Below are 56,252 nucleotides of genomic sequence, written 5' to 3'. Positions count from 1 at the left end.
TGAACCGCGCGGCCGCGCCCGAGCCAGGGGCCGGCCGCCGGATCCGCCCCGGACCACCGGACGCGCGGTCCGTTCCCGTCACGTGTCCGGGCGGGACGGCTCACGCCGGACCAGGGCCGGTGAGCCGAGCCGTGGGGCACGGGGTCAGCCCCGCCGCCTGCCGCCGTTCCCGCCGCCGCTGTCCTGGCCGCGGGTGACGTTGCCGCCGATGAAGTCCGGCGGGAGCGAGATGTCGGGGAACGGGTCCCGGCCGCCGTTCCTGCCCGGCTTGTCGTCGTGGCGGCCGTCGTCGTCAGGGCGCCCCTCGTCCTCCCCGTCCTCGTCCTTCGACGTGTCGGGCACGTGAACGGTGTTGAAGCCCGGGGCCTCCTTGCCCTTGAGCGCCCCCGCCATCGCGTCCTTCCAGATCGGGCCGGGGACCTGACCGCCGAAGACCTTGCCGTGGTAGCGGCCGCCGATGCGGATGTTCACCATCTTCACCTTCTGGGTGGCGCTGCCGACCCAGACCGCTCCGGACAGGTTCGGGGTGTAGCCCACGAACCAGGCGTTCCTGCGCTCGTCCGTGGTACCCGTCTTGCCCGCGTTGTCACGGTCCGTCAGGCCGGCCTCCTGGCCGGTGCCGGAGTCGACCACGCCGCGCAGCAGCGTGTTGACGGTGTCCGCCGTGCGCTCCGACATCACCTTGCCGCACTCGGTCCGGGGCACCCTGAGGCTCTTGCCGTCGGCGGTCGTGATCGACTCGATCGCCGTCGGTGTGCAGTGCGTGCCGCGGTTGGCGAACGTCGCGTAGGCGTTGGCCATCGTGAGGGGCGAGATACCGGTCGAGCCGAGGGTCAGCGGCGCGGGACTGGCCGGGAGCTTCTCCCCGTTGCCCTGTACCACGCCCAGGCGGTCGGTCATCTCCACCACGGGGCAGAGGCCGATGTCTCCTATCATCTGCACGAAGTACGTGTTGACGGAGAGCTCCATCGCCTCGCGGAGGGCGTAGGGACCGACCTCCTTCTCGTTCTCGTTCTCCACCGTGTCGCCGCCGCGGTTCCGCCAGGGCCGGTCGGAGCAACTCGCGATCGAGTCCGGGTACGGCATCTTGAACGGCGCCGGGTACGACTGCGTCGGCGGCCGGCCCTGCTCCAGCGCGGCCGCGGCCACGAACGGCTTGAAGGTCGAGCCCACCGGGAAGCCGAAGTTGGAGCCGCCCATCTTGGCGTCGACCGAGTAGTTGATCTGCGTCTCGTTCTCGCCGAAGCCGTACGGCTTGGACTGGCCCATCGCGATGATCCGGCCCGTCCCGGGCTCGACCATGGTGACCGCCGCCGCGACCTTGTCGGACTGGTAGACGTGGTCCTTCAGCGACTCCTGGGCGGACTTCTGAGCCTGCGGGTCCAGGGTCGTGCGGATCCTCAGGCCGCCCTGGTTCCAGACCTTGGCCCGCTCCTCGCGGGTCTTGCCGAAGACCGGGTCCGTGAGGAAGACCTCGCGTACGTAGTCGCAGAAGAAGCCCGCGCCGTCGACGGCCGTGATGCAGCCGTTCTTGGGCTTGCTGACCTTCAGTGTGATCGGCGTCTCCTTGGCCGTGTCGGCCTCGGACTGGGAGATGTCGCCGACGTCGGCCATCCGCTGGAGCACGGTGTTGCGCCGCTTGGTCGCCTCCTCCCCGTCGTTGACGGGGTCGTATCGGCTGGGCGACTGGACGATGCCGGCGAGCAGCGCGGCCTCCTCCAGCTTCAGGTCCTTCGCCGACTTGGAGAAGTAGCGCTTGGACGCCGCCTCGACGCCGTAGGCCTGCTGGCCGAAGAAGGTGATGTTGAGGTAGTTCTCGAGGATCTTCTTCTTCCCGAGCTCCTCCTCGACCTGGATCGCGTACTTGAGTTCGCGGACCTTGCGGCCGATGGTCTGCTGGGTGGCCTGGGCGACCTTGTCCGGGTCGTCGCCGGCCTCCTCGACGAAGACGTTCTTGACGTACTGCTGGGTGAGGGTCGAAGCGCCCTGGGTGACGCCGCCCTCCTGCGCGTTGCGGTTGACGGCGCGCAGCACGCCCTTGAGGTCGATCGCCCCGTGCTCGTAGAAGCGCGCGTCCTCGATGGCGACGATGGCCTTCTGCATGTACGGCGAGATGGCCTTCAGCGGGACGACCGTGCGGTCACGCGAGTAGACGGTGGCGATCTGGCCCCCGTCGGCGTCCAGGATCGTCGTGCGCTGGCTCAGCGGCGGGGTCTTGAGATTGGCGGGGATCTCGTCGAATCCCTCGACCGTGCCCTTGGCGGCCAGTCCCAGCGCGCCGGCGGCCGGCAGGGCCAGGCCCGCCAGCACGGCTCCCGCGAGCACACTGACACCGAGGAACTTGGCGGCCTGCTGGGTCCCGGTCAGACCACCGCCCGATCGCTTCTTCGACATAGGGGCAGCCTACGTTCTCGTTCTCCGGACACGCGTACATGCCTTGGCCTAAGCTGCTCCCAACTGTCACAGCAGTGCGGTTGTGTATCAAGACCCCGCGCCATCCCCGAGATGTTCCGCAGCGATGTCCGCCCTGCGGCCGCTCCGTCTGCCCGGCTGATTTGCCGGATTCATTACGTATGCCCCCAGCTCACTCCCCCGGGTGATCTGCCGCTTACGCATAGTCCGTTCGGACCATTCAAGATTGGGCCCGAAGGGGGTGTTGCGCTGTGCCCACCTTCCGTAACGTCCTCAACTGGCAGCGGTGAATATGCCGCTGCCGCCGTGGGGGAGCCTCGATTCGGGAGAGGACGGCGCCGGCATGGGCTGGGTAACCGACTGGAGTGCGCAGGCAGCTTGCCGCACTACCGATCCGGATGAACTGTTCGTACAAGGAGCGGCGCAGAACAGGGCCAAGGCGGTGTGCACCGGATGCCCGGTGCGGACGGAGTGCCTGGCCGACGCGCTCGACAATCGTGTCGAGTTCGGTGTGTGGGGTGGCATGACCGAGCGGGAGCGGCGCGCGTTGCTGCGCCGGCGCCCCACCGTCACCTCCTGGCGTCGCCTGCTGGAGACCGCGCGTACGGAGTACGAGCGGAGCGCCGGCATCCTGCCCGTGGGGCTCGAGGACGACGAGACCTACGAGACGTTCGCCGCCGTGGGCTGAACCGGCCGAGGCGGCCGAGGGTCCGGCTCGGTCGCACCGCATCGTGACCCTCTGCGCGGCTCGCGGTCCCAGGGAGCTCCGGCCGCTCTGCGGGCCGCCTGGGTCCGTGCGGGTCGGTGTCGCACGCCGTGGTGTGTGTTCCGCCTGGCCGTGTCCGGTCGTTCCCACCGACTGACGGTGCGGCCCTACGGTGGTGCGCCCTCGTCCGTGCCGCCCTGGGTGGGCGGGGCGAGCGAGTCGGCCGTACCTCGTGTCCGGTCCACCCGTGCCGTGCGTGGCCTCGGCGTTGAAGCTCTCCACCAGGATGTGAGCCGTCACACAGCGGACGGGTTCGCGCACCGGGCCCCGCGGAGGTGTGCCCGCGTTCGTCTGTGCGCGGCCGCACACAGTACGGGCCGACGACGGCATCAAACACCCTGTGCCCCGTGCGGGCCCGGGAGGCCACGCGGATCGGCCGTACGTCCCACGGCCGGGCGGTGGGACGCGTCGCTCCGCCGTGCGCCCGGGTGGCGACCCGGGCGCCAGGAGGCCGTCGCGGTCCTTACACGGATCCGGCCGCAGGGGTGTCGCCCGCGAGCCTGTGACCGATGGCCCGTAGGCCGGTGAGGTCGTGCACATCGCCCGGCAGCGCGGCCACTTCGGCCACGGCTACCTCGGGGTGGAGTGCGGTGAAGCGGTCACGCATGCGCTGCTCGCGCGACAGCACCTGCATCCGTTCGGCATGCAGGCGCAGCAGACCGGCGGTCAGTTGTGAGGTCGGGGGTGCCGAGGGCTGGTCGGACTCGGAATCCGGCTCCACGGCGGAAGGGGTGGGAGAGGACCCCGTGGTGCCACGCTCAGCAGCCTTCCCGGCCTCCTGATCCACAATGCGGCCCTCGTCAAGATTTTCTGCGGCGGCCAGCGCGCGCTCGGCCGACAACCGGGCGGCGCCGCTGCCGTGGACGCGGTTGAGCACCAGCCCGGCCAGTGGCATCTCCTCCGCCGCCAGGCGCTCCACGAAGTACGCCGCCTCGCGCAGTGCGTCCCGCTCCGGGGCGGCGACCACCAGGAACGCCGTTCCGGGCGCCTGCAGCAGCCGGTACGTGGCATCGGCACGGGTGCGGAACCCGCCGAACATCGTGTCCATCGCGGCCACGAAGGTCTGTACGTCACGCAGCAGCTGACCGCCCAGCAGCTTTCCCAGTGTGCCGGTCATCATCGACATGCCGACGTTCAGGAACTTCATCCCGGCGCGGCCGCCCATCTTCGCTGGGGCCATGAGCAGCCTGATGAACTTGCCGTCCAGAAAGGACCCCAGCCGCTTCGGCGCGTCCAGGAAGTCCAGCGCCGACCGCGAGGGGGGAGTGTCCACGATGATCAGGTCCCACTCGTCGCGCGCCCGCAGTTGCCCCAGCTTCTCCATGGCCATGTACTCCTGCGTGCCCGCGAAGCCGGCCGACAGGGACTGGTAGAAGGGGTTCTCCAGGATGGCGCGGGACCGGGACGGGTCCGCGTGCGCCTCGACGATCTCGTCGAAGGTGCGCTTCATGTCGAGCATCATGGCGTGCAGCTCGCCGCCGCCCTCGATGCCTTCCACCCGGCGAGGGGTGTTGTCCAGCAGGTCGATCCCCATCGACTGGGCCAGCCGGCGTGCGGGGTCGATGGTGAGCACGACCGCCCGGCGGCCGCGCTCGGCCGCCCGTACCCCGAGGGCGGCGGCGGTCGTCGTCTTGCCCACCCCGCCGGCGCCGCAGCACACGATGATGCGGATCCCCGGGTCGTCGAGCAGTGGATCGATCTCGAGCAGCGGTGTGTCCCGCAGGGTGCTGCCATGCGTCATCGACGGCGTCATCCGTTCAGTCCGGTCATCGGGCATCCGTCCCGGCATCGGCCTCGGCGTCCACTCCGAGCTTTCGCAGTTCGGTCGCCAGCTGGTAGAGCCCAGCCAGGTCGACCCCCTCGCTCAGCAGCGGGAGTTCGTACACCGGCAGCTTCAGCGCCTCCAGCGCGGCACGCTGCTCGCGCTCCAGCTCGACCCGCTGGGCATGCTCGGCGGCCTGTTCCAGCAGCGGCCCCACCAGCTTGGCCGCGCCGCTGACGCCGGCCCCGGTCAGCGACTTGGCGATGTCCTTGCGGCGTCCGGCGGTCGCCGCGGCCCGGACCGCCTCCTCGTCGAGGACGTGCGGCCGCACCATGTTCACGATCACCTTGCCGGTGGGGAGGTCCGCGGCGCGCAGCTCGGCGATGCCGTCCGCGGTCTCCTGCACGGGCATCTCCTCCAGCAGCGTCACCAGGTGCACCGCGGTCTCCGCGGACTTGAGGACGCGCATCACGGCCTGGGCCTGATTGTGTATCGGGCCGATCTTGGCCAGCCCCGCCACCTCGTCGTTGACGTTCAGGAAGCGGGTGATGCGGCCGGTCGGGGGGGCGTCCATGACGACGTGGTCGTAGGCGTACCGGCCCTGCTTGTCCCGTCGGCGCACGGCCTCGCACGCCTTGCCCGTCAGGAGCACGTCCCGCACGCCCGGCGCGATGGTCGTGGCGAAGTCGATCGCGCCGAGCTTCTTCAGGGCCCGGCCGGCCGACCCGAGTTTGTAGAACATCTGGAGGTAGTCGAGGAGGGCCCGCTCGGCGTCGATGGCCAGCGCGTGCACCTCGCCGCCGCCGGGAGCGACGGCGATCTTGCGTTCCTCGTAGGGCAGCGCCTCCGTCTCGAAGAGCTGCGCGATGCCTTGCCTGCCCTCCACCTCGACGAGGAGAGTGCGCTTTCCCTCGGTCGCGAGGGCGAGCGCGAGGGCCGCGGCGACCGTCGTCTTACCGGTACCGCCCTTGCCGCTGACGACCTGGAGCCTGCTCACGTCCTGGAGCCTAACCAGTCGGCCCGCGGGCTAAGCGACCCCGGGTCGCGTTGGGCGGGTCAGGCGCACCGGGTGTCTCGCGTGCCGCGCGAACCTGTGTCGCGGGGCCGCCCACCGGTGCGGCTACAGTCGGCTCCATGACCAAGTGGGAATACGCGACCGTGCCCCTTCTCGTGCACGCGACCAAGCAGATCCTGGACACCTGGGGCGAGGACGGCTGGGAGCTCGTCCAGGTCGTCCCCGGGCCGAACAACCCCGAGCAGCTCGTGGCCTACCTCAAGCGGGAGAAGTCATGAGCGGGGCGGTCGAGGCCAAGCTCACCGAGCTCGGGCTGACCCTGCCTGCCGTCGTCCCGCCGCTGGCGGCGTATCAGCCGGCCGTGCAGTCGGGCCCGTACGTCTACACCTCGGGGCAGCTCCCGATGGTGGAGGGCAAGCTTCCGGTCACCGGCAAGGTCGGTGCGGAGGTCACCCCCGAGGAAGCCAGGGAACTGGCCGCCACCTGCGCGCTGAACGCGCTGGCCGCCGTGAAGTCCATCGCCGGTGACCTGGACCGGATCGCCCGGGTCGTGAAGGTGGTCGGTTTCGTCGCCTCCGCCTCCGACTTCACCGGACAGCCCGGCGTCGTCAACGGCGCGAGCGAGCTGCTCGGAGCGGTCCTCGGCGACAAGGGCGTGCACGCGCGCAGCGCCGTGGGTGTCGCCGTACTGCCGCTGGACGCGCCCGTCGAGGTCGAGATCCAGGTGGAGCTGGTCCAGGACTGACGTGACGGGACCCCGGGCTTCCGCCGGGCGGGAGTCCGGGGCCCCGCCGGGCGAGTCCCGAGCCCCCTCGCGGGGGAGCGGCCCGGGGCCGCTGCGAGGCGGAGAGGTCCGGCGGGGACGCGTCCGCCGGCGGTCGCCGGCGGAACCGTGGCGTGCGCGGGACCGCCGGGCCGTCCCACCCGCCGCCGCGGACCGGCCACCCCTCGAACATCCGCGCGTGAGCGCATAGCATCCGGCCATGTCCAATGGTCAGTGGTACCCACCGGAATGGCCCGACCGGATCCGGGCGCTCGCCGCGGGCGAGATCACCGCCGTCGCCCCCCGGCGGGCGGCGACCGTGATGCTGCTCAAGGACACCTCCGAGGGTGCACACGTCCATATGCTGCGCCGACGCGCATCCATGGCCTTCGCCGGGGGCGCATACGTCTACCCCGGCGGCGGAGTGGACGAGCGCGATGCCCGGCCGGTGCGTTGGGCGGGTCCCTCGCCGGCCGAGTGGGCGCGGCGGCTCGGCGTCGAGGACGAGGCGTCCGCGCAGGCGATCGTCTGCGCTGCGGTCCGGGAGACCTACGAGGAGGCCGGAGTCCTGCTCGCGGGGGAGACCGCGGACCGCGTCGTCGAGGACACCACGGGCGACGACTGGGAGGCCGACCGGGCCGCGCTCGTCGACCGGAAGCTGTCCTTCGCCGAGTTCCTGGACCGCAGGGGCCTGGTGCTGCGGTCGGACCTGCTGGGGGCCTGGGCTCGCTGGATCACCCCGGAGTTCGAGCCGCGCCGTTTCGACACGTGGTTCTTCGTCGCCTCGCTGCCGCGTGGACAGCGGACCAGGAACGCCTCGACCGAGGCTGACCGCACGGTGTGGATCCGGCCCGCGGACGCCGCCGCCGGGTACGACAGGGGCGAACTGCTGATGATGCCGCCGACGATCGCCACACTGCGGGTCCTGGGGCGGTTCGCCACCGCCACGGAGGCCCTCGCGGCCGCCGCCGGGCAGGACCTCGCGCCGATCCTGGCCCAGGCACGCCTGGAGGACGGCGAACTGGTGCTCAGCTGGCCCGGCCACGAGGAGTTCACCAAGCACGTCCCCACGGGTCCGGCCGATCCGGCCGGACCGACGGGAGGCACGCGATGACGAACGCATCGGCGCTGCCGGGGCAGCCGCGCGGCGCGGTGGTGTCGGGGCGGGCGACCTCCCGCACGATCAACGTCCTGGCGCCCAATCCCTCCGCGATGACCCTGGACGGCACCAACACCTGGATCGTCGCCGAGCCCGACTCCGACCTCGCCGTGGTCGTCGATCCGGGCCCGCTCGACGACGGGCACCTGCGGAACGTCGTCGCGGCGGCCGAGGAGGCGGGCAAGCGGATCGCCCTGACCCTGCTCACCCACGGGCATCCGGACCACGCCGAGGGAGCCGCCCGGTTCGCCGAGCTGACCGGCACGAGGGTGCGCGCCCTCGACCCCGCGCTCCGGCTCGGCGACGAGGGGCTGGCCGCGGGGGACGTGATCCGTACCGGGGGCCTCGAACTGAGGGTCGTGCCGACCCCCGGGCACACCGCGGACTCGCTCTGCTTCCATCTGCCCGCCGACCGGGCCGTGCTGACGGGCGACACCATCCTCGGCCGGGGCACGACGGTCGTCGCGCATCCTGACGGCCGCCTCGGCGACTACCTCGACTCGCTGCGCCGGCTACGGTCCCTGACCGTGGACGACGGTGTGCACACGGTGCTCCCGGGACACGGACCGGTGCTGGAGGACGCCCAGGGCGCGGTGGAGTTCTATCTCGCCCATCGTGCGAACCGGCTCGCGCAGGTCGAGACGGCCGTGGAGAACGGCCACCGCTCGGCGGCCGACGTGGTCGCACACGTGTACGCGGACGTGGACCGGTCGCTTTGGCCCGCGGCGGAGCTCTCGGTGCGGGCGCAGCTCGAGTACCTGCGGGAACACGGTCTCATCTAGGGCTTGGCCTTCGGCGCGGCCGGGCCCGGCCGGAGGCTTCGTGCCGGCTGGGCCCCTCGCTCACGACCGCCTTCCCAGCCCGCCAGGAACAGGTCCTCCAGCGCTTCCCGGCCCCTCCCGGGCGGGAGGGGGAGATCGTCCCGGCGAGGCGGGAGGTGCCCGGGCCGGAGCCGCCCGTGTGCTCTACGCTCCGCTTGCTTTCAGCGTTCCGCGCGGCGGCGGGGCGGCGAACCCGCTGATCGTGGACGGCGGCGAGCGATGACCGACCGTGCACGAGTGTCCCGAAGCGCCCGGGACGTGCGAAGGGGCCGCCCGGGCGGATGGTCGCCGGGCGGCCCCCTCGTTCGTCCGTGTGGTGCGTTGCGGATCGCCTATGTGCTCCCCGCCGCGCCCGTCGGACGCCGGGCCCGGCGTCTCGGGGTCCGGCGCGGGTCGTACCCGCCCGTCGGGACCGGGCAGGTTAACGGGAGCGCTTGGCGAGGCGTTCCACGTCGAGCAGGATGACGGCGCGGGCCTCGAGACGGAGCCAGCCACGCTGTGCGAAATCGGCCAGTGCCTTGTTCACCGTCTCGCGGGAGGCACCGACGAGCTGGGCCAGCTCTTCCTGGGTCAGGTCGTGGACGACGTGGATGCCCTCCTCGGACTGCACGCCGAAGCGGCGCGAGAGATCGAGGAGTGCCCGGGCGACACGGCCCGGAACGTCGGAGAAGACCAGGTCGGACATCTGGTCATTGGTCTTGCGCAGTCGGCGGGCGACGGCGCGCAGCAGGGCGGTGGCCACCTCGGGGCGCGCGTTCAGCCAGGGCTGCAGGTCGCCGTGGCCCAGGCCGAGGAGCTTGACCTCGGTGAGGGCGGTGGCGGTCGCGGTACGCGGACCGGGGTCGAAGAGGGACAGCTCGCCGATCAGCTCACCGGGGCCGAGCACGGCCAGCATGTTCTCCCGGCCGTCGGGCGAGGTGCGGTGGAGCTTGACCTTGCCCTCGGTGACCACGTAGAGGCGGTCGCCGGGGTCGCCCTCGTGGAAGAGAGCGTCGCCGCGGGCGAGCGTCACTTCACTCATCGAGGCGCGGAGCTCCGCGGCCTGCTCGTCATCGAGCGCCGCGAAGAGCGGGGCGCGCCGCAGAACGTCGTCCACGAGTTCTCTCCTTGTCGACCTGCTCAGGGGACGGTGGTCCCCATGATGCCGCACACCAAAACAGTGCGATCGATCACAAGGGCCCGACACAAGTTTGACGCACCCGCCCCTCCTGTCGTCAGGCAGGGGCCGATTCGAGTGGTGATCCGCCATGGCCGGGGCAGATGTCCGTGGCGGCCCTTAGGCTGGCCGGGTGTCCAATTCGCCGGTGAGAGCGCAGGCCGAGGGGGCCATCAGGGTGGCAGGGCAGCAGGATTCCGCTGTGGGCGAACACGATTCGCCTCTACCGACAAAAGTAGCAAAAGCGAAGAACAGGACTACCTCCATGGCTTCCCCGGAGACGCCGCGGGCGACCGCGCGGAAGACGCCGGAGGCGAGGAGCGCCGCCGCGAAGAAGACCGCGGTCAGGAAGAGCGTCGCCCGGAGCGCCCCGGCCGGGGCCGTGGACGGGACATCCGCCGTGGAGCCGGCGGCCTCCGAAGCCACGGCCACGTCCAAGAAAGCCGCCGCGAAGAAGGCCGTCCCCGCGACGAAGACCGCCGCGAAGAGGGCCACCGCGAAGAAGGCCACCGCGAAGAAGGCCGGAACCTCCCGGACGGCGGCCAAGGCGCCGGCCGCTCCGGCCGGGAAGCCCGAGTCCAGGCCCGCGATGGTGCGTCGTGCCCGGCGGATCAACCGTGAGCTGGCCGACGTGTACCCGTACGCACATCCCGAGCTCGACTTCCTGAACCCCTTCCAGTTGCTCGTCGCCACGGTCCTGTCCGCCCAGACCACGGACCTGCGGGTGAACCAGACGACGCCCGCGCTCTTCGCGAAGTACCCGACGCCCGAGGACATGGCCGCGGCCGTGCCGGAGGAACTGGAAGAGCTCATCAGGCCGACCGGCTTCTTCCGGGCGAAGGCGAAGTCCCTCCTCGGCCTCTCCAGGGCCTTGCGGGACGACTTCGGCGGAGAGGTTCCGGGGCGGCTGGAGGACCTGGTCACGCTGCCGGGCGTGGGGCGCAAGACCGCCTTCGTCGTGCTGGGGAACGCGTTCGGGGTGCCCGGCATCACCGTCGACACCCACTTCATGCGGCTGGCCCGCCGATGGAAGTGGACCGAGCAGGAGGATCCGGTCAAGATCGAGGCGGAGATCGCCGAGATCTTCCCGAAGAACGAGTGGACGATGCTCTCCCACCGGGTGATCTTCCACGGCCGCCGGATCTGCCACGCCCGCAAGCCCGCCTGTGGTGCCTGCCCCATCACCCGCCTGTGCCCCTCGTACGGGGAGGGCGAGACCGACCCGGAGAAGGCGAAGAAGCTCCTCAAGTACGAGAAGGGCGGCTTCCCCGGACAGCGTCTGAACCCTCCGCCCGACTACCCGGGCAAGCCCGCGCCCCCGCTGGGGTCCGGGTGATCCCTTCGAGCGCCTGCCGCAGGACCGGTGTGCCGGCGGCCGGGGCCCGTCCGTCCAGCTCCGCTGCGCCCGGGTCGGCGGCCTCGCCGTTCCTGCCGGGCCCGCCGTCCCGTCCTTCTGCCGGGTCCTCCGAGCCGCGCCGGAACCCGGGTCTGCCCGAGCCGGCCGGAACGATCCCGGCCGCCGCACGCGTTGCACACCACGGGGGTGCCCATGACACGCACACATGAGACATACGACGGCGATGTGGTCGTGAGCAGCGACGGCCTGCCCGAGTGGCTGCAGCCCGTCGAGCGGTCCGCCGGGACGATCGCTCCCGAGCAGCTCAGCCGGTTCCTCCCGCCCGAGAGCGGCGGGGGCCGGCAGTCCGCCGTGCTGATCCTCTTCGGGGACGGTGCCAGGGGCCCCGAGCTGCTGCTCATGGAACGGGCGAGCAGCCTGCGCTCCCACGCGGGTCAGCCGTCGTTCCCGGGCGGCGCCCTCGACCCCGAGGACGGGGACCCGGCCACCATCGGGCCGCTCCGCGCCGCCCTACGGGAGGCGGAGGAGGAGACGGGACTGGATCCGTCCGGCGTCCAGGTCTTCGGGGTGCTGCCCCGGCTGTACATCCCGGTGAGCGGCTTCGTCGTGACCCCGGTCCTCGGCTGGTGGCGGGACCGCTCCCCGGTCGCCGCCGTCGACCCCGCCGAAACCGCCCGGGTCTTCACGGTGCCCGTGGCGGATCTCACGGACCCCGCGAACCGGGCCACGAGCGTCCACCCCAGCGGCCACCTCGGTCCGGCATTCCTGGTCGAATCGGCTCTGGTCTGGGGATTCACCGCCGGAGTGATCGACCGCATCCTTCATTTCGCCGGCTGGGAACGCCCATGGGACCGGGCCAAGCAGGTCCCGCTCGACTGGCGCGCATGAGACCGTTGCCCACGTGCTGTTTTTCTCGGGTGGCCGGTCCTGCGCCACCGGGAGCTGATCCGGAACCTGCCTGCCGGACGGAGTGCCGGACGACGAAACTGCGAGGCTAATGACGGTGAACGTGCTGGACATCCTGCTGCTGCTCGCCGCCGTGTGGTTCGCCGTCGTCGGATACCGTCAGGGCTTCGTCGTCGGCATCCTGTCGGTGATCGGGTTCCTCGGCGGTGGACTCGTCGCCGTCTATCTGCTCCCGTTCCTCTGGGACCGGATGACGAACGATACGGAGGTGTCCACGGCAGCGGCGATCGTCGCCGTCGTGATCGTGATCGTCTGCGCGTCCGTCGGGCAGGCCCTCACCACCCACCTCGGCAACAAGCTCAGGCGGTACATCACCTGGACCCCGGCGCGCGCGCTCGACGCGACCGGCGGCGCTCTCGTGAACGTCCTCGCGATGCTGCTGGTGGCCTGGATCATCGGCTCCCTGTTCGCCTTCACCACGCTGCCGCCGTTCGGCAAGGAGGTCCGGAACTCCAAGATCCTCCTCGGCGTCGACCGGGTGATGCCGGCGCAGGCGGACACGTGGTTCGACGACTTCTCGTCGATCCTCGCGCAGAACGGCTTCCCGCAGGTCTTCAGCCCCTTCGCCAACGAACCCATCACCGAGGTCAGGCCGCCGGACCCGGCGCTGGTCGACAGCCCGGTCGCGGCCCGCGCCCAGCGGTCCATCGTCAAGGTCGTCGGCACCGCGCAGAGCTGCAACAAGGTGCTCGAGGGCACCGGCTTCGTCTTCGCCGAGCGCCGGGTCATGACGAACGCGCACGTCGTGGGTGGAGTGGACGAGCCGACCGTGCAGATAGGCGGCGAGGGCCGGCGCTACGACGCCAAGGTCGTCCTCTACGACTGGCAGCGTGACATCGCCGTGCTGGACGTCCCCGACCTGAAGGCGCCGCCCCTCCGCTTCACGGACGGGGACGCCCGCACCGGTGACAGCGCCATCGTCGCGGGCTTCCCGGAGAACGGGTCGTACGACGTCCGCTCGGCGCGCGTCCGCGGTCGTATAGACGCCAAGGGGCCCGACATCTACCGCCGCGGCGAGGTGCGCCGCGATGTCTACTCGCTGTTCGCGACGGTCCGCCAGGGCAACTCCGGCGGCCCACTGCTCACCGCCGACGGCCAGGTGTACGGAGTGATCTTCGCCCGGTCCCTCGACGACGCCGACACCGGCTACGCGCTGACGGCGGACGAGATCCGCGACGACATCAGGCTCGGCCGCATGGCCAACCAGGAGGTCGACAGCCAGGGCTGCGCGCTCTGACACTCCCCGCCGTACGCATGCGCGACGGCCGGCACCGCACCCGGCCCGGACGTCAGCCGGTTCGGATCCGTGTCATGGCCCGGCCGCAGGGCATGCCCGGGGGGCTCCTCGCCCGTGTGCCGAGTGCTGCGCCGTGTGCGCCTTCCGGCCGGGACGCCACGGCTCCTGCCGGGACCGTCCGCGCACGACACCCGCCATGCCGTCGCTGACACCGACGTCAGCGACGCTCCGTGTGGGCGGGGCAGCCGTGCGCCGGGGCTCGACCCGTGCCGAGGAACAGCCGGCCCGGACGTGTGGCACACACCCCGGAGAGCAGCACCCGGAATCACGGCTGCCCCCGGGAAGACATGTCCCGCGAGGGTCTCCGCGTCCACAGGGGTGTCCGCCCCAGTGGGGACGTGCGTGAGCAGGTGACGCCGACGCCGTCGTGACGGCGTCAGCCGCGAGGATGGCGCAGTCGTGCCGAGACCCAGCGGGCCCGGCGGCGGAGGATGCGCGGAATCCCGAGACGGGGATCATGGCCCCGCCCCCGGGGGCCGCCCCTTTCGTCCGCCAGCGGCGCGGAGGCCGAGCGGGAGTCGCGTGCTGTGTCACTGTAGTCGTGCGTCCAGCCCATACCCCGACGTGTGCCCGTGCCCCAAGGTCGGTAACCGCGTCCGGGCCCGCCAATTGGCCTATGCGCCAGGCAATCCCCGTTCGTCGCACACCCGTTCGCGGGAGGACGGCTCCCCGAACGGCGTCCAGGCTGTCCGCCGTCGGGTTCGGCTCCGGCGGGCGGGGCGCGCCGTGTCCGCCGCTGCCGGGCGTCAGCGGTCGGGCTCGGGGTCCTTCAGCCAGTTGATGAGCTCGTTGGAGAACGCCACGGGGTCCTCCTCGTGGGGGAAGTGGCCGAGTCCGTCGAACAGCCGCCAGCGGTACGGGGCTTCGACGTACTGGCCCGACCCCGCCGCGCTGCGCGTACGCATCGCCGGATCCAGGGAGCCGTGGAGGTGCAGCGTCGGCACCCGGACGGGGCGCTTCATCCTGCGGTTGAACTGGATGCCGTCCGGACGCGCGATCGACCGCACCATCCACCGGTACGGCTCGATCGAGCAATGCGCCGTCGACGGGATGGACATGGCACGGCGGTAGACGTCGAGCGCGTCCTCCTCGGGCGGACGCGGACCGGACCACTCCCGGATCAGCCGGCCCACCAAGGCCGCGTCGTCCGCGAGGAGCTGACGTTCCGGCAGCCACGGCCGCTGGAAGCCCCACACATACGATCCGGCGCGGCTCTGTGCGAAGTCGCCGAGCATCGAGGAGCGCCAACGGCGCGGGTGCGGCATCGAGGAGACCGCGAGCCGGCGGACGAGCTTGGGCCGCATCACGGCCGCCGTCCAGGCGAGGTAGCCGCCGAGGTCGTGTCCGACGAGGGCCGCGTCGGGCTCGCCGAGGGACCGTACGACGCCGGTGATGTCGAGTGCGAGGTTCGCCGGGTCGTAGCCCCGGGGCGTACGGTCGCTGCCCCCCACGCCGCGGAGGTCCATCGCGACCGCGCGGAAGCCCGCGTCGGCCAGCGCGGTCAGCTGGTGCCGCCAGGTCCACCAGAACTGGGGGAAGCCGTGCAGGAGCAGCACCAGCGGCCCGTCGCCCAGTTCCGCGATGTGGAAGCGCGCACCATTGGCCGCCACGTCGCGATGGGTCCAGGGACCGTCGATCCGCACGGGGCCGCCGTTTCCGGTGCCGCTTCCGTTGCCGACAGAGGGCGTATCGGGTGCCGTCATGCCGACGAGCGTGCCACAGATGTGGACGGGTCCTTGGCCCCTCGGGGGTGCGGCTTGGCGTTCTGAAGCACGGCGGCCGTCTGCTTGGCCGAGGCGATGGAGCGCTCCGGCGGCTTGACCTTCTTGAACTTGGTCACGGCCAGCAGCGCCGCCAGGCTCGCGAGCAGCAGGAACGCCGCTCCCACGATCAGGAACGACCAGGCGAGTCCCAGCCCGAGATTGTGGATGCCGTAGGCGGCGGCGAAGCTCAGCACCGGCAGGGAGAACAGGGCGAGCACTCCGGCGACCGTCCCGGCGACCCCGCCCGTCACCCCCCGCTTGACGTCCTGCCTGAGTTCGGCCTTGGCCAGCGCGATCTCGTCGTGCACCAGGGCGGACAACTCGGCGGTCGCCGTCGCCACCAGTTGTCCCATGGTCTTGTCGGCGCCGGCCAGCCGAACCGGTCCGACCACGTCGCCCGCGGCTTCGACGGTGGTGGTTGTGCTGCCGGGGTCGCTCATCGGTGACTCCCTCATCTCTGCTTGGGATCTGCTGTCAGATCATGCCGGACTGTCGCCGTTGTCGCGCGACGCACCCGCGACTTCCGCCATGCGCCGGTGCTCCGCTGCCCTCTTCTCGTAGATCTCGGCCATCCGCAGGTGGTACTCCGGGTTGTCCTGTTCGTACACGTCCGGGATGCCGTCCTGGTCCTCGTCGCGCTCCTCCGCCTCGCAGAGGGCCTGGTACTTGCGTACCCGAAGTTTCAGGAGCACACAGGCGATCACGGCGGCGATCAGGGAGCCGAGCAGTACGGCCGCCTTGACCTCGTCGGTCAGGGCGGCGTCGCCGGCGAAGGCCAGCTCGCCGATGAGCAGGGAGACGGTGAAGCCGATGCCGGCCAGCGACGCGACGGCGAAGACGTCCGGCCAGGCAAGGTCCTCGTTGAGTTCGGCCCTGGTGAAGCGGGCGGCGAGCCAGGTGCCGCCGAAGATGCCGATGGTCTTGCCGATCACCAGACCGAGGACGACCCCGAGGGGCTCGGGGCGGGTGAAGACGGCGTGCAGCGCGCCGCCGGAGACGCTGACCCCGGCCGAGAACAACGCGAACAGCGGTACCGCGAGGCCGGCCGAGATCGGCCGCACGAGGTGCTCGATGTGCTCGCCGGGGGATTGCTCCTCGCCCTCGCGCCGGGTGCAGCGCAGCATCAGGCCCATGGCGACACCGGCGATGGTGGCGTGGACGCCGCTGTTGTACATGAGCCCCCAGATGACCAGGGCCAGCGGGACGTAGACGTACCAGCCGCGCACGCCCTTGCGCAGCAGCAGCCAGAAGACCGCGAGGCCGGCCAGGGCCCCGCCGAGCGCGGCGAAGTTCAGATCGCTGGTGAAGAAGATCGCGATGATCAGGATCGCGAAGAGGTCGTCGACGACGGCGAGGGTGAGGAGGAAGGCGCGGATCGCGGACGGGAGCGATGTGCCGATCACCGCCAGCACTGCGAGGGCGAAGGCGATGTCAGTGGCCGTGGGCACCGCCCAGCCCGCCAGGGAGCCACCGCCGGCGGTGCTGACCAGGGTGTAGACGAGTGCGGGGGCCGCCATACCGCACACCGCGGCGATGACCGGCAGCGCCGCGGCCTTGGGGTCTCGCAGTTCGCCCGCCACGAGCTCCCGCTTGAGCTCGATACCTGCGACGAAGAAGAAGATCGCCAGCAGCCCGTCGGCCGCCCAGTGCTGGATGGACAGGTCGAGCCCGAGGGCCGCCGGGCCCAGATGGAAGTCGGCCACGGCCTCGTAGCTGCGGCCGAGGGGGGTGTTCGCCCAGAGGAGTGCGGCGACGGCGGCGGCCAGCAGCAGGATCCCGCCGACGGTCTCGGTGCGCAGGGCGTCCGCCACGAAGTTCCGCTCGGGGAGGGAGAGGCGCCCGAGGAACTTGCGGGGGGTGGGGGTCGGCGCTGCCACGGGTGGGGACCTCCGGTCGGATAGGCACGGCAAAGCACATGCCGACCAGACTTCCCGGCGCACCTTGGTTGTCCTGTCGCGTCGTTGACGCGATTCCTTACCCTACCTAATGACCTCGGCGGGGGGTACGTCGGTACGATCATCGATCTTCACCTTAGGCGCAAAAGGGGCACCCGGCGCGTCAGCGCCGGGTGCCCCTGGAGGGGACCCGCGGACTCAGTCCTCCGAGGCCGCCGTCGGCAGCTTGGACTGGATGAGATCCATCACCGAGGAGTCGGTGAGGGTCGTGACGTCACCGAGCCGGCGGTTCTCCGCCACGTCCCGCAGCAGCCGGCGCATGATCTTGCCGGACCGGGTCTTGGGCAGCTCGGCCACCGGCAGGACGCGCTTGGGCTTGGCGATCGGCCCGAGCGTCGCCCCGACGTGGTTGCGGAGCTCGGCGACGAGGGCCTCGTCCTCGCTCGCGGTCCCGCGCAGGATCACGAACGCCACGATGGCCTGGCCGGTCGTCTCGTCGGCCGCGCCGACGACGGCGGCTTCGGCAACCTTGGGGTGCGCGACCAGGGCCGACTCGACCTCGGTCGTCGAGATGTTGTGGCCCGAGACCAGCATCACGTCGTCGACGCGGCCCAGCAGCCAGATGTCGCCGTCGTCGTCCTTCTTCGCGCCGTCGCCCGCGAAGTACCGGCTCTCGAAGCGCGACCAGTAGGTGTCGATGAAGCGCTGGTCATCGCCCCAGATGGTGCGGAGCATCGACGGCCACGGCTCGGTGAGGACCAGATAGCCCCCACCGCCGTTGGGCACCTCGTGGCCCTCGTCGTCGACGACGGTCGCGGCGATGCCGGGCAGCGGGCGCTGGGCCGATCCGGGCTTGGTCTCGGTGACGCCGGGCAGCGGCGAGATCATCATGGCCCCGGTCTCGGTCTGCCACCAGGTGTCCACGATGGGGGTGGTTCCGCCGCCGATGTGCTCCCGGTACCAGATCCATGCCTCGGGGTTGATCGGCTCGCCGACCGAGCCGAGGACGCGCAGGCTCGACAGGTCGAACTTGGCGGGGATGTCGTCGCCCCACTTCATGAACGTGCGGATCGCCGTCGGGGCCGTGTAGAGGATCGTGACGCCGTACTTCTGGACGATCTCCCAGAAGCGGCCCTGGTGCGGGGTGTCGGGCGTGCCCTCGTACATCACCTGCGTCGCGCCGTTGGCGAGGGGCCCGTACACGATGTACGAATGGCCGGTCACCCAGCCGATGTCGGCCGTGCACCAGTAGACGTCGGTGTCCGGCTTGAGGTCGAAGACGGCGTGGTGGGTGTAGGCCCCCTGGGTGAGGTAGCCGCCGGAGGTGTGCAGGATCCCCTTCGGCTTACCCGTCGTGCCGGATGTGTACAGGATGAACAGCGGGTGCTCCGCCTCGAACGCCTCGGGGGTGTGCTCGGCCGGCTGGCGGTCGACGACGTCGTGCCACCACACGTCCCGGCCCTCGGTGATCGCGGTTTCCTGGCCGGTGCGACGGACCACCAGCACGTGCTCGACCTGCGGGCACTTGGCGACCGCCTCGTCGATGGCGGGCTTGAGGGCGCTGGGCTTGCCGCGGCGGTGGCCACCGTCGGCGGTGATCACCAGCTTGGCGTCGGCGTCCTGGATGCGGGACGCGACCGCGTCCGCCGAGAATCCGCCGAAGACGACCGAGTGTGCGGCGCCGATCCGGGCGCAGGCCAGCATCGCCACGGCGGCCTCGGGGATCATGGGCAGATAGACCGCGACCCGGTCGCCCTTGCGGACCCCCAGCTCCGTCAGGGCGTTGGCGGCCCGGGAGACCTCGTCCTTGAGCTCGGCGTAGGTGAGGGACCGGCTGTCGCCCGGCTCGCCCTCGAAGTGGATGGCGACGCGGTCCCCGTGACCGGCCTCGACGTGGCGGTCGACGCAGTTGTACGCGACGTTGAGCCTGCCGTCGGCGAACCACTTGGCGAAGGGCGGGTTCGACCAGTCCAGGGTCTCGGTCGGCTCCTCGGCCCAGCTGAGCCGTCGCGCCTGCTCGGCCCAGAAGCCAAGCCTGTCCGCCGCGGCCTGCTCGTACGCCTCCGCCGTCACGTTGGCGTGCGCGGCCAGCTCGGCCGGCGGTGCGAACCGCCGCTCTTCCTTCAAGAGGTTGGCCAGGCTCTCGTTGCTCACGACTTCTCCCTTTCCCAGGGCGTCCTATGTGCCTATGTGTCCCAGGCCATAGCTCATCAGGCGGATGGCCGGGTGACAAGGGCCTTCAAGAAATTGGTTTAGACCTATTGGGGTCGGAGTGGCCGGAGTGGCCGGCGGGAAGCCCGGTCCGCCGTCCCGGGCGAGCGGCCCCTTCTCCCCGGGCGGTGGGGGAAGGGGCCACTGGTACTCACGTATGCCACACCGGGTCGGTTCACCCCCGGGCGGGCGGCCCCGGCGGGGTGTCCCCGGGAGGCTCGCCATCCCTCGCGGACGGGCGGGCGACCGGGTGGTGGTGGGCCCCGGAGGCGGTCTTCCGTTCGGCCGGCAGGCTCGGCGAGCGGCGGCGTGCGATTCGCCCGATCCGGTGATTAATCATCCTGGTTCGGCCTGTCTCCCCGGCCCCGTGATCCTTGGTGCGACCTTGTTCTGGTCCGCAGTCGTACGGGCGTTTCGATCGCACTTCACCGCACACGACGAAAGAGGGTGGACGGATGCTGCCCGCCGCACGGAGGGCCGGTCTCGGTGCCGTGACCATCGCGCTCGTCATGGGCCTCGCCGCGTGTTCCGGTGGCGACGGAGGCTCGGGGCTCTCCGGCGCCCTGGGGAACCAGCTCGGTCAGATCGGCGACGGCTCGACCTCGTACACCGGGGCCCAACCGGGGCAGGCGCGCCCGGAGCGGCTGAAGCCGGGGCAGAAACCGCCGCAGTTCGTGGTGTTCTCCTGGGACGGGGCCGGCGAGGACGACCTGAAGCTCTTCTCCCACTTCCGGGAAGTGGGCAGGAAGCACGGCATCACGATGACCTACTTCCTCAGTGGCGTGTACCTGCTCCCGGAGTCGAAGTCCGAGTTGTACGACCCGCCCCGGCACGAACGGGGCCGCTCCGACATCGGCTTCAACGACACCAAGGGCATCAAGGCCACCGTTCGCGAACTGAGAGGCGCCTGGCTCGACGGGAACGAGATCGGCACCCACTTCAACGGCCACTTCTGCGGCCCCCTGGGCGGTGGTGCCACCTGGACGCCCGAGGAGTGGGGGAGCGAACTCGCCCAGGCCAAGTCGTTCGTGAAGAAGTGGCGGACCAACGCGGGCCTGCCGCACGAGCAGTCGCTGCCGTTCGACTACGACCGGGAGCTCATCGGCGCCCGTACGCCCTGCCTGGAGGGGCGTGACAACTTCCTGCGGATCGCGGCGAAGCAGGGCTTCCGCTACGACAGCAGCGGGATCAGCGAGCAGATCTGGCCGGACAGGAAGCACGGACTGTGGGACCTCTCCCTGCAGATGGTCCCGGTGCCGGGCCGCGCCTTCGAGACGCTGTCCACGGACTACAACTTCATGATCAATCAGTCGGGTACCGCGAAGGGCGCCCCCAGCATGCACACCTTCTGGGGAAACCAGATGCGCGACGGGCTGATCAAGGGCTTCAACCGGGCCTACATGGGCAACCGCGCCCCGCTCGTCATCGGCAACCACTTCGAGTCGTGGAACGGCGGCGCCTATGTGCGCGCCGTCGAGCAGACCATCGGTTACGTCTGTGTGCAGCGTGACGTGCGATGCGTGTCGTTCCGTCAGCTCGTCGACTGGCTCGACGCGCAGGACCCCGAGGTGCTGAGGCGACTGCGTACTCTGCCCGTCGGCCAGGCGCCGAGGAGCGGCTGGAAGGACTTCCTGACCGCCGCCTCCTCGGGGTCCGACAAACCGGGCGGGAGCACGCCTGACCGGTCCGGCGCGAGGGCCGGGTCGGCTCCGGCCCGATCCGGCGCTTCCGCATCCGGTACGGCCGGATCCGGCACCGGCGGGGGAGGAACCGCACCGGAGGCGAAGTCCGCCCTGGGCACGAGGACCGGCACCGGTGTCTCCGCCGCGGACGGCGCTCCCGCCGCGGGCCGGACGATTCCGGCCCGGCCGGACGGGAGCGGCCGCGGGGCCGTCCCGGACCGGTCGGCGCACGACGGGCCCGCGGTGATCAGGCCGGTTGCGGCGCGCTGAACTGCGCGGCCTGCTCGCCGAGCACGAAGTCGGGGTCGACCTGGGCTGCCAGGTCGGCCCCCGTCTTCGCATTGCCCCAGCTCTCCGCGTTCTTCAGGTGGAAGTGCACCATCTGCCGCGTGTACCGCACCCAGTCGCGCCGGGCGCAGGACGCGTCCGCCGACTGTCGCAGCGTGCGCAGCGCGGCCCGGTTGGGCTCCTCCAGCAGGGCGAACCGCGGTGGACGGCCCTTCTCCATCGACCGCACCCAGTCCGAGTGCCCGACGGTCACGAGGAGGTCGTCGCCCACCTCGTCACGCAGGAACTCGAGATCGTCCGGTCCCTGCACCTTGTTGCCGACGACCCGGAGCGCGACGCCGAAATCCCGGGCGTACTCCTTGTACTGCCGGTACACCGAGACGCCCTTGCGGGTGGGCTCGGCCACAAGGAACGTCATGTCGAACCGGGTGAACATGCCGGAGGCGAAGGAGTCGGAGCCCGCCGTCATGTCGACCACCACGTACTCGTCCGGGCCGTCGACGAGATGGTTGAGGCACAGCTCCACCGCCCCGACCTTGGAGTGGTAGCAGGCGACCCCGAGGTCCGACTCGGTGAACGGGCCGGTCGCCATCAGCCTGATCTGCCCGTCGTCGAGCCGTACCGTCCTGGCGCAGGCGTCGTAGACCGGATTGTTCTCACGGACGCGCAGCAGCCGGGAACCGCCTCCCGGCGGTGTCGTCTTGATCATCGTGTCCGCGGAGGTGATCCGCGGGTTGGTGCCGCGCAGGTACTCCTTGATGAGCGGCAAGTGCGCTCCCATCGCGGGCAGCGCCGCGGCCTCCTGCTCGTCGAGCCCGAGCGCCGCGCCCAGGTGCTGGTTGATGTCGGCGTCCACCGCGACGACATGGGCCTGCTGCGCGGCGAGGTGACGGATGAAGAGCGAGGACAGCGTCGTCTTGCCGCTACCGCCCTTTCCCACGAAAGCGATCTTCATGTTCACCTAAGGTAGCGGCATCATCGCCCACGGTGTCCGGTGTGCGTGAAGAAGACCACTCCAACGTGGGGCGCGAGCCCGGTGCGCGTAGCCTCCCTACTTATGAGTACGAATGCCTCTGACCCCTTGGCCGCGCTGGGTGATCTTCCCGGTGTCGCGGATGCCGTGGACTCGGTGCGCAAGGCTGTCGACCGGGTCTACGGGCACCGCGTCATGCGACGTCGCAGCAACGAGGTCACCTCGGAGGCCGCGCTCCGCGGGGCCCGGGCCTCCGCAGCGCTCTCGGGCGCGGACTGGGCGCTGGAGGAGGTGCGCCGACGCACCGACTTCGGGAGCGAAGCGGAGGCCCGTACCGTGGGGGCCGCCCTCCGGCTGACCGCCGAGGCGGGGCAGCTGCTGTCCATCTGGCGGCAGTCCCCGCTGCGCGTCCTGGCCCGGCTCCATCTGGTCGCCGAGGGCGGGGTCGCCCCCGACGAGTCGGTCGGCCGGCCGCGGCTGGCGGGGGAGGAGGTCGACGAGCCACTGATCGAGGCGCCGCTGCCGGACGCGGGCGAGGTCGCCGGGCGGCTCGACGGGCTGGCGGGACTGGTCATCACGGGAAGTTCGGCCCCCGCGCTGGTCCTGGCCGCCGTGGTGCACGGTGAGCTGCTCGCCCTGCGTCCCTTCTCCTCGGCCAACGGGCTGGTCGCCCGGGCGGCGGAGCGCATCGTCCTCGTCGGCAGCGGACTGGACCCCAAGTCGATCTGCCCCGCCGAGGTGGGTCACGCCGAACTCGGCCGTACGGAGTACGTCGAGGCGTTCGGCGGCTATCTGTCCGGGACTCCCGAGGGCATGGGCGCCTGGATCGCCCACTGCGGCCGCGCTGTCGAACTCGGGGTGCGGGAGTCCACGGCCGTGTGCGAGGCACTCCAGCGAGGAGCGGCGTGACCGTGGTCGGGACATCGTCCGGCTCGGCCAAGGGCGCTGTTCGCACAGCGGGTTGGGCGCGGAGAAGAACCTGGTGAAAGGGTTGCGGCGGTACCGGTTGGTACCGCCGCTGGCATGTCGACCGAGTTACCAAGCGTCCTCGAGATGTTGCCCATCAGGTCGGGAACTTTGCCCGTCACCTGGTGCGGCTGGCCCGTAATCGACGGGTCGACGTCGCGTGGGTGCTCGGCGTCCATGCTCGGTCCGTGGGGCCTTTGTTGCGTAGAAGGTGATCCTCTCGGATGTCCCAGGTCTCGCGGGCCGTTAATTCCTTTGTACTCCAGCGGTACGACAAGCGGAACCCCTGACCGCACTTTTTACTTTCAATCTCAAATGCGGGCAAAGGCAGCGGCGCTGCGGCGCCGGCTGGTGTACCAGACAAGGCCGGCCGTGACCGCCGCCGCTCCCACCGCCGCCGCCGCGAGGAGTGCGGGGCGCGCCGGCATCGTGAACCCCGGAATGCGCTGCTTCAGTCGCACCGGGCGGTCGAAGACAAGAGTCGGCCAGCCGCGTGAGGAGGCCTCACGGCGCAGTGCCCGGTCGGGGTTGACCGCGTACGGATGACCCACTGCCTCCAGCATCGGGACATCGGTGATGGAGTCGCTGTAGGCATAGCAGCGTTCGAGGTCGTACCCCTCGGCCGCGGCGAGCTCCTTCACCGCCTCCGCCTTGGTGGGTCCGTACGCGTAGTACTCCACCTCTCCGGTGAAGCAGCCGTCCTCGCCGACCACCATCCGCGTCGCCACCACGCGGTCGGCGCCCAGCAGCTCGCCGATCGGCTCGACGACCTCGGCGCCCGAACTCGAGACGATGACGACGTCGCGGCCGGCGGTGTGGTGCTCCTCGATCAGGGAGGCCGCCTCGTCGTAGATGATCGGATCGATCAGATCGTGCAGGGTCTCGGCGACGATCTCCTTCACCTGCTGCACGTTCCAGCCCTTGCAGAGCGCGGACAGGTACTTCCGCATCCGCTCCATCTGGTCGTGGTCGGCGCCGCCTGCGAGGAAGACGAACTGGGTGTACGCCGTTCTGAGCACGGCGCGGCGGTTGATCAGCCCACCGTGGTAGAAGGACTTGCTGAAGGTCAGCGCCGACGACTTCGCAATGACCGTCTTGTCCAGGTCAAAGAAGGCTGCTGTGCGCGGCAAGGAGTGGTTTTCCACGACGCAGAGCATATGCGCCCTCCATTCGGCGTAAGGTGGGGCGCGTGGGTTTGCCTGAGAAGGCTCTCGGGTACACCATGGAAGTCACGGATCGTTCGCGACCGTGCTAACCCGGTCCGACTCCTCCCCCCCCGAGTCGGCCGTGGGGACGACCCCCGCTCTCCCCCCCGGCGGGGGTCGTCGCATGTCCGGACGCATTTTCGCCTTCCGGTACCGATCGTCCTCGCCTTCGTGCGCCTGGAACGGGCCGCTCCGCCGCTCCCCGCCCCGTGTCACTCTGCGTGATTGATGCGCTGCGCTGCGGAAGTCATGCCGGAAGTCACCGGTATGGGTTAACGGGATATTCACAAGCAGTGAGTTGTCCACAGTTTTGGAGCAAGATCCACACGATTTTCCGCTGCCCTGCACGGTGATTACGTCCGCGAAGTTCACGGGCCGAAGGAATCACTGATCCCGCATCGATCCCGCCTCCGGTGGGAGCGGTGCGGCCACACACGCGGGCCGGTCGACCGGCTTCCGCGGGAGGCGCCGCGGCAGCGCGGCGAGAGGGGGAGACATCGTGGTGCGACACGGAATGCCCGGCGCGATCGGCAGGAACGCCCCACCGGGCCCGGCCGGGACCACCGGAGGGGACGGGGCGCCCGTCGAGCGCCGGACGGGACCCTTGATCATTACGGAGGATCCGCCGCTCCTGGACGACCTGCTGAGACTGTGCGCCGCCGCCGGCGCCGAGCCGCAGGTCCACCACACGGTGCCGGAGGGCACGGGCGGATGGGAAGCGGCCCCGCTGGTCCTGGTCGGCGACGACGCGGCTGCCCGGTGCCTGGGGGCTCCTCGCAGGCGCGGTGTGCTCCTCGTCGGGCGCGACCAGGACGATCCACAGGTGTGGCGCCGGGCGGTGGAGATCGGCGCCGACTGTGTGCTGAGGCTTCCCGACGCCGAGGGCTGGCTCGTCGACAGGATCGCCGATGTCGCGGAGGGCGTCGGCCGGCCCGCACTGACCGTCGGTGTCATCGGCGGGCGGGGCGGGGCCGGTGCGTCCACGCTGGCCTGCGCGCTCGCCGTGACCGCGGCCCGTGAGGGCAGGCGCACGATGCTCGTCGACGGAGACCCGCTCGGCGGCGGCCTCGACGTCCTTCTCGGCGGGGAGCAGCAGGAGGGCCGGCGCTGGCCCGACTTCGCGGCGTCCAGAGGCCGGGTCGCGGGCGGCGCGCTGGAGGAGTCGCTGCCATCGGTGCACGGACTGCGGGTTCTCAGCTGGGACCGGGGAGACTCGGTGACGATTCCGCCGGAGGCCATGCGGTCGGTGTTGGCAGCGGCACGCAGACGCGGTGGAGTCGTCGTCGTGGATCTGCCCCGCCGGGTCGACGAAGGGACGGCCGAGGCGCTGGCGCAGTTGGACGTCGGGCTCCTCGTGGTGCCCGGCGACCTGCGTGCGGTTGCCGCCGCGCGGCGGGTCGCGTCGACCGTTCGCATGGTGCTCGGCGATCTGCGGCTTGTCGTCCGAGGGCCGTGGGGACCGGGGCTGGACGAGCGGTGGGTGGCGGAGGCGCTGGAACTGCAACTGGCCGGTGAACTCCCGCAGGAGGCCGGACTGTCCGCCGATCTCGACGCGGGAGCTCCGCCGGGCGCGGGAGAGCGGGACCCGCTGGCCAGGTTCTGTTCCGCCTTCTGGGCACGGGCGCTCACGGGTGGAGGTGCGGCGTGACGTCGGTGCTTCTGGAAGCGGTACGGCAACGGCTCGCCGAGAGCGGGGCCGAGCCCACCCCGGCCAGGGTGGCCGCGGCGCTGCGGGCGCAGGGACGGCTGCTCGGCGACGCGGAGGTCCTCGGCGCCGCCGAGGAACTGCGATGCGAACTGGTCGGCACCGGGCCCCTGGAGCCACTCCTCGCCGACCCCGCCGTGACCGATGTGCTGGTCTCGGCGCCCGACCGGGTTTGGGTCGACCGGGGTTGCGGACTCCGGCTCACCGAGGTGTGCTTCCCCGACGCGGCGGCGGTGCGCCGGCTGGCACAGCGGCTCGCGGCGGTGACGGGAAGGCGGCTGGACGACGCCCGCCCCTGGGTGGACGCCAGGCTGCCCGACGGCACGCGGATGCACGCGGTGCTGCCTCCCGTGGCGGTCGGATCCACCTGTCTGTCGCTGCGGGTGGTCCGCCCGAGGGCCTTCTCGCTGCACGAGTTGATGGCGGCCGGCACGGTACCGCCGGGTGGCGAGCGGCTGTTCACCGCAATGATCGACGCCAGGGTCTCGTATCTGATCAGCGGTGGCACCGGCTCCGGCAAGACGACGCTGCTGTCCACCCTGCTGGGACTGGTGGGTGAGCACGAGCGCATCGTGCTCGCCGAGGACTCCGCGGAACTGCGTCCCGACCATCCGCACGTCGTGCGCCTGGAATCCCGTCCGGCCAACCAGGAGGGCGCGGGTCTGGTCACCCTTCGCGACCTCGTGCGCCAGGCGCTTCGGATGCGTCCCGACCGGCTGGTCGTCGGGGAGGTGCGCGGTTCCGAGGTGACCGATCTGCTGGCGGCGTTGAACACCGGGCACGACGGCGGTTGCGGGACCGTCCACGCCAACACCGCCGCGGACGTCCCGGCGCGGCTCGAGGCCCTGGGGACGGCGGCCGGGCTGGACCGGGCCGCCCTGCACAGCCAGTTGGCCGCCGCACTGTCGGTCGTGGTGCATCTCGTACGGAGGCGGGACGGCGGGCGCAGAGTGGCAGAGATCCATGTGCTGGAGCGGGACGCGGCCGGGCTCGTGGTCACCGTGCCCGCGCTTCGATGGGGTGCGGCGCACTTCGTCCGGGAGCGAGGCTGGGAGCGACTGCGGTCCCTGATCGGGGGCCCTCGATGACGAACGTTTCGATGTATGCGGCGGTGTGCGCGGGGGCTGCCGCCTGCCTGGCGGCCGGCCGGGACCAAGGGCTGCGAAGGGCAAGGCTGGTGCTGGCGTCCGGCGGCGCCGTGCGACCGGACACCCGATGGCCCTGGGAGCGCTGGCGACGATCCGTGGACCGGTTGCGGCGCGAATGGCTGTGCCTGCCGGCGGGCGCCTTCCTGGCTGTGATCGGCGAGTCGGTGCTGCCTCTCCTCGCCGGTGTGCTGGCGGTTCCCCTGGTGAGGCGGCGGCTCAGGGCGTCCGAGCGCGGAAGGGCGAGGGACGGCAGAGCCGGCGCGGTGATCGCTCTGTGCGGCGTGGTCGCAGGGGAGTTGAGGGCCGGGAGCCAGCCAGGACAGGCACTGCAGACCGCGGGCCGGGCAACCGGAGCACTGGGTGCCGCGGAGGCGGCGGTGCTGGCGGCGGCCCGGTTCGGCGGGGACGTGCCGGCGGAGCTGAGGCGTGCGTCCGGGGAACCGGGGGCGGAGGGGCTGGCCGGGCTGGCCGCCTGCTGGCTCGTCGCCGTGGACAGCGGGGCGGGTCTGGCGACGGGCATCGACCGGCTCGAGGCCGCCCTCAGGGCAGAACGGGAGCAACGGGAATCGCTGAGGGCGCAGTTGGCCGGAGCGCGGTCGACGGTCGTGGTGCTGGCACTGCTCCCGGCGATCGGGCTGGCACTGGGCTGGGCGCTCGGCGCCGATCCCCTGCACGTCCTGCTGCACAGTCCAGCAGGGCTGGGCTGTCTGCTGGTCGGCGGGCTGCTGGAAGCCGCCGGACTGTACTGGGCGGCGCGCATCGTACGGGCGGGGAGCGGTCGTGAGCGATGAGTTCCTCAGGAGCCTGGGCTTTGCTGTTCCGCCGGCCGCGGCGGTGGCCTGGGCGGTGCGAGGGCGGTTCCGTCGCCGGCAGGCGCGCAGGCGGCTCCACGCACTCCTGGGGCCGGGCTCCGTGCGACACGCGAGGTTGCGTCGTCGGCGGCGTGTACGCGCGCCGGCAAGGGTGGGGCCCTGGGCGGCCCCGGTCGTGGCAGTGATCACCGGCTGGGTCGTCGCCGGGGGCATCACCGGGTGTCTGCTGGGACTTGCCGGAGCGTACGGCCTCCGACGGTGGCAGCGGGGCCGCGCACGGGACAGGGCGGCGGGGGCTTCGGAGAGGAGGCTGTCCGGGCAACTGCCGCTCGCCGCAGAGCTGCTGGCCGCCTGTGTCTCAGCGGGAGCGGGGCCGCGCGAGGCGGCGCTGGCGGTCGGCCAGTCGCTCGGCGGACCGGTCGGGGAACGACTGGTGATGACGGCGGCCGAGCTTCGGCTCGGAAGCGAACCGGCGCGGGCCTGGGGGAGGTTCGGGGATATTCCGGGGGCGGCGGGGCTCGCCCGCTGTCTTGCGCAGGCGGCCGCGACGGGAGCCCCCGCCGCGGAGCCGGTCGCCCGGCTGGCTGCGGGGCTCCGGGCGGAGGAGTCCCGCATCGCGGCCTCCCGGGCGCAGCGCGCCCAGGTGCTGGTCACGGCACCGGTGGGGCTCTGTTTTCTACCGGCCTTCCTCGCGATCGGGGTGGCCCCCGTCGTGATCGGCCTGGCCACGGGGCTGCTGCACGGCAACGGCGGCAACTGACCGGCGGCGCACCGGTCAGCGCATGCCCGGAGCCCCGACGGCACTCGCCGGCACCAGTGGCACCGGCGCCAACGGACGGAGCAACAGCACCAACAGCACCAACAGCACCAGGGTCACCAACGGCATTCGGAATCGAGGGGATCGACATGAGCGCGACCGATGTGAACACCCAGCGAGCGGCATCCACCGGAGCGAGTTCCGCGGACCTCGCACGCACCAGGACCGCTTCTCGGCCCAGAAAAGTCCTCACCAGGGCACGTGACCGGCTGTCGGGCCGGCTCTCTCGGGGCGACGCCGGAATGACGACATCGGAGTACGCGATGGGCACGATCGCGGCATGCGCCTTCGCAGCCGCTCTCTATCAGGTGATCACCAGCGACACGGTCTCCACGGCACTCGAATCGATCATCGGGAAGGCGCTCAATGGGCAGTTCTGACACCTCCGAGGTCTCCGGCACCGCGATGTCCGTGCTCCTGCGCCCCTGCCGTGGAGCCGACCGGGGATCCGTCACGGCAGAGGCCGCGGTGGCCGTGCCCGCGCTGGTGGTGTTCACGATGGCGCTCGTCTGGGCGCTGATGGCGGCGTCGGCGCAGATCCAGTGCGTGGACGCCGCCAGGGCGGGCGCTCGGGCGGCCGCCCGTTCGGAGCCGGAGGCCGCGGCCCTCTCCGCCGCCCGTTCGGTCGCACCGGCCGGCTCGAAGATCTCCTTGGGCAGGGACGGGGACCTCTGGCGGTTGCGGGTCGAGGCGGCGAGCCCCGGCCCCGGGACAGCGGCCCTCACTCTGTCGGCCGAAGCCGTCGCACTCGCGGAGGACGCGGTGGGGGACGGCGGACCATGAGGTGCCGGGAGAGGGGCTCGGCGACCGTCTGGGTGGCCATGGCGGCGTGCGCGATGTGCGCGGTCTTCGCCGTGGTGCTCGCCATGGGACAGGCGGTCGTCGCCCGTCACCGTGCGGGTGCCGCCGCCGATCTCGCTGCGCTCGCCGCGGCCGACCGGGCGCTGGAAGGCACCGGACCGGCATGCGCGTGGGCCGCACACGTGGCCCGGGCACAAGGGGCGGTGGTCGTGCGGTGCGCGGTGGCCGGTGAGATCGCCGACGTGACGGCCGGCGCCGCCCTCGGCCCCTACCGGCCGGAGGTCAGATCCCGCGCCGGCCCGCCGGCATCGGACCGCTCGAAGGCCCCTCCCAGCCTGTGAGCCCCGCTTCGCCCGTCGGACTCGCCAAACCCGGCCTGCCCCTCCCGCCCGTCCGGAAGCGTCGGGCCGACCCGGCCGGCCCCGCCTGTTCGGTGGGCTTTCTCCGGGTGGCCGACGTGCCCCGCCGGGGCCGGCGAGATCCGTCAGGCCTCGCGGGCTCCTGGTACGCCGGGGCGTTCCGGCTTCGCCGGAGCGCTCGGGGCCGGGGCGCCGGCATCGGGAGCGCCGGGGGCATCCCTCAGGAGGACGGTGAGCAGGCGGACGGCGGCGCGCTTGTGGAGCGGCTCGTTGCCGTTGCCGCACTTGGGGGACTGGATGCACGACGGGCAGCCCGCCTCGCACTCGCAGGAGGCGATGGCCTCCAGGGTCGCGCCGAGCCATTCACGGGCCGTGTGGAAGGCCCGCTCGGCGAAACCCGCACCACCGGGGTGTCCGTCGTAGACGAAGACCGTCGGCAGCAGGGTGTCCGGGTGCAGCGGTACGGAAACGCCGCCGATGTCCCAGCGGTCGCAGGTGGCGAAGAGCGGGAGGAGCCCGATGGAGGCGTGCTCGGCGGCGTGGAGTGCCCCGCCCAGCTGCTCCGGGTTCACCCGGGCGGCGTCCAGCTGGTCCTCGGTCACGGTCCACCACACGGCACGGGTGCGCAGGGTGCGCGGCGGCAGGTCGAGCTTGGTCTCGCCGAGCACCTCACCGGTGATCAGCCTCCGGCGCAGGAAGGAGACGACCTGGTTGGTGACCTCGACGGAGCCGTAGCAGAGGCGACCGCCGCCCCATGGGATCCCGGTGTCGGTCTCGAGGACGGAGATGGAGGTGGTGTCCCGGGCTGTGGTGGAGTAGGTCGGGTTCGCCTCCTCGACGAGGGCGACGGAGTCCTCCAGGTCCAGCCGCTTCACCAGGTACGTACGACCCTGGTGGAGATGCACCGCGCCGTCGTGGACGGCGGTGTGGGCCGCCGGTTCGTCGACCGTGCCGAGCAGCCGGCCGGTGGCGGCCTCGACGATCTGCACGGGCCGTCCGCCCTCGCCACGGATGTCCGCGAGGTCGGCTGCCCGCTCCCGGCGGGTCCAGTACCAGCCGGCCGTGCGCCTGCGCAGCAGCCCCGCGCTCTCCAGCTGCGGCAGCAGCCCGGGGACGGCCGGGCCGAACAGCTCCAGGTCCCCCTCCGTCAGGGGCAGCTCGGCAGCGGCCGCGCAGAGGTGCGGTGCCAGGACGTAAGGGTTGTCCGGGTCGAGCACGGTGGACTCCACGGGCTGCCGGAACAGCGCCTCGGGATGGTGGACGAGGAAGGTGTCCAGCGGGTCGTCGCGGGCGACCAGCACCGCCAGGGCACCCTGTCCCGCGCGGCCGGCCCGGCCCGCCTGCTGCCAGAGCGAGGCGCGGGTACCGGGGTAGCCGGCGATCAGGACCGCGTCCAGGCCGGACACGTCGATGCCCAGTTCCAGTGCGGTGGTGGCGGCCAGCCCGAGCAGTTCGCCCGAGTGCAGGGCACGCTCCAGGGCGCGACGTTCCTCGGGCAGGTATCCGCCCCGGTACGCGGCGACACGCCGAGCGAGGGCCCGGTCCACCTCGGCCAGGCGCTCCTGGCTGATGACCGAGATCAGCTCGGCGCCCCGCCGTGAGCGCACGAAGGCGACCGTGCGGACGCCCTGGACGGTCAGATCGGTCAGGAGGTCGGCTGTCTCCGCGGTGGCCGTACGCCGCACCGGGGCCCCCTTCTCGCCGTGCAGCTCGGTGAGCGGAGGCTCCCAGAGGGCGAAGACGAGCTCACCGCGGGGGGAGGCGTCGTCCGAGACCTCGGTGACGGGCAGACCGGTCAGACGGCCGGCGGCGACGGCGGGGTCGGCGGCCGTCGCCGAGGCAAGCAGGAACACCGGATGCGCGTCGTAGCGGGCGCACACCCGGCGTAGCCGGCGGAGCACCTGGGCGACGTGGGACCCGAAGACTCCGCGGTAGGTGTGGCACTCGTCGATCACGACGTAGCGCAGGGAACGCAGGAAGGAGGACCAGCGGGGATGCGACGGGAGTATGCCCCGGTGCAGCATGTCCGGGTTGGTCAGGACGTAGTTCGCGTACTGGCGGACCCACTCCCGCTCCTCGACCGGGGTGTCACCGTCGTACACGGCCGGCCGCACGCGGTTGCCGAGCGGCGACGCCAGCTCCTTCACGGCGCGGCGCTGGTCCGCGGCGAGGGCCTTCGTCGGGGCCAGGTAGAGGGCGGTGGTGCCCCGTCCGTTGGGCGCCTCCGAGCCGTCCAGCAGGGTGCTGAGGACCGGCGCGAGGTAGGCGAGCGACTTGCCGGACGCGGTTCCGGTGGCGATCACGACCGACTCGCCGTCAAGGGCGTGCTCGGCGGCGGATGCCTGGTGGGCCCAGGGATGTTCGATTCCGGCCTGCTGGATGGCGTTGATCACTTCCGCGCGGATACGGTGCGGCCAGACTGCATGGCGACCCGGCCTGGGGGGCAAGTGCTCCGTATGAGTGATGCGCGCAGCCCGGCCCGCCACCGCGGTGAGCCGGTCGAGGACCGTACCGGGGGAGGGGCGGGTTTCCCCGCTCTCGGCGGGTCGTCTGGGTCGGTGATTCATGGCCATCGGCACCGAGTGTGTCACCGGCGTGACGGACAATGGTCCCAAGGCGTCGTGCATGGCTGCTGGTAAGTGATTGAATGCCATCGCGGCTGGCGATCCGTCCCCTGGCTCCGCCGGGGAGACCGAGGGGCGACCGCTCGATAGCAAGGTGCTGGAGGATCCGTGGACCTGTCCCTGTCGACTCGCAATGTGTCCGGCCCTGGCGGCGACCGCACGGTCGTCGAGGTCGGTGGCGAGATTGATGTGTATACCGCGCCCAAGCTGCGCGAGCAGTTGGTCGAGTTGGTGAACGACGGCAGCTACCACCTGGTTGTCGACATGGAGGGCGTGGACTTCCTCGACTCGACCGGCCTCGGCGTGCTCGTGGGCGGTCTGAAGCGCGTGCGTGCGCATGAAGGCTCGCTGCGCCTGGTCTGCAACCAGGAGCGCATTCTCAAGATCTTCCGGATCACTGGTCTGACCAAGGTGTTCCCCATTCACACCACGGTCGACGAGGCCGTCGCGGCGACCGACTGAGTCGCCGCGGGGGTTCCCCGGGGACTCCGGCGCGTTCGGAGGCTCCGGGGAGTCCGGAGGAAGGCCAGGGTGCCGGGCGCAGGCCCGGTGCCTCTGAGAAGCACGCTCGCACGCTCGTACGTCGAGGGGGACCGCATGGCCACCGTTGAACTCCGCTTCAGTGCTCAGCCCGAGCACGTCAGGACGGCCCGCCTCGTGGCGGCCGCCGTGGCGCGGCGCGCAGGGGTGGACGAGGCGGTGCTGGACGAGGTCAGGCTCGCCGTCGGCGAGGCGTGCAGCCGTGCCGTGGGGCTGCACCGCAGTCATGGCGTCGCGGCTCCCGTGCGAGTCCTGCTCACCGAGGAGGAGAAGTCCTTCTCGATCGAGGTCGGCGACGAGGTGCCCGTTTCCGGTGTCCCCGCGGGAGCGGAGGCCGGGAGGCACGGCTCCGGTTCCGGTGACGACCACGAGGACGCCGACGGGCGGGACCAGATGGGGCTCGCGGTGATCAGCGGTCTCGTCGACGACGTGGAGGTGACGACGGGTGAGCAGGGAGGTGTCATCCGGATGACCTGGCCGACGAATCCGGCCACGATCGTGTCATGACCCGATGAGTGTTCCTGGCGTGCCGTGCTGACGGCGGCGCCTGCGTCCACCTTTTTTGGAGGCCCTGCTGAGCAGGGCCTTTTTCATTTCCCTAGATCATTGATCAAGCGTCAATGCTTTTGCCCCGTTACCGCTTTCGGGGGCAATCCTGAGACGCGATCATTTGGTGAGGAGCGAACGAAGGTCAATTCCATTTGTCGCGCACTGTTTTGATCAGGTTCCGCTCCCTACAATCCGTCCACATCTTGAGCTCTGAACGTCAAGGAGGACGAATGGCGGGGCTCTTCAACCCAACCCTGACCGAACCCACTTCCCTTGCGGCCGCGGTACTCACCGATGACAACAGAATGATCGTAATTGTCATCGCGGTCGTCGCGATCGCGGCGCTGGTCGTCGCCCAGTTGCTGGTGCGCCAGGTGCTGGCGGCCGGTGAAGGCACCGAGTCCATGAGGAAGATCGCGGCAGCCGTCCAGGAGGGCGCAAACGCCTATCTGGCCCGGCAGTTGCGCACCCTCGGCGTCTTCGCCGTGATCGTCTTCTTCCTGCTGATGCTGCTGCCGGCGGACGACTGGTCGCAGAGACTGGGACGTTCGGTCTTCTTCCTGGTGGGTGCGCTGTTCTCGGCCGCCACCGGATACATCGGCATGCGTCTCGCGGTACGCGCGAATGTGCGCGTGGCCGCGGCGGCGCGTGAGGCGACCCCTGCCGAAGGCGAGCCGGCGAAGGATCTGACGGCAGTCGCGCACAAGGCAATGAAGATCGCTTTTCGTACCGGCGGTGTGGTGGGCATGTTCACCGTGGGCCTCGGCCTGCTCGGTGCCTCCTGCGTCGTCCTCGTCTACGCCGCGGACGCCCCCAAGGTCCTGGAGGGCTTCGGCCTCGGCGCCGCGCTGATCGCCATGTTCATGCGTGTCGGCGGTGGCATCTTCACCAAGGCCGCGGACGTCGGAGCGGACCTCGTCGGCAAGGTCGAGCAGGGCATCCCCGAGGACGACCCGCGCAACGCCGCGACCATCGCGGACAACGTCGGTGACAACGTGGGCGACTGCGCCGGCATGGCAGCCGACCTCTTCGAGTCGTACGCCGTCACGCTCGTCGCCGCCCTCATCCTGGGCAAGGCCGCCTTCGGCGATCTGGGGCTGGCCTTCCCGCTGATCGTCCCGGCGATCGGCGTGGTCACCGCGATGATCGGTATCTTCGCGGTCGCCCCGCGGCGCGCCGACCGCAGCGGGATGTCCGCGATCAACCGCGGCTTCTTCATCTCCGCGGTGATCTCGCTGGCCCTGGTGGCCGCGGCGGTGTTCGCCTACCTGCCGTCGTCGTACGCCGAGCTGAGCGGAGTCACCGAGCCCGCGATCAGGGGTCATGAGGGAGACCCGCGCATCCTCGCGCTGGTCGCCGTCGCCATCGGCATCGTGCTGGCCGCCCTGATCCAGCAACTGACCGGGTACTTCACCGAGACCACCCGCCGCCCGGTCCGCGACATCGGCAAGTCCTCGCTCACCGGGCCGGCCACCGTCGTCCTCGCCGGTATCTCCATCGGCCTGGAATCCGCCGTCTACACCGCGCTGTTGATCGGTCTCGGCGTGTACGGGGCGTTCCTGCTCGGCGGTACGTCCATCATGCTCGCGCTGTTCGCCGTGGCCCTCGCCGGCACCGGACTCCTCACCACCGTCGGTGTCATCGTCGCCATGGACACCTTTGGGCCGGTCTCGGACAACGCCCAGGGCATCGCGGAGATGTCCGGCGACGTCGAGGGCGCGGGGGCGCAGGTCCTCACCGACCTGGACGCCGTCGGCAACACCACCAAGGCGATCACCAAGGGCATCGCCATCGCGACGGCCGTACTCGCGGCGGCGGCGCTCTTCGGCTCGTACCGGGACGCGATCGCCACAGCTGTCGCGGAGGTGAGCGCCAAGGCCGGGGAGATGGGCCTGAGTCTGGACATCTCCCAGCCCAACAACCTGGTGGGTCTGGTCCTCGGCGCCGCTGTCGTCTTCCTGTTCTCCGGGCTGGCGATCAACGCCGTGTCCCGGTCCGCCGGGTCCGTGGTCTTCGAGGTACGGCGACAGTTCCGTGAGCACCCCGGGATCATGGACTACAGCGAGAAGCCGGAGTACGGACGCGTCGTCGACATCTGCACCAAGGACGCCCTGCGCGAGCTGGCCACTCCGGGTCTGCTCGCCGTCATGGCGCCCATCGCGGTCGGCTTCACGCTCGGCGTCGGCGCCCTCGGCTCGTACCTCGCCGGCGCGATCGGCACGGGCACCCTCATGGCCGTCTTCCTCGCCAACTCCGGTGGCGCGTGGGACAACGCCAAGAAGCTCGTCGAGGACGGGCACCACGGCGGAAAGGGCAGTGAGGCGCATGCGGCGACGGTGATCGGTGACACGGTCGGCGATCCGTTCAAGGACACCGCGGGCCCGGCGATCAACCCGTTGCTGAAGGTGATGAACCTCGTGGCGCTGCTCATCGCGCCCGCGGTCGTGCAGTTCAGTTACGGCGACGACGCCAACGCCGGCGTGCGGGCGGTGATCGCGACCCTGGCGATCCTGGTCATCGTCGGTGCGGTGTACATCTCAAAGAGGCGTTCGGTCGCGGTGGGTGACGAAGGCAACGCCGCCGAGCGGTCGTCGAAGTCACCGGACCCGGCGGTCGTTTCGCAGTAGAGCCTTCACCCGGACGAAACACCTGCTCACAGCACGGGCGGGCATCGTGGTCGACCGCGATGCCCGCCCGTTCGCGCTCCCGGGGGGAGACCGGGAGCGGAGACGGCGGTGAGCCTTGTCTCTCCTGGGGCGAAATATTGCATACGCGAGCAAGCCTGACATTCGGCCCGGGATTGTTGTGCGAAGGCCGTGTATGTTCCGGGGCCGAGAGCCTTGGAAGGGACCGATCGGGTGAAGGTGAACAAGAAGCTCGCGGCCGCAGTGTCCAGCGGTGCCGTGCTGGTGCTCGCGCTGACGGGCTGCAGTGACGAAGACGACAGCGGCAAGGTGGATGCCTGGGCGAAGAGCGTCTGTGACAAGGCGCAGCCGCAGATCCAGAAGCGGACCGACGCCCAGCAGGCGATCATCTCGACCGCCGTCGACGGCAAGCCCGCCGACATACAGGCGGCCGACTCCAAGGCCTTCCAGGACATCGCCGACGCCAACAAGGCGCTCGCCTCCGCGGTGCAGGCCGCCGGTTCCCCGCCCGGTGAGGGCCAGGAGCAGCTCCGGCAGGACGCGGTCAAGGAGCTCAACGCGACCGCGACGGCCTATCTCGACCTCAAGAAGAAGGTCGACGCGCTCGATCCGAAGAACCAGCAGAAGTTCGCGGACGGCCTGCAGGACGTCGCGAACGGGCTGAAGAAGATCCAGAAGATGGACCAGGTCGCGCTCGGCAAGCTGCAGTCCGGCGATCTGGGCAGGGCGATGGGGAAGCAGAAGGGCTGCCAGCGGGCGAAGCCGTCGGTGACCGCTCCCGCCGGCACGGGCGACGGTGCCTCCGAGCCCGGCAGCAAGCCGTCGAACGCGGCCGGCCCGTCGAAGTCGGCCGGATCCGCCGAGCCCGAGGCGTCCAAGGGGACGTCCGAGTAGTCGCGCCGGTGCCGCGGCGGACGGACGGACCGCCCGGCGCCGTTTCCGGGGTCCCGCCACGCCGGGAGCCCGCGTCCCGGTCGGCCCACCGTGTCGGGGCCGGCCCCGACACGCTCCAGCGGGGCGGGAGCGCCGTGGCCCTCGGCTGCCCGCGGGCGGACCGGTTTCCGCGCACAGGTTTCCGCGCACCGCACTCCGCGAAGCCGACTGTTTCAACCGGACCGTGTGCCGAACCGGATGGGCCCGCGGCCGCCCCGTGGGCGTGGCAGCGGCGGCGAAGGCGGAGTGCCGCGGGTGAGAATGGGCGGGTGAGTACGACCAGCCTTGCCGCAGGCCTTCCCGTTCCCGACCAGTCCGCCCGGCTCCGCGACGCCCTGCTCGCCGCCGACTTCACCGCCGACGGGCTGCTCGAACTTCTCGGCGCACCCGCCTACAGCGCCCTCGCCCGCAGTGAGACCGTCCCGGCGCTGCGCGCCACGCGCGGCGCGTCCCCGCTGGAGACGCTCGTGCGGCTCTTCCTGCTGCAGCGCACGGTGGCACCCGAGTGTGCCCGGGAGGCGCTGCCCGTGGACATGGCGCTCGAAGACGGCTGGGTGGCCGAGTGCTCCGACGGCATCCGGGCGACGGTGGACGTCCGCCCGTACGGCGGGCCAGAGGGGCAGGACTGGTACATCGTCTCCGACCTCGGCTGCGCGGTGGGCGGAGCCGGCGGCGCTAGCGGCCGTGACGAGGGCGTCGTCCTCGGTGTCGGCGGCGCGTCCACCACTCTCGCCGGCATCACGGTCCGCACCCCGGTGTCCTCCGCCCTCGACCTCGGCACCGGCTCCGGCATCCAGGCCCTCCACGCCACCCAGCACGCCACCCGGGTCACGGCCACGGACCTCAATCCACGGGCCCTGGCCTTCACCCGCCTCACCCTGGCGCTGTCCGGCGCTCCCGAGGCGGATCTGCGCGAGGGCTCCCTCTTCGCGCCGGTCGGGTCGGAGACGTTCGACCTGATCGTGTCGAACCCGCCGTTCGTCATCTCACCGGGCGCCCGGCTCACGTACCGGGACGGCGGAATGGGCGGGGACGATCTGTGCCGCTCGCTCGTTCAGCAGGCCGGGGACCGTTTGAACGAAGGGGGGTTCGCGCAGTTCCTCGCCAACTGGCAGCACGTGGAGGGGGAGGACTGGCAGGAGCGGGTGCGCTCCTGGGTGCCACGCGGCTGCGACGCCTGGATCGTTCAGCGCGAGGTGCAGGACGTGACGCAGTACGCCGAACTGTGGCTCAGGGACAGCGGTGACCACCGCACCGATCCCGACGCGTACGCGGCGCGCTACGCCGAGTGGCTCGACGAGTTCGAGGCGCGCGGGACCAAGGCGGTCGGCTTCGGCTGGATCAGCCTCCGGAAGACGGACTCGGACCGGCCGTCGATCGTCGTCGAGGAGTGGCCCCACCCGGTCGAGCAGCCGCTCGGCGAAGCCGTACGGGGCCACTTCGCCCGGCAGGACTATCTGCGCACGCACGACGACGCGGCGCTGCTCGCCGACCACTTCGTGCTCGTGGACGAGGTGGTGCAGGAACAGGTCGGGCTGCCGGGCGCCGAGGACCCCGAGCACGTCGTGCTGCGTCAGAGCCGCGGTATGCGGCGGGCCACGAAGGTGGACACGGTCGGTGCCGGTTTCGCCGGCGTCTGCGACGGCACGCTGAGCGCGGGCAGGATCCTCGACGCCATCGCCCAGCTGGTCGGCGAGGATCCGGTGCTGCTGCGTGACCGCACGCCCGAGGCGATCAGGGCGCTGGTGCAGGAGGGCTTCCTGGAGCCCGCCGTTCCGCGCGGCTGAGACACGCGCCGCGCGCGGACGTCCCCGCGGTCCGCGCCGGCGCACGAGGTGCTGCCCACCGGGGCCGCCCCTGCGCCGTCCGGCCACCCACCGGGGCCGTCCCACCGGTGGAACGGCTTCCCACCCGTCTCCGGGCGGCGGCCGGACCCGTCCGCTCTCTGCGGCGGCGACCTGACCGGGTTCCCTCCCGTCGACGCTCGGGCCGTCGGTACCGCTCGAGCCGTCGGCAGGAGCTGAACGGCTCCTTCTCCCGGCCGGGCGGTGCCCGTCGGCCATCGCTCCCGCACGAAACCGGCCATTGTGCGCATGTCCGTCCGGACTCCGGTCGAGTCCGCGGTGGAGCCGGCGGACGCGTCGGTCCGGGTCCGGCCGTCCGTGTGCGCCTGCCCGCCCACCTCCCGGAATCCGTTGCTCCGGAAATCGACCCCCAGCGGCGCCGCCCGGGTGAACCCGTGTCGCGTTCACCTGGAATTCGGGTGGGGGACGCCCGGAGGTGCCAGCCTCGGCCACGGGGCTTCCCGGGTCAGGCCGAGAAATGGGAGACGGGCATGGAGAGCGGTCCGGCGTACTTCGCGGGAACGGTGTTCGCGCTGTTCGGAGCCGCACTGCTGATATGGACGGGAGTGCGGGTCCGGCACCGGGCCCCGGTCGCTCACGGCGTGAATCCGGCCACGGCCGCCGCCCTCGGCACGATCTTCGGCGCGGGCTTCCTGCTCGCCGGCGTCTGGTGCTTCAGCCGATTCTGACCGCCTCGCGCCCGGCGCCCGGCCGCCGCCCCCGGGTGTCCGCCATGGCAGTCCGGGCGGCAGGATTGCCCGGAGTCGGGTTACCGTTCGAGTGGCCGTTGCGAGCTTTTGCCGTTTGACACGGGGGCGGGTTGTACCGTCACACTCCGCAGCGACAGCAAAGTGCAGTACGGCCGTACGCCGTACGTTGTACGCCGTACGAGCCCACCGAGCGTCGACCGGAGAGAAGAGCGAAGTTGTCCCCGACCAGCGAGACCGCACAGGGCGGCCGCCGACTCGTCATCGTCGAGTCGCCTGCCAAGGCGAAGACGATCAAGGGCTACCTCGGCCCCGGCTACGTCGTCGAGGCGAGCGTCGGGCACATTCGCGACCTCCCGAACGGTGCCGCCGAGGTCCCCGAGAAGTACACCGGTGAGGTGCGGCGGCTCGGTGTGGACGTCGAGCACGACTTCCAGCCGATCTACGTCGTCAACGCCGACAAGAAGGCCCAGGTCAGAAAGCTCAAGGAGCAGCTGGCCGGCTCGGACGAGCTCTACCTCGCCACCGATGAGGACCGCGAGGGCGAAGCCATCGCCTGGCACCTGCTGGAGGTCCTGAAGCCCAAGGTCCCGGTCAAGCGGATGGTCTTCCACGAGATCACCAAGGCCGCGATCCAGGAGGCCGTCGCCAACCCGCGCGAGCTCAACAAGCGCATGGTCGACGCCCAGGAGACCCGACGCATCCTCGACCGCCTCTACGGCTACGAGGTCTCGCCGGTCCTGTGGAAGAAGGTCATGCCGCGGCTCTCCGCGGGCCGTGTCCAGTCCGTGGCCACCCGTCTCGTCGTCGAGCGGGAACGCGAGCGCATCGCGTTCCGCTCCGCCGAGTACTGGGACCTGACCGGCACGTTCTCCACCGGCCGTGCCGGAGACCCCTCCGACCCCGCGGCCTTCACCGCGCGACTGACCGCCGTCGACGGACGGCGCGTAGCCCAGGGCCGCGACTTCGGTCCGGACGGACGGCTCAAGTCCGACCAGGTGCTCCACCTCGACGAGGCGAACGCGCGCGCCCTGAAGACCGCCCTCGAGAACGCCGCGTTCTCGGTCCGCTCGGTCGAGTCCAAGCCGTACCGCCGCTCTCCGTACGCCCCGTTCCGTACGACGACGCTCCAGCAGGAGGCCTCGCGCAAGCTCGGCTTCGGTGCGAAGGCGACGATGCAGATCGCGCAGAAGCTGTACGAGAACGGCTTCATCACCTATATGCGTACGGACTCGACCACGCTCTCCGACACCGCCGTCGCGGCGGCCCGGGCGCAGGTCACGCAGCTGTACGGCGGCGACTACCTGCCCGAGAAGCCGCGCACCTACGCCGGGAAGGTCAAGAACGCCCAGGAGGCGCACGAGGCGATCCGTCCCTCGGGCGACCGCTTCCGCACCCCGGCCGAGACCGGTCTGACCGGCGACCAGTTCCGTCTCTACGAGCTGATCTGGAAGCGGACCGTCGCCTCCCAGATGAAGGACGCGGTCGGCAACTCCGTCACCGTCAGGATTGGCGGCACCGGCTCCGACGGCCGGAACGCCGAGTTCTCGGCCTCGGGCAAGACCATCACCTTCCACGGCTTCATGAAGGCGTACGTCGAGGGTGCCGACGACCCGAACGCGGAGCTGGACGACCGCGAGCGACGGCTGCCGCAGGTCGCCGAGGGCGACCGGCTCACCGCCGAGGAGATCACGGCGGACGGGCACGCGACCAAGCCCCCGGCCCGCTACACCGAGGCCAGCCTGGTCAAGGAGCTGGAAGAGCGAGAGATCGGCCGCCCGTCGACGTACGCGTCGATCATCGGCACCATCCTCGACCGCGGCTACGTGTTCAAGAAGGGCACGGCACTCGTGCCGTCCTTCCTCTCCTTCGCCGTGGTCAACCTGCTGGAGAAGCACTTCGGCCGGCTCGTCGACTACGACTTCACCGCCAAGATGGAGGACGACCTCGACCGCATCGCGCGGGGCGAGGCCCAGGCGGTGCCGTGGCTGAGGCGCTTCTACTTCGGCGAGGGCACGGGGACCGGCGGGGCCGCCGAGGCCGGGAACGGCGACGGCGACCACCTCGGCGGACTGAAGGAGCTCGTCACCGACCTCGGCGCGATCGACGCCCGGGAGATCTCGTCCTTCCCGGTCGGCAGCGAGATCGTGCTGCGCGTCGGCCGCTACGGGCCGTACGTGGAGCGAGGAGAGAAGGACGCGGAGGGCCACCAGCGCGCCGACGTGCCGACCGACCTCGCGCCGGACGAGCTGACCGTCGAACTCGCCGAGGAACTGCTGGCCAGGCCGAGCGGTGACTTCGAGCTGGGCAAGGACCCCGAGACCGGCCACGAGATCGTCGCCAAGGACGGCCGTTACGGCCCGTACGTCACCGAGATCCTGCCCGAGGGCACGCCGAAGACCGGCAAGAACGCGGTCAAGCCGCGGACGGCCTCCCTCTTCAAGTCGATGGCCCTCGACACGGTGACCCTCGAGGACGCGCTCAGGCTGATGTCGCTGCCGCGCGTCGTCGGCAAGGACGCCGAGGGCGTCGAGATCACCGCCCAGAACGGCCGCTACGGTCCTTACCTGAAGAAGGGCACGGACTCCCGCTCCCTGGAGACCGAGGACCAGATCTTCAACATCACGCTCGACGAGGCGCTGGCGATCTACGCCCAGCCGAAGCAGCGTGGCCGTGCGGCCGCCAAGCCGCCGCTGAAGGAGCTGGGCACCGACCCGGTGAGCGAGCGCCCCGTCGTGGTGAAGGACGGCCGCTTCGGCCCGTACGTCACCGACGGCGAGACCAACGCGACCCTGCGGACGGGCGACAGCGTCGAGACGATCACCCCGGAGCGCGGCTACGAGCTGCTCGCCGAGAAGCGCGCCAAGGGCCCGGCGAAGAAGGCCGCCAAGAAGGCTCCCGCGAAGAAGGCGACGGCCAGGAAGACCGCGGCGAAGAAGACCACGGCCGCCAAGAAGACGACGGCCGCCAAGAAGACCGCGGCGAAGAAGACGACCACGGCGAAGGCGGCCGCCAAGAAGACGACGGCCGGGAAGACCTCGGCGGCGAGGACGTCGTCCTCGGACGAGTAGCGAACGGCGAGAGCGGCCGCGGCTCGGCGCGTCACGAACGTCCGGCAAGGGGCGCCCCGTGGAGGACCACGGGCGTCCCTCCGCCGTTCCACGGACACCCGCCGCCCGTTTGTTCGGGCTGGGCCTCCGGGGAGCAATCTCCTCCGGATAGGCTGGGCGAATGACGCGAGCCGAGCAGCCAACGGCCCAGAGCCCCACCTCTGAACCCGAAGCACGTGCCGCCGACGCACTGGCCGCGGACTCACGCGAGCGCGCCGTACGGTCGCTCCTGCGTGTACCCGCGCTGCGCCGGTTGTGGAGTGCGCAAGTCGTCGGCGGAATCGGTGACGCCCTCGCCCTCCTGGTGCTGGTCCTCCTGGCGCTTCAGACGGCGGTCGCCGAGGGAGCCTTCGGCGGCGGATACCGGGGCGCCGCCTTCGCCGTCGCAGCCGTCTTCGGGATCCGCATACTCGCCACGTTCCTCTTCGGGGCCGTACTCCTCGGCCCGCTCACCGCGCTGACCGCGCCGGGCGGGCCGCTGGACCGCCGCTGGACCATGATCGGCGCCGACGGCGTCCGCATCGCCCTGCTCGTCATCGCTCCGCTGTGGATCGACTGGACCCCGGACAGCGCCGTTGCGTACGTGCTCGCCACGGTCTTCGTCGTCGGCGTCGCCGAACGCTTCTGGACCGTCGCCCGGGAGAGCGCCGCTCCCGCGCTGCTGCCCCCGCCGCCGCTGGAGGGCGCGGCCGTACGCCCGCTGCCGGACCATCAGGACGCCCTGCGGAGGCTGTCCCTCCGCACCTCCTTCGCGGTCGTTCCCGCCGGCGCCGCCGCACTGCTCGCGGCGACGCTGATCGGCAATCTGCTCGGTACCGGCGTCGAGTGGTTCACGGTGCACCAGGCCGCACTCGGGTCGTACGTGGCGGCGGGCCTCTTCGCCGCTTCGCTGTCCGTCCTGGCCGCCGTCGAACTCCCGGACACCCAGACGCCGCGCCCCCGTTCCCCGCTGGAGGGCCTGCGCCGCCCGTCCACCGGCAACGGCCACGACAAGGGCCGTACCGGTGCGGTCCCGCTGCTGGTCCTGGCCTGCGCCGCGATCGCCGGGGCCGTCGCCTCCGCAGCCGCCGTGTCCGTTCTGCACGCACGCGACCTGGGCGGCGGCCCGGCCGCGTTCGCCCTGTTCGTGCTCGCCCTGACCGGGGGCACGGTGCTCGGCGTCCGAGGAGCCCCGGGCGTACTGCCCGCGCTGTCCCGCCGCAGGCTCCTCGCGCTGGTGATCGCCGTCAGCGGCGTGGCGCTGCTGGCGATGGGACTCGTCCCGGACACGGCGACGGTGCTGTTCCTCGCGGTCCTCGCCGGCGGTTCGGCCGGTGTCGCCGCGCACACCGGGCACGCGCTGATCGACCTGGAGACCGAGGAGTTCCGGCGGCCGAGGATCACCGAGCACCTGCAGGCCGTCGTCCGAGTCGCCATCGGGCTCGGAGCCGTCGGCGCCCCGCTGCTGGCCGCCGCCATCGGCCCGCACCGCCTGGCCAGCGGAGAGTTCGTGTTCGCGCACGGCGGCGCCGCGTTCACCCTGATGCTGGTCGGCGCGCTGCTGCTGCCCGTGGCCGTGATCGTCCTCGCCAGGACCGACGACCGGGCCGGCGTGCCGCTGCGCCGCGATCTGGCCGACGCGGTCCGCCGCGGCGCGGACCCCGCCCAGGCACCCGCGGCCACCGGCTTCTTCATCGCCGTCGAGGGCGGCGACGGTGCCGGGAAGTCCACGCAGGTCGAGGCGCTCGCGGAGTGGATCCGCGCCAAGGGGCACGAGGTCGTCGTCACCCGTGAACCCGGCGCCACGCCCGTCGGCAAGCGGCTGCGCTCCATCCTGCTCGACGTCTCGTCGGCCGGGCTGTCGCACCGGGCCGAGGCCCTCCTGTACGCCGCCGACCGCGCCGAGCACATCGACACCGTCGTCCGCCCCGCGCTCGAGCGCGGAGCAGTCGTCGTCTCGGACCGCTACATCGACTCGTCCGTGGCCTACCAGGGAGCGGGCCGCGACCTCTCCCCGACCGAGATCGCCCGGATCTCGCGCTGGGCGACGGACGGGCTCGTCCCGCATCTGACCGTGCTGCTCGACGTCTCCCCGGAGACCGCGCGCGAGCGGTTCACGGAGGCTCCGGACCGGCTGGAGTCCGAGCCGGCCGAGTTCCACCGGCGGGTCCGGGCCGGGTTCCTCACCCTGGCCGCCGCCGACCCCGGCCGCTACCTCGTCGTGGACGCGGGCCAGGAGCCCGAGGCCGTCACCACGGTCGTACGGCATCGGCTCGACCGGATGCTGCCGCTCTCCGAGGCCGAGGTGAAGGCCCGGGAGGAGGCGCGGAAGGCCGCCGAGGAGGAGGCCCGGCGCAGGGCCGAGGAGGAGGCCGCCCGCAGGGCCGAGGAGGAGCGACTGGAGCGTGAGCGCCAGGAGCAGCTCGCGAAGCTGCGCGCCGAGGAGGAGGAGCGCAAGCGCCGCGAACTGGAGGAAGCGCGTCGTCGGGAGGCCGAGCGGCAGGCGGAGGAGTCCAGGCAGCGTGCCGAGGAGGCCCGGCGGCTGGCCGAGGAGGAACGGCGCCGGCGCGAGGCCGAGGAGAGGACCCGCCGGGAGGAGGCGGAGCGCCGCCGTCGGCAGGCCGAGGAGGAGGCCCGGCTGCGGACCGAGGCCGAGGAGCGCCGTCGCGAGAAGCAGCGCAAGGCCGAGGAGGCCCTGCTTCGGGCGGAGGAGGCACGCCGGGCGGCGGAGGCTGCCGCGGCCGCCGCTGAGTCCTCGGCCGCCGAGACGACGGTGCCGACTCCCGTGGTGGGGGCGAACGACGTCACGCAGACGGTCGAGACCCCGCGCCCGCGCGTCGACATGGCGAAGGAGGACGCGGAGACGACGGTCCTCCCCCAGGTGCCGCAGCCTCCGGAGGGGAACACGAGCAGTGCGCGGGGTGCGGCTCCGGGGAACGCGACGGTGTCCCGGGACGCCGCGGACGAGACGGCGGTGCTGCCGCCGGTGCGGGGCGACCGACCGGGGACAGCCGGCGCCGACGAGACGGCGGTGCTGCCGCCGGTGGCGGGCGAGAGCCCCGCGGACCGCGTGCCACCGGGCCTCTTCCGGCACGAGACGTCCGCCCCCGCGGGGGAGGAGCGCACGCGTGAGCTGCCCCAGGTCGACGAGGAGGGCCGGCCGCGCCGCCGTTCCGACTGGGCGGAGGAGACCCCGCTCGACGACCTGCCGACCCTGGCGGACGAACTGCTGGGGCCGCACGACGACGGGGACGACCGGCGCCGGGAGGGCTGAGGGCCGTGGCCCGGAAGGCCACCGGGAGGCTCGCGGTGTCCGGTGCGGTGCGCCGCGCGGCGGAGAGTCGTCCTGGTAGCCGGGCATCCCCCCGCGGAGCATCGCCCTCGCACCGGACGCAGCCGGGTGGTGCGGCGGAACAGCCGGTGCCGTGCGGGGGTGTCGCGAGCCGCTGGCCCTTCCGGTCACGGCAGCGGGCGGATACCCGCCGGTCCGGCCGGGCTCGGGCCATGGCCGGACCGAGCGCCGGGCGCCGGCCGAACCCGGTTGTCCACAGGCGGTGAGGTGTGTCCGACCCCTGCCCCACAATGGAAGGCCGGTGCAGGATCTCGCGGCACCCGGCACCCGGCACGCGGTTCGTGACACGTGGTCCGGAGCCCGCAGTTCGTACGACGGAGTAAGGCGGTGGCGGCGGATGGCCGTGTGGGACGACCTGGTCGGCCAGGAGCGTGTCCAGGAGCAGCTCGCCGCCGCCGCACGGGACGCCGACGCGCTCGTCACGGCGGACGCGGCGGGGGAGCCGCCTCCCGCCGCGTCGAGGATGACGCACGCCTGGCTCTTCACCGGACCGCCGGGCTCGGGCCGTTCCACCGCGGCCCGCGCCTTCGCCGCGGCCCTGCAGTGCACCAGCCCCGACCGGGCGCTGGGCGGCGCACCGGGCTGCGGCTTCTGCGACGGCTGTCACACCAGCCTGGTCGGCACGCACGCCGACGTCGAGGTGGTCCGGACCGACTTGCTGTCCATCGGCGTGAAGGAGACCCGCGACCTCGTCCGCCGCGCCCAGCTGTCACCCGCGGTCGGCCGCTGGCAGGTCATCGTCCTGGAGGACGCCGACCGCCTCACCGAAGGCGCGGGGAACGTGCTGCTGAAGGCCGTGGAGGAGCCCGCTCCGCGCACGGTGTGGCTGCTGTGCGCGCCTTCCCTGGAGGACGTGCTGCCCACGATCCGCTCCCGCTGCCGCCACCTCTCCCTCCGCACGCCTTCCGTCGGCGCCGTCGCCGATGTGTTGATGAGGCGGGACGGCATCGAGCCCGAGGCCGCCGCGTCCGCAGCCCGGGCGACCCAGGGGCACATCGGCCGGGCCCGGCGGCTCGCCACCGACGAGGCGGCCCGCGCCCGCCGTGCGACCGTGCTCAAGCTCCCGCTGAGGGTCGAGGACGTCGGCGGCTGCCTGAGAGCGGCGCAGGAGCTGATCGACGCGGCGACCGAGGACGCCAGACAGGTCTCGGAGGAGATCGACGCCAAGGAGACCGAGGACCTCAAGGCCGCCCTGGGCGCGGCGGCGGGCGGGCGGATGCCGCGGGGCACGGCGGGGGCGATGAAGGAGCTGGAGGACAGGCAGAAGCGCCGTCGCACCCGTACCCAGCGGGACAGCCTCGATCTCGCACTCACCGACCTCACCGGCTTCTACCGGGACGTGCTCGCGCTCCAGCTCGGCTCGACGGTCGCCCTCGCCAACGAGGACGTGCGGGACGCCCTCGACCGGGTGGCGCGCGGCTCCAGCCCGGAGGGGACCCTGCGCCGGATGGAGGCGGTCCTCGCCTGCCGAGCTGCTCTGGACACGAATGTGGCACCGCTGCTGGCGGTGGAGGCGATGACGATGGCCCTGCGCACGGGGTGACTGCCGGGCGCTCCGGAGCCGCGGGGCGGTAGCAGCCGATGGGCGGTGTGGTGGCCGCGCTCTCGGCGTCGGAGGTCCTCCGCGCAGTCCCATGCCCCGGCCGCCGCCGAAGCTTCTTTCCGGGCGAATCACCCATACGGGAGCGAAGGGGCATGATCCGTCTTCGTGCCTATAGGCTCCCAGGATGGACACCAGGCAGTTCCTCAGGACCTCCGCCATCGCGTTCACCACAGCCCTGGGGCTGCTGATCTCGGGCTGCAGCGGCAGTGGCCCGGCCTCGGAGGCGTCCGAGCCTTCCGGTTCGGTGCCGGGAGCGGCAGCGCCCTCCCCGGTGTCGACCGCCGCGCTGAAGCCGTACTACGACCAGAAACTGGACTGGCGCAACTGCGGCGCCCCGGGCTTCCAGTGCGCCACGCTCAAGGCCCCGCTCGACTACTCCAAGCCCGACGGGCCCTCGGTCAAGCTGGCCGTCGCGCGGGTGAAGGCCACCGGCCCCGGCAAGCGGATCGGTTCGCTCCAGGTCAATCCGGGGGGCCCGGGCGGCTCGGCCGTCGGCTACCTCCAGGCGTACGCGGGCGTCGGCTACCCCGCTCCGGTGCGGGCCCGGTACGACATGGTGGCCATCGACCCGCGCGGAGTGGCCCGCAGCGAGCCCGTCACATGCCTCGACGGCAAGGAGATGGACGCATACACCCAGAGCGACCAGACTCCCGACGACCCGGCCGAGGTCGACAAGCTGAGCACCGCCTTCAAGGGCTTCGCGGCAGGCTGCAAGGAGCGCTCGTCCTCGGTCCTCCCGCACGTCTCCACGGTCGAGGCGGCGCGGGACATGGACATCTTCCGGTCCGCGCTGGGCGACGAGAGGCTGTCGTACGTCGGCGCCTCCTACGGCACGTTCCTCGGCGCGACCTACGCCGAGCTCTTCCCGGAACGGGCGGGCCGGCTCGTGCTCGACGGGGCGATGGACCCGTCCCTCCCAGCCCGCCAGATGAACCGCGACCAGACCGAGGGTTTCGAGACGGCCTTCAAGTCCTTCGCCGCCGACTGCACGAAGCGCTCGGACTGTCCGCTCGGGACGAAGTCGCCCTCGGACGCGGCGGCCCGGATGAAGGCGTTCTTCGCCAAGCTGGACGCGCAGCCGGTGTCCACCGGGGAGAGCCGCGAACTCACCGAGTCGCTTGCCACCACGGGCGTCATTGCCGCGATGTACGACGAGGGCGCCTGGCCGCAGCTCCGTGACGGGCTCACCGAGGCCATGAACGGCAACGGCGCGGGACTGCTGGCCCTCTCCGACAGTTACTACGAGCGCGAGAGCGACGGCTCGTACTCCAATCTGATGTCCGCCTACTCCGCGGTCAGCTGCCTCGACCTGCCGCCCGCCTTCACCACGCCCGACGAGGTCACGGCCTCCGCCGCCGACTTCGAGAAGGCGTCCCCCGTCTTCGGCAGGAACTTCGCCTGGGCCTCCCTGAGCTGTGCCTACTGGCCCACGCCCGCCACCGGCTCCCCGCACCGCATCGACGCCAAGGGCGCCGCGCCGATCCTCGTCGTCGGCACCACCCGCGACCCGGCCACTCCCTACAAATGGGCGCAGGCCCTCGCCGGCCAGCTGGACTCCGGGACCCTGCTCACCTACGACGGAGACGGTCACACGGCGTACGGTCGCGGCAGCGACTGCATCGACAGGGCGATCAACAAGTACCTGCTGACCGGGACTCCGCCGGCGGACGGCACCCGCTGCCGGTGACTGGAGGGCCCCGGCGTCCCGTACGACCGGCCCGGAGGAGCTGACCACCCGGGCTGGTCAGGGGCACCCCGAATAACCCTGTAGACTTGGCGCCGCTGCTGATGCGAGCCTGCTCCTGCCGGAACAGTCATATCCGCAGCTTGCCGCCTTAGCTCAGTTGGCCAGAGCAACGCACTCGTAATGCGTAGGTCTCGGGTTCGAATCCCGAAGGCGGCTCCATTCCTACCCAGGTCAGACAGTGTCTGACCTGGGTATTTGCATTCGCGTGCTGACTCTTCGTCAGGTCGGCCGACGATGGGACGGGCAGGGGAGCCCATCGATTGCGTGGATCACGACCATGTCCTCGTGGATGAGTTCCATGAATCTGCGATGGCCGCACCTGAACCACCCGGGGTTCGGTGGGGCCCGTGCTCTGCGGGGTGAGGCCATGGCGCGGTGCGGCCCCTACCGAGAGCTGACGTGCTTCTTCGCGAGTCGGGATCGCCATGCCCAGCTGGTGAGTCCGCCAGCGGCCAGGGAGACGATGATGGCACCCCAGTCGATGACGTGGGGCAGGCCGGGAAAGAAGGCGAAGAAGGCGAGGGCTGCGGCCGCGCCGATGAGAAAGGCGATGATGCCGGCGCGGCGGCGCTTGGTCTCCCGGTCTGGGTCTTCGTTCGTGGGCTGAGTGCTCATGTGCGGCTCACTTCGTGATGTGGTGGCACTGGCTGACCCGACGGGCACCGTTGATGTTCAAGTGGGCGCATGCCTTGCCGTAGTGCGGGAGCGTCTGGGGAGCGTTGTTCCGCATCGGGTCGATCTTGCACTCGGTGTGGGTCGTGCCGCGGGAGGTGCGGTACGTCTTGTTGCCGGTGTTCGCGTAGGTGAAGTCGATCCGCCAGTTGCAGAAGCCGGCGTTGAGTGCTCCGACGAATCCGCAGTCGACACCGGCGTTCTGGTAGGTGATGTCCTTGCCCTTGCCGCGGATGATGTGGCTGAACATGCAGCCGGTGGGGACCTTCATGGTGACGCCACCGACTTGGTAGTCGAAGCTGGCCACGGGTGTGGACCCGATGGCCGTGGCGTGCGCCTGTGCCGGGGCTAAGAGCGCGAGTACGGATGCCGCGGCGAGTGCTGGCGTGGTTCGAGCCATGAGATGAGCAAACATGCTCGGTGCTCCTTTGGGTGGGTGTCCCTGCAGAGCAGACAACGCGGCTGAACGGCCCTCGTATCGTCTCGGTACGACGGTCCACTACGAAGAGTGATCAACAGATAGGAGTGCTGACCGGCTGTTGGGGCTGGAGGGAAGACCGGGCGCGTGAGCGTCACGTGAGTGGGCAGGCTGGACTGACGAGCGTTCCGTCCCGGTCCGCGGCCGCCACCAAACGGTCGGAAAGGGACAGGTAGCGGCTGGCGGCCACCACGTCCGGCGCCGACCAGCGGACCGAGCCGTCGACGACGCTGCGCGCGGCGATGCCGCCCTTCGCCGCCGCGACGATGAGGACATCCCGGACGGGCAACGGCGCCACCGGGTCCTCGGCGAGCGCGGACGGGACTTTCCAGATCGGCTCGGGAGCCTCGCCGAGGACGTAGTCGCCCTTCTTCGCGTCGAGGACGCGCGCCTTCGGAGTCGGTACGGCCTCTGATATGTCGAAGGGGCCGCCGCTCTTCCCGTACCACCACGCGGTGGCCACGCCACCGCCGCGAGCACGGTTCCGCCGACCGCCAGACCGGTGAGCGGCCGGCGCCGTGAGAGCGGACGCGGCGCGGCGGCGCCCGGCGCGGTGGTCAGTTGGTGGAGGCTGTTCTCCCGGGCGGCGATGCGGGTGAGCACGCGGTGCACGGTGGAGGGCACCAGCCGCAGCAGGTGCGCGATGCGGGCTGGTCCCCAGCGACGCAGCAGGCGGACCTTGATGATCCGCCGTTCGGTGCGGGTCGGGGTCCGGTGCGGGCTGGTCCGTGGTCGGGAGGAACGGTCGGACATCCCGGCCTCGCCGAACTGCCGGTAGCGGTCGGCCCAGCGCTGGGCCGTGGTCGGCGAGACCTGGAAGCGTTCCGCGGCGCGTCGAAGGGGCCAGTTGTCCTCGACCACGCAGCGGGCCAGACGCAGACGCCCGGTCTCGGTCAGGGGTGCATTACGGTGGGGCACGAGGGCCTTTCGGTCGGTGTAGACGTCGCAATCCACACCGAACCCGGAAGGCCCTCACCCGTTCAAGATCCCTCAGCCGAGATCTGGATCACCGTCCACAACCTCCCCGGACAGAACACCTAGCCGGTCGTGTCGACATATTGCTGGTGGACGCGGTACGTCGCCGTCCCGTGGCGAGGGTGCCCACGGTGTCCGACACCACCCTTTGCCCTCCCTCCGGATATTCGAACAGGCGTATCATTCTGGCCGTGGCCGAATATGACTTCCCCGACGAGCTGCGCGACGCTCAGCTGCGCCTTCACCGGGCCCGTTCCGCGTACCGGGCGCTGTGCCGGGAGCTGCCGTGGTCCGTGCAGCCCGCCGAAGGATGGACGGGGGAAGAGGGGCACTACTCCAGCTACCGCCGTGAGTTCCCGGAGAGCCCTGGGTGGAGCGAGGAGCAGCGGGCCGAGGAGGCCCGGCTGCGGGAGCTCGTGCTGACGCTGTCGATCGAGGTGTCGACCCACCCGTACTGGGCGGACCTCGAAGGACCGGACGTGGTGAAGGCCCGTATGGCGCTCAAGCACGCCGAGGGCGGGCACGGCGCCCCGCACGGGTCCGGCGGAGTCGGGCCCGGAAGGCCCGGCACGGCGCACCACTCGTCCGGGGACGACTCCGGCGGCGCGCCGCCGGAGAACTCCGCCGCGGCGTGAGCGGGGCGGGGCCCGTGTCCGACCTGTCGCGCTCAGAGCGGATCAGGCTCAACGAGGGCCTGCGCGACTGGCTGGCTTACCAGTTGCGGCAGACCGAGCGCACCCTCGACGAGCTGAAGCGCGAGGAGGAGGAAGACCGGAGGCGCCGTGAGGTCGCCCGGATCGAGATGTCGTGGAAGCTGCAGCCCGCTCGGGTGGAGGGTGCCCAGCCCGTGCTGCACCGGGGCAACTGCGGTCTGTACCGGACGCAGCTCGGCTATCTGGACAAGGAGCACGTCGTGATCGCCCTGGAGGAGTTCCCGCAGCTGGTGATGTGCGAGGTGTGCGCGCCGTGGGGCAGCCTCGGCATCCCCCGGCCGCCCGGGGGGCCGGGGGAGTAGACGCCGTGCGGTCCGGTGTGGGCCGCCCGCCGGACGCGACCGGCTGCGATCACGACCGGAGCGGCGCACCCTGGAGGCATGGCCCCGCCGATCGTCGTGCACCGGCCGTCCCCGTCCGGCGGGCGGCGGGTGACGGTACGCGGGGAGATACTCGGTCTCGCGCACGACGACAGGGACGTGATCGAGTTCCTCCGCCGGGCGGGCCTCCCGGACGCCTGGGACCTCCTCGACGACCCGAACTGGGTCGAATGGCGGGGCGGTCAGGCGCACCAGTGGTACGCGGCGTGACGCGAGTGCCCGCCGACGGCGAGGCGTCACGCAGGGCGTCGACGGCCGTCCACTCGCGGGAGAGGCCGGCGTCTCCCGAGGCGGTGGGCGGGGTGTCCACGCGGACGGAGACCACTTCGGTGTCGCTCGCGGCCTCGTGCACGTCCGGGGTGAAGGCCGGCCGGTCCTTGTTCCGGGTGATCAGGTCGCCGAGACCCGGTTCGAAGAAGGGCACTTCGCCGAGTTCAGCAGTCGGGTCCGCTCGGGCCTGATGTCGCGTACGGCGACCCGGTGACCAGCTCCGCGAAGCACGCTCCCCCGTGACCAGGCCGACGCAGCCCGCGCCGAGGACGGCGATTCCGCGGGACGCTCCAGTCATCGGTGATTCCACTCTCTTGTCTCTCGTGGGGCGCCGTCCGCTCCCGCGGCCGGGTCAGGCGCGGCGCCCCTTGTTCCTCGGGTGGTTGCGGGCGGTGCGCTCGTTGCCGAACTTGTACGAGCCCGTCCAGCGCGCCATCACCTCCTGGGCGTCGCCGGACTCCACCTCCTCGGCGAATCTCGCGGCGCGGTCGCCGCGCAGTGTCGCGGCCTTCCGGCGGCGGTGGGTGATGACGATGGTGCCGTCGGCGCGGGCTTCGTAACTGAAGCCGGAAGGGCTCGGCATGAGTGACCTGCCTCGTCTCTCGGGTCTCGGGGTGCTTCCGGGGCTTTCCGGGCCGGCCGTCAGGCCGTGTCGCCCGTTCTGGTCAGTGCCCAGGAGGAACGCACCGGCAACACTCGTGGGACGGTCCCTTCCTCCTCCGCCAGCATGCCGCCGGCGAAGAGCCCGACCAGCGGGTGCAGCCGGTACGCGAGTCCGCCGGGCCCGTGTACCGCGTACGCCCAGTGGGCGGCGGCCAGGTCGGCGAGGAGCTCCTCGGCCTCCTCGGTGCCGGTCCCCAGGGCGCGGGCGGCCGTGCCGGCCGTCACCGGCTGCGGGCCCAGTGCCGAGTGGAACCGCAGGGCGCGGCGGGCGGCGGGCTCGAGCCGGCGGTACGCGTCCCGGAGACGGTCGGGCAACGACAGGTCGGCGAAGGCCAGTTCGGCCAGGGCCCGGTCCGGGTCGGTGAGCCGTTCGGCGTGCCGGGACAGCGGCCAGTGCGGTCGGGCCGCGACCTTGGAGCCGGCGACGCGCAGGGCGAGCGGCAGCCCGGCGCAGGCGTCGACGACGGCGGCCGCGGCGGCGGGTTCGGCACCCGTGCGGGCGCGGCCCGCCAGCTTCTCGAAGAGGATGCGCGACTCGGACGCCGGGAGCGGCGCCAGCACCGTACGGTTCACTCCCTCCAGCGCGTACAGCCCCGAGCGGCTGGTGATCAGCACCGCGCATCCGTCGGTGACGGGAAGCAGCGGTCGCAGCCGGCGCTCGTCGGCCGCGTCGTCGAGCAGCAGCAGCAGACGTCTGTCCGCGGTACGGGTGCGCCAGGCGCGGGCACGCTCGTCGAGGGTGCCGGGGATCCTGCACTCCGGAACGCCCAGCAGCCGCAGCAGTTCGCCGAGTGCGTCCGCCGTGTCCAGCGGCTCGGGGCCCGACCCGCGCAGATCGAGGTGGATCTGTCCGTCGGGGTAGGAGCGCCTGACGCGGTGCGCCGTCCGGAGCGCGACGGCCGTCTTGCCGATGCCGGGCATGCCGGTCACGACGTGGACGGCCTGGTCGGGGCGGCGCGGACGACGACTGGCGAGAGCCGTGCCCAGTCGCATCACCTCCTGGTCGCGGCCCGTGAAGTCGGCTGGTGCGGGCGGGAGTTCGGCCGGCCGCGGAGGCCGGTCCGGGCGACGCGTCAGGGGTGTGGCCGCCGCCCGTCCAGCCGTGGCCGCGGGGCCCCGTGCGGTCGCTGCCGCGGCGGGCGCGGACTCCGGTGCCGCGTTCTGCGTGCCCCGGGCGGACCGCGGCAGCAGGGACGGGTGCCCGGTCAACAACGCCTGGTGCAGGCGCCGTAGTTCGGCAGAGGGTTCCAGGCCCAGTTCGTCGGCGAGCGTGGCCCGGGCGGCCCGGTATGCGGCGAGTGCGTCCGCCTGTCGTCCCGACCGGTAGAGCGCCGTCATCAGCTGGCCGCGCAGTCCCTCACGCAGGGGGTCGGCGGCGATGAGCGCGATGAGTTCGGGGATGAGCGCGGTGTGCCGACCCAGCTCCAGATCGGCGTCGATACGCCGCTCCAGGGTGACGAGGCGCTCCTCCTCCAGCCGGTCGCGCTCGACGTCGGCGAGCGGGTCGCAGACCCCGCCCAGCGCCACGCCCCGCCAGACGGCGAGGGCGCGGCGCAGCTCCCCGGCGGCGGTCGCCGGGTCGCCGGCGGCCAGGGCCTCGGTGCCCTGAGCGGCCCGTTCCTGGAACTCCAGCAGGTCGACTCGTACGCCGTGTTCCGGCAGCCTGATGAGGTAGCCCGGTCGGCGGCGCTCCACCTCGACGCCGCCACCGAGCAGATGGCGGACGCGGGAGGCGTACGTGTGGAGTTGGGCCGAGCAGGTGGCGGGCGGGTGGTCGTCCCAGAGCAGAGTGGTCAGTCTGGTGTCGCCGACCACCCGACCCCGGGCGAGGAGCAGCGCGGCCAGCACCGTGCGGGGCTTGGGCCCGCCCAGTTTGACCGGAGCGCCGCCGCGATGGGCCTCGACCGGACCGAGCAGGTTGAGATGCAGGGTCTCGGCCGGTGCCGTCGCCGGGGCCACGGCGGTCACGGGCCCCATATGTTGCCGTTCTTCGCCTCGTCGGCGGGCTTGCCGTGGAAGCCGCCGGCCATGGTCGCGGATCCGTGCCCCGAGGGTGCCCCGTGGGTCCCGGGGGCCGCGGTGACGACCGCGGTCACCGTTGCGGCCCCCAGGGCGACTGCGGCGAGCGCGGCCGCCGCGAACGCCGTTCTGTACGTGGCACTGAGGAAAGTCTGCATGGTCCCCCCTGGACGCATCGGCTGAGCAGAGCGGTCCGGGTACGCCGGCCGATCGTGCCGGCCGGTTTGGGCGCCTTTTCCCGTCGATCGGCGCTCTGTCCCGGTGGGATCACTCTGCTAGGGGCCGGGAGCCTTGCCCAGAGGTTTCTCGTGTCAGGGACCTGCAATGGCAGGACGAGGACACGTCTCCTG

The 56,252-nt window shown here is 71.6% G+C and carries 48 protein-coding genes, 1 tRNA gene and 1 pseudogene; 31 read left to right on the top strand and 19 right to left on the bottom strand.

Annotated features, from left to right (window positions below; all coding sequences use genetic code 11):
• Positions 1 to 144: 144 nt before the first annotated feature.
• Positions 145 to 2,394 (bottom strand): transglycosylase domain-containing protein, encoded by a 2,250-nt coding sequence (locus AB0J10_RS15255; RefSeq protein WP_363061644.1) that lies wholly within the window; start codon positions 2,392 to 2,394, stop codon positions 145 to 147.
• 361 nt (positions 2,395 to 2,755) lie between these two features.
• Between AB0J10_RS15255 and AB0J10_RS15250 the strand changes: the two genes are divergently transcribed.
• Positions 2,756 to 3,100, top strand: a complete 345-nt coding sequence (locus tag AB0J10_RS15250; RefSeq protein ID WP_171052979.1) for a WhiB family transcriptional regulator — start codon at positions 2,756 to 2,758, stop codon at positions 3,098 to 3,100.
• A gap of 541 nt (positions 3,101 to 3,641) precedes the next feature.
• Here AB0J10_RS15250 and AB0J10_RS15245 read toward each other — a convergent pair.
• Complete coding sequence (locus AB0J10_RS15245; protein WP_363061642.1) at positions 3,642 to 4,931, bottom strand: ArsA family ATPase; 1,290 nt, start codon at positions 4,929 to 4,931, stop codon at positions 3,642 to 3,644.
• Between the two features lie 13 nt (positions 4,932 to 4,944).
• On the bottom strand, positions 4,945 to 5,937 hold the full coding sequence (locus AB0J10_RS15240) for an ArsA-related P-loop ATPase (protein ID WP_363061640.1): 993 nt from the start codon (positions 5,935 to 5,937) through the stop codon (positions 4,945 to 4,947).
• A gap of 137 nt (positions 5,938 to 6,074) precedes the next feature.
• On the opposite strand from AB0J10_RS15240, the gene AB0J10_RS15235 reads away from it, so the two are divergent.
• The 4 genes from AB0J10_RS15235 (at position 6,075) to AB0J10_RS15220 (ending at position 8,659) form a co-directional block, all read left to right on the top strand.
• Positions 6,075 to 6,233 carry a DUF4177 domain-containing protein gene (locus AB0J10_RS15235; RefSeq protein ID WP_017947820.1) on the top strand — a complete coding sequence of 53 codons (159 nt, stop codon included), beginning with the start codon at positions 6,075 to 6,077 and terminating at the stop codon, positions 6,231 to 6,233.
• Positions 6,230 to 6,700: a RidA family protein gene (locus AB0J10_RS15230; RefSeq protein WP_363061637.1), complete on the top strand. Its 471-nt coding sequence runs from the start codon at positions 6,230 to 6,232 to the stop codon at positions 6,698 to 6,700. Before AB0J10_RS15235 ends, AB0J10_RS15230 begins: the two co-directional genes overlap by 4 nt.
• 238 nt (positions 6,701 to 6,938) lie before the next feature.
• A complete protein-coding gene (locus tag AB0J10_RS15225; RefSeq protein WP_363061635.1) occupies positions 6,939 to 7,832 on the top strand; it encodes an NUDIX hydrolase in 894 nt (297 codons plus the stop codon).
• Entirely contained in the window at positions 7,829 to 8,659 is an 831-nt protein-coding gene (locus tag AB0J10_RS15220) for an MBL fold metallo-hydrolase (RefSeq protein WP_363061633.1), read from the top strand. The genes AB0J10_RS15225 and AB0J10_RS15220 overlap by 4 nt, the downstream gene beginning before the upstream one ends.
• Positions 8,660 to 9,119: 460 nt before the next feature.
• Here AB0J10_RS15220 and AB0J10_RS15215 read toward each other — a convergent pair whose 3' ends face one another.
• Positions 9,120 to 9,794 (bottom strand): Crp/Fnr family transcriptional regulator, encoded by a 675-nt coding sequence (locus AB0J10_RS15215; protein WP_017947815.1) that lies wholly within the window; start codon positions 9,792 to 9,794, stop codon positions 9,120 to 9,122.
• Positions 9,795 to 10,119: 325 nt separating this feature from the next.
• Here AB0J10_RS15215 and nth point away from each other — a divergent pair, with 325 nt between their 5' ends.
• The 3 genes from nth to AB0J10_RS15200 all read left to right on the top strand — a co-directional run bounded on the left by nth (position 10,120) and on the right by AB0J10_RS15200 (position 13,414).
• Positions 10,120 to 11,190, top strand: a complete 1,071-nt coding sequence (nth, locus tag AB0J10_RS15210) for an endonuclease III (protein WP_363061631.1) — start codon at positions 10,120 to 10,122, stop codon at positions 11,188 to 11,190.
• A 213-nt stretch (positions 11,191 to 11,403) separates the two neighbouring features.
• A complete protein-coding gene (locus AB0J10_RS15205; protein ID WP_363061629.1) occupies positions 11,404 to 12,099 on the top strand; it encodes a CoA pyrophosphatase in 696 nt (231 codons plus the stop codon).
• A 115-nt stretch (positions 12,100 to 12,214) separates the two neighbouring features.
• Entirely contained in the window at positions 12,215 to 13,414 is a 1,200-nt protein-coding gene (locus AB0J10_RS15200) for a MarP family serine protease (RefSeq protein ID WP_363061773.1), read from the top strand.
• 436 nt (positions 13,415 to 13,850) lie between these two features.
• Here the strand turns inward: AB0J10_RS15200 and AB0J10_RS15195 are convergent, their stop codons facing one another.
• The 5 genes from AB0J10_RS15195 to acs form a co-directional block, all read right to left on the bottom strand.
• Positions 13,851 to 14,030: a hypothetical protein gene (locus tag AB0J10_RS15195; RefSeq protein ID WP_363061627.1), complete on the bottom strand. Its 180-nt coding sequence runs from the start codon at positions 14,028 to 14,030 to the stop codon at positions 13,851 to 13,853.
• A gap of 190 nt (positions 14,031 to 14,220) precedes the next feature.
• Entirely contained in the window at positions 14,221 to 15,177 is a 957-nt protein-coding gene (locus tag AB0J10_RS15190) for an alpha/beta hydrolase (RefSeq protein ID WP_363061625.1), read from the bottom strand.
• Entirely contained in the window at positions 15,174 to 15,590 is a 417-nt protein-coding gene (locus AB0J10_RS15185; protein ID WP_363061771.1) for a phage holin family protein, read from the bottom strand. The genes AB0J10_RS15190 and AB0J10_RS15185 overlap by 4 nt, the downstream gene beginning before the upstream one ends.
• 126 nt (positions 15,591 to 15,716) lie before the next feature.
• Positions 15,717 to 17,114 carry a Na+/H+ antiporter NhaA gene (nhaA, locus tag AB0J10_RS15180; protein ID WP_363061623.1) on the bottom strand — a complete coding sequence of 466 codons (1,398 nt, stop codon included), beginning with the start codon at positions 17,112 to 17,114 and terminating at the stop codon, positions 15,717 to 15,719.
• Between the two features lie 216 nt (positions 17,115 to 17,330).
• Positions 17,331 to 19,286, bottom strand: a complete 1,956-nt coding sequence (acs, locus tag AB0J10_RS15175) for an acetate--CoA ligase (protein WP_363061621.1) — start codon at positions 19,284 to 19,286, stop codon at positions 17,331 to 17,333.
• 512 nt (positions 19,287 to 19,798) lie between these two features.
• Here acs and AB0J10_RS15170 point away from each other — a divergent pair.
• Entirely contained in the window at positions 19,799 to 21,295 is a 1,497-nt protein-coding gene (locus tag AB0J10_RS15170; RefSeq protein WP_363061619.1) for a hypothetical protein, read from the top strand.
• On the opposite strand, the gene AB0J10_RS15165 is transcribed toward AB0J10_RS15170, so the two are convergent.
• Positions 21,273 to 22,268 carry an ATP-binding protein gene (locus tag AB0J10_RS15165; RefSeq protein ID WP_363061617.1) on the bottom strand — a complete coding sequence of 332 codons (996 nt, stop codon included), beginning with the start codon at positions 22,266 to 22,268 and terminating at the stop codon, positions 21,273 to 21,275. The two genes, AB0J10_RS15170 and AB0J10_RS15165, sit on opposite strands and share 23 nt — an antisense overlap.
• A gap of 102 nt (positions 22,269 to 22,370) precedes the next feature.
• Between AB0J10_RS15165 and AB0J10_RS15160 the strand changes: the two genes are divergently transcribed.
• Positions 22,371 to 23,195 (top strand): oxidoreductase, encoded by an 825-nt coding sequence (locus AB0J10_RS15160; RefSeq protein ID WP_363061615.1) that lies wholly within the window; start codon positions 22,371 to 22,373, stop codon positions 23,193 to 23,195.
• Positions 23,196 to 23,563: 368 nt separating this feature from the next.
• Here the strand turns inward: AB0J10_RS15160 and AB0J10_RS15155 are convergent, their stop codons facing one another.
• A complete protein-coding gene (locus tag AB0J10_RS15155; RefSeq protein WP_363061613.1) occupies positions 23,564 to 24,409 on the bottom strand; it encodes an HAD-IB family hydrolase in 846 nt (281 codons plus the stop codon).
• 562 nt (positions 24,410 to 24,971) lie between these two features.
• Here AB0J10_RS15155 and ssd point away from each other — a divergent pair.
• From ssd to AB0J10_RS15120, 7 genes are all read left to right on the top strand, one after another.
• On the top strand, positions 24,972 to 26,105 hold the full coding sequence (gene ssd, locus AB0J10_RS15150; RefSeq protein WP_363061769.1) for a septum site-determining protein Ssd: 1,134 nt from the start codon (positions 24,972 to 24,974) through the stop codon (positions 26,103 to 26,105).
• The gene (locus AB0J10_RS15145; protein ID WP_363061611.1) at positions 26,102 to 27,250 is read left to right on the top strand and encodes a TadA family conjugal transfer-associated ATPase; all 1,149 of its coding nucleotides are present in this window, start codon (positions 26,102 to 26,104) and stop codon (positions 27,248 to 27,250) included. The genes ssd and AB0J10_RS15145 overlap by 4 nt, the downstream gene beginning before the upstream one ends.
• Complete coding sequence (locus tag AB0J10_RS15140; RefSeq protein ID WP_363061610.1) at positions 27,247 to 28,101, top strand: type II secretion system F family protein; 855 nt, start codon at positions 27,247 to 27,249, stop codon at positions 28,099 to 28,101. Before AB0J10_RS15145 ends, AB0J10_RS15140 begins: the two co-directional genes overlap by 4 nt.
• Positions 28,091 to 28,882 carry a type II secretion system F family protein gene (locus AB0J10_RS15135; RefSeq protein ID WP_363061608.1) on the top strand — a complete coding sequence of 264 codons (792 nt, stop codon included), beginning with the start codon at positions 28,091 to 28,093 and terminating at the stop codon, positions 28,880 to 28,882. The genes AB0J10_RS15140 and AB0J10_RS15135 overlap by 11 nt, the downstream gene beginning before the upstream one ends.
• 299 nt (positions 28,883 to 29,181) lie before the next feature.
• On the top strand, positions 29,182 to 29,319 hold the full coding sequence (locus AB0J10_RS15130) for a DUF4244 domain-containing protein (RefSeq protein WP_283296035.1): 138 nt from the start codon (positions 29,182 to 29,184) through the stop codon (positions 29,317 to 29,319).
• Positions 29,306 to 29,722, top strand: coding sequence for a TadE family type IV pilus minor pilin (locus AB0J10_RS15125; RefSeq protein ID WP_363061605.1), 417 nt, complete (start codon positions 29,306 to 29,308; stop codon positions 29,720 to 29,722). Before AB0J10_RS15130 ends, AB0J10_RS15125 begins: the two co-directional genes overlap by 14 nt.
• Positions 29,719 to 30,081: an Rv3654c family TadE-like protein gene (locus tag AB0J10_RS15120; protein ID WP_363061603.1), complete on the top strand. Its 363-nt coding sequence runs from the start codon at positions 29,719 to 29,721 to the stop codon at positions 30,079 to 30,081. Before AB0J10_RS15125 ends, AB0J10_RS15120 begins: the two co-directional genes overlap by 4 nt.
• A gap of 143 nt (positions 30,082 to 30,224) precedes the next feature.
• Here AB0J10_RS15120 and AB0J10_RS15115 read toward each other — a convergent pair whose 3' ends face one another.
• A complete protein-coding gene (locus AB0J10_RS15115) occupies positions 30,225 to 32,753 on the bottom strand; it encodes a DEAD/DEAH box helicase (RefSeq protein ID WP_363061601.1) in 2,529 nt (842 codons plus the stop codon).
• Between the two features lie 78 nt (positions 32,754 to 32,831).
• Between AB0J10_RS15115 and AB0J10_RS15110 the strand changes: the two genes are divergently transcribed.
• The 11 genes from AB0J10_RS15110 to AB0J10_RS15060 all read left to right on the top strand — a co-directional run bounded on the left by AB0J10_RS15110 (position 32,832) and on the right by AB0J10_RS15060 (position 49,891).
• On the top strand, positions 32,832 to 33,185 hold the full coding sequence (locus AB0J10_RS15110) for an STAS domain-containing protein (protein WP_003967428.1): 354 nt from the start codon (positions 32,832 to 32,834) through the stop codon (positions 33,183 to 33,185).
• Between the two features lie 135 nt (positions 33,186 to 33,320).
• Positions 33,321 to 33,770 (top strand): ATP-binding protein, encoded by a 450-nt coding sequence (locus AB0J10_RS15105; protein WP_363061599.1) that lies wholly within the window; start codon positions 33,321 to 33,323, stop codon positions 33,768 to 33,770.
• A gap of 272 nt (positions 33,771 to 34,042) precedes the next feature.
• Positions 34,043 to 36,439 (top strand): sodium-translocating pyrophosphatase, encoded by a 2,397-nt coding sequence (locus AB0J10_RS15100; RefSeq protein WP_363061597.1) that lies wholly within the window; start codon positions 34,043 to 34,045, stop codon positions 36,437 to 36,439.
• A gap of 231 nt (positions 36,440 to 36,670) precedes the next feature.
• Positions 36,671 to 37,351 carry a small secreted protein gene (locus AB0J10_RS15095; RefSeq protein ID WP_363061595.1) on the top strand — a complete coding sequence of 227 codons (681 nt, stop codon included), beginning with the start codon at positions 36,671 to 36,673 and terminating at the stop codon, positions 37,349 to 37,351.
• 308 nt (positions 37,352 to 37,659) lie between these two features.
• The gene (locus AB0J10_RS15090) at positions 37,660 to 39,177 is read left to right on the top strand and encodes a class I SAM-dependent methyltransferase (RefSeq protein WP_363061593.1); all 1,518 of its coding nucleotides are present in this window, start codon (positions 37,660 to 37,662) and stop codon (positions 39,175 to 39,177) included.
• Between the two features lie 548 nt (positions 39,178 to 39,725).
• Positions 39,726 to 39,923 carry a hypothetical protein gene (locus AB0J10_RS15085; RefSeq protein WP_363061591.1) on the top strand — a complete coding sequence of 66 codons (198 nt, stop codon included), beginning with the start codon at positions 39,726 to 39,728 and terminating at the stop codon, positions 39,921 to 39,923.
• Between the two features lie 236 nt (positions 39,924 to 40,159).
• Positions 40,160 to 43,012, top strand: coding sequence for a type I DNA topoisomerase (gene topA, locus AB0J10_RS15080; protein WP_363061589.1), 2,853 nt, complete (start codon positions 40,160 to 40,162; stop codon positions 43,010 to 43,012).
• Positions 43,013 to 43,172: 160 nt separating this feature from the next.
• Entirely contained in the window at positions 43,173 to 46,304 is a 3,132-nt protein-coding gene (gene tmk / locus AB0J10_RS15075; protein ID WP_363061587.1) for a dTMP kinase, read from the top strand.
• A gap of 415 nt (positions 46,305 to 46,719) precedes the next feature.
• Complete coding sequence (locus AB0J10_RS15070) at positions 46,720 to 47,925, top strand: DNA polymerase III subunit delta' (RefSeq protein WP_363061585.1); 1,206 nt, start codon at positions 46,720 to 46,722, stop codon at positions 47,923 to 47,925.
• A 184-nt stretch (positions 47,926 to 48,109) separates the two neighbouring features.
• The gene (locus AB0J10_RS15065; protein WP_363061583.1) at positions 48,110 to 49,672 is read left to right on the top strand and encodes an alpha/beta hydrolase; all 1,563 of its coding nucleotides are present in this window, start codon (positions 48,110 to 48,112) and stop codon (positions 49,670 to 49,672) included.
• A gap of 142 nt (positions 49,673 to 49,814) precedes the next feature.
• A tRNA-Thr gene (locus AB0J10_RS15060) sits at positions 49,815 to 49,891 on the top strand.
• Between the two features lie 225 nt (positions 49,892 to 50,116).
• Here the strand turns inward: AB0J10_RS15060 and AB0J10_RS15055 are convergent.
• The 4 genes and pseudogenes from AB0J10_RS15055 to AB0J10_RS15040 all read right to left on the bottom strand — a co-directional run.
• Positions 50,117 to 50,347, bottom strand: coding sequence for a hypothetical protein (locus AB0J10_RS15055; protein ID WP_363061581.1), 231 nt, complete (start codon positions 50,345 to 50,347; stop codon positions 50,117 to 50,119).
• A gap of 7 nt (positions 50,348 to 50,354) precedes the next feature.
• Positions 50,355 to 50,804, bottom strand: coding sequence for a hypothetical protein (locus tag AB0J10_RS15050; RefSeq protein ID WP_363061579.1), 450 nt, complete (start codon positions 50,802 to 50,804; stop codon positions 50,355 to 50,357).
• 172 nt (positions 50,805 to 50,976) lie between these two features.
• Positions 50,977 to 51,345, bottom strand: a complete 369-nt coding sequence (locus AB0J10_RS15045; protein ID WP_363061785.1) for a hypothetical protein — start codon at positions 51,343 to 51,345, stop codon at positions 50,977 to 50,979.
• Positions 51,346 to 51,473: 128 nt separating this feature from the next.
• Positions 51,474 to 51,800, bottom strand: a pseudogene (locus tag AB0J10_RS15040) (leucine zipper domain-containing protein); the annotation flags it as partial.
• Positions 51,801 to 52,048: 248 nt separating this feature from the next.
• On the opposite strand from AB0J10_RS15040, the gene AB0J10_RS15035 reads away from it, so the two are divergent.
• From AB0J10_RS15035 to AB0J10_RS15025, 3 genes are all read left to right on the top strand, one after another.
• Entirely contained in the window at positions 52,049 to 52,492 is a 444-nt protein-coding gene (locus tag AB0J10_RS15035; RefSeq protein WP_363061577.1) for a hypothetical protein, read from the top strand.
• Positions 52,493 to 52,506: 14 nt separating this feature from the next.
• A complete protein-coding gene (locus AB0J10_RS15030) occupies positions 52,507 to 52,872 on the top strand; it encodes a DUF6233 domain-containing protein (protein WP_363061575.1) in 366 nt (121 codons plus the stop codon).
• Between the two features lie 78 nt (positions 52,873 to 52,950).
• A complete protein-coding gene (locus tag AB0J10_RS15025) occupies positions 52,951 to 53,160 on the top strand; it encodes a hypothetical protein (protein WP_363061573.1) in 210 nt (69 codons plus the stop codon).
• 412 nt (positions 53,161 to 53,572) lie between these two features.
• Here AB0J10_RS15025 and AB0J10_RS15020 read toward each other — a convergent pair whose 3' ends face one another.
• The 3 genes from AB0J10_RS15020 to AB0J10_RS15010 are packed head-to-tail and all read right to left on the bottom strand — an operon-like array spanning position 53,573 to position 56,060.
• Positions 53,573 to 53,803: a hypothetical protein gene (locus AB0J10_RS15020; protein WP_363061571.1), complete on the bottom strand. Its 231-nt coding sequence runs from the start codon at positions 53,801 to 53,803 to the stop codon at positions 53,573 to 53,575.
• Between the two features lie 59 nt (positions 53,804 to 53,862).
• Positions 53,863 to 55,860, bottom strand: coding sequence for a BTAD domain-containing putative transcriptional regulator (locus AB0J10_RS15015; protein WP_363061569.1), 1,998 nt, complete (start codon positions 55,858 to 55,860; stop codon positions 53,863 to 53,865).
• Complete coding sequence (locus AB0J10_RS15010) at positions 55,848 to 56,060, bottom strand: hypothetical protein (RefSeq protein WP_363061567.1); 213 nt, start codon at positions 56,058 to 56,060, stop codon at positions 55,848 to 55,850. The genes AB0J10_RS15015 and AB0J10_RS15010 overlap by 13 nt, the downstream gene beginning before the upstream one ends.
• Positions 56,061 to 56,252 lie beyond the last annotated feature (192 nt).

It is taken from the genome of Streptomyces sp. NPDC049887, from assembly GCF_040656535.1.
GTDB lineage: Bacteria > Actinomycetota > Actinomycetes > Streptomycetales > Streptomycetaceae > Streptomyces.
The sequence above is the reverse complement of the archived record's forward strand: the minus strand, read 5'-3'. Positions and strand labels throughout refer to the sequence as shown.

Excerpts from the sequence above, each read along its gene's own strand:
- AB0J10_RS15255 (WP_363061644.1), bottom strand. The coding sequence starts at position 2,394 with ATGTCGAAGAAGCGATCGGGCGGTGGTCTGACCGGGACCCAGCAGGCC.
- AB0J10_RS15250 (WP_171052979.1), top strand. The coding sequence starts at position 2,756 with ATGGGCTGGGTAACCGACTGGAGTGCGCAGGCAGCTTGCCGCACTACC.
- AB0J10_RS15245 (WP_363061642.1), bottom strand. The coding sequence starts at position 4,931 with ATGACGCCGTCGATGACGCATGGCAGCACCCTGCGGGACACACCGCTG.
- AB0J10_RS15235 (WP_017947820.1), top strand. The coding sequence starts at position 6,075 with ATGACCAAGTGGGAATACGCGACCGTGCCCCTTCTCGTGCACGCGACC.
- AB0J10_RS15230 (WP_363061637.1), top strand. The coding sequence starts at position 6,230 with ATGAGCGGGGCGGTCGAGGCCAAGCTCACCGAGCTCGGGCTGACCCTG.
- AB0J10_RS15225 (WP_363061635.1), top strand. The coding sequence starts at position 6,939 with ATGTCCAATGGTCAGTGGTACCCACCGGAATGGCCCGACCGGATCCGG.
- AB0J10_RS15220 (WP_363061633.1), top strand. The coding sequence starts at position 7,829 with ATGACGAACGCATCGGCGCTGCCGGGGCAGCCGCGCGGCGCGGTGGTG.
- nth (WP_363061631.1), top strand. The coding sequence starts at position 10,120 with ATGGCTTCCCCGGAGACGCCGCGGGCGACCGCGCGGAAGACGCCGGAG.
- AB0J10_RS15205 (WP_363061629.1), top strand. The coding sequence starts at position 11,404 with ATGACACGCACACATGAGACATACGACGGCGATGTGGTCGTGAGCAGC.
- AB0J10_RS15195 (WP_363061627.1), bottom strand. The coding sequence starts at position 14,030 with ATGGGCTGGACGCACGACTACAGTGACACAGCACGCGACTCCCGCTCG.
- AB0J10_RS15190 (WP_363061625.1), bottom strand. The coding sequence starts at position 15,177 with ATGACGGCACCCGATACGCCCTCTGTCGGCAACGGAAGCGGCACCGGA.
- AB0J10_RS15185 (WP_363061771.1), bottom strand. The coding sequence starts at position 15,590 with ATGGGACAACTGGTGGCGACGGCGACCGCCGAGTTGTCCGCCCTGGTG.
- AB0J10_RS15170 (WP_363061619.1), top strand. The coding sequence starts at position 19,799 with ATGCTGCCCGCCGCACGGAGGGCCGGTCTCGGTGCCGTGACCATCGCG.
- AB0J10_RS15165 (WP_363061617.1), bottom strand. The coding sequence starts at position 22,268 with ATGAAGATCGCTTTCGTGGGAAAGGGCGGTAGCGGCAAGACGACGCTG.
- AB0J10_RS15160 (WP_363061615.1), top strand. The coding sequence starts at position 22,371 with ATGAGTACGAATGCCTCTGACCCCTTGGCCGCGCTGGGTGATCTTCCC.
- AB0J10_RS15155 (WP_363061613.1), bottom strand. The coding sequence starts at position 24,409 with ATGCTCTGCGTCGTGGAAAACCACTCCTTGCCGCGCACAGCAGCCTTC.
- ssd (WP_363061769.1), top strand. The coding sequence starts at position 24,972 with ATGCCCGGCGCGATCGGCAGGAACGCCCCACCGGGCCCGGCCGGGACC.
- AB0J10_RS15140 (WP_363061610.1), top strand. The coding sequence starts at position 27,247 with ATGACGAACGTTTCGATGTATGCGGCGGTGTGCGCGGGGGCTGCCGCC.
- AB0J10_RS15130 (WP_283296035.1), top strand. The coding sequence starts at position 29,182 with ATGACGACATCGGAGTACGCGATGGGCACGATCGCGGCATGCGCCTTC.
- AB0J10_RS15125 (WP_363061605.1), top strand. The coding sequence starts at position 29,306 with ATGGGCAGTTCTGACACCTCCGAGGTCTCCGGCACCGCGATGTCCGTG.
- AB0J10_RS15120 (WP_363061603.1), top strand. The coding sequence starts at position 29,719 with ATGAGGTGCCGGGAGAGGGGCTCGGCGACCGTCTGGGTGGCCATGGCG.
- AB0J10_RS15115 (WP_363061601.1), bottom strand. The coding sequence starts at position 32,753 with ATGGCATTCAATCACTTACCAGCAGCCATGCACGACGCCTTGGGACCA.
- AB0J10_RS15105 (WP_363061599.1), top strand. The coding sequence starts at position 33,321 with ATGGCCACCGTTGAACTCCGCTTCAGTGCTCAGCCCGAGCACGTCAGG.
- AB0J10_RS15100 (WP_363061597.1), top strand. The coding sequence starts at position 34,043 with ATGGCGGGGCTCTTCAACCCAACCCTGACCGAACCCACTTCCCTTGCG.
- AB0J10_RS15085 (WP_363061591.1), top strand. The coding sequence starts at position 39,726 with ATGGAGAGCGGTCCGGCGTACTTCGCGGGAACGGTGTTCGCGCTGTTC.
- tmk (WP_363061587.1), top strand. The coding sequence starts at position 43,173 with ATGACGCGAGCCGAGCAGCCAACGGCCCAGAGCCCCACCTCTGAACCC.
- AB0J10_RS15070 (WP_363061585.1), top strand. The coding sequence starts at position 46,720 with ATGGCCGTGTGGGACGACCTGGTCGGCCAGGAGCGTGTCCAGGAGCAG.
- AB0J10_RS15065 (WP_363061583.1), top strand. The coding sequence starts at position 48,110 with ATGGACACCAGGCAGTTCCTCAGGACCTCCGCCATCGCGTTCACCACA.
- AB0J10_RS15055 (WP_363061581.1), bottom strand. The coding sequence starts at position 50,347 with ATGAGCACTCAGCCCACGAACGAAGACCCAGACCGGGAGACCAAGCGC.
- AB0J10_RS15050 (WP_363061579.1), bottom strand. The coding sequence starts at position 50,804 with ATGGCTCGAACCACGCCAGCACTCGCCGCGGCATCCGTACTCGCGCTC.
- AB0J10_RS15025 (WP_363061573.1), top strand. The coding sequence starts at position 52,951 with ATGGCCCCGCCGATCGTCGTGCACCGGCCGTCCCCGTCCGGCGGGCGG.
- AB0J10_RS15020 (WP_363061571.1), bottom strand. The coding sequence starts at position 53,803 with ATGCCGAGCCCTTCCGGCTTCAGTTACGAAGCCCGCGCCGACGGCACC.
- AB0J10_RS15015 (WP_363061569.1), bottom strand. The coding sequence starts at position 55,860 with ATGGGGCCCGTGACCGCCGTGGCCCCGGCGACGGCACCGGCCGAGACC.
- AB0J10_RS15010 (WP_363061567.1), bottom strand. The coding sequence starts at position 56,060 with ATGCAGACTTTCCTCAGTGCCACGTACAGAACGGCGTTCGCGGCGGCC.